This window comes from Streptomyces sp. NPDC022910 (genome assembly GCF_055561075.1).
Window position 1 is genome coordinate 1 of the sequence record NZ_JBVHHL010000019.1, and the last position, 55,885, is coordinate 55,885.

The following is a 55,885-nucleotide window of genomic DNA, read 5'->3' on the forward strand; positions in this document are numbered from 1 at the left end:
TCGGATGGCACACCCCGGCCAGCGTCCACTTCGGCACCGCCGAGGAGGTCCGTGACCAGCGAGCTGTCACCCTCGCCGCCGCATACGTCCGCCACCCCGAACGCTTCGCACGCCGACCCACACCACCCCAGATACCCCAACAGGCGTGGATCAACGACCCAGCAAAGCGGAGGGAACCCGCGCGACAGATCTCATAGCATTACAAGCGTCTCAATTGACTTGACATCCACCGCCCGGCCGGGGTTTAGATTCCGATCCGTACGACTGTGCGTTCTATGGACGTTGGGGGGAACTTGCGTCGAGGGGGGGAGAGGCGTCACATCTCTGTCGGGGGCGGCCCTGGGTCCGGGTGCGGAGTAGGCGACGACGGGCCGCCGTCCGCCACGAGTGACGGCGAGTCAGGGCCACCAGGTGCCGCGTCCGCATTCGTTCGGTTCGTGCAGTTCATCGTGCGCACGCTGCGCGGAGAGTGGCACGGCATCGTCGTCGATCCGGTACAGCAGCTCCTGCGGAGTGGGTTGTCAGGACTCACTTTGGCTTTCGTTGCCGGCCTCGGTGTGATCTTCTTCCACGCGATCGCGCAGCGGCCGACGGGTGCGGTGGCGGTGCGGCTTCTGGGTGGCGTGACCGCAGACCTGCCGCTGTGGCTGGCTCTGCTGCGCACTCCGGTGTCGCTGTACGTCCCGGCCCTCGACCTGCCGGTGTGGGCGGGCATCACCCAGCTGTTCCTGGCCTTCGCTCTCGCCGAACTGGCGCTGGGCCGGGCCCGGACGCTGGCCGTGGCATACCTGACGACACTGGCCGGCACACTCACGGTTCGGCTGATGATCGCACTCGGGCCGGGCTGGTGCGGGTTCGGTCTGCCGCCCGGGATCGGGCAGGTGCTCGACACGGGGCCGTCTGCCGCCGTCGTGGGTCTGTTCAGCTACCTCGCTGTCATCCGGCGAGCTCCCGTCGTGTTCACGCTCACCGGTGGGTCGATGGTCTGGGAGTCGATCGCCGTGCCCAACCTCGCGGGCCGCGAGCACCTGATAGCGGTGGGCGCCGCGATCATCCTGGGTCTGCTCCATGGACGAAAAGGCCGACTGCGGCGGTTGTGGGCCGGCCTGGTGACAAGGGAGACCTTCCGCCGACGAAGCCGCGGCCGGCCGTCGGCGCCCGTGCTCGTTCCGCCTGCGCGCAGGGAGCCGTGCACGTCCGGTTCCGCGCACACGCCACTCAGAGACGACCCGGTCAGTGACTACTGTGAGCCGCACTGAGTATGGACCTCCGCCAGGTAGTCCCGGCACAGTGCGGCGCAGACCGGGCAGCGTCTCGGCAGGCATGTGCCGCAGCACGACACGTGAGCCACGTAGGCTCGACAACTCTCCAGATCAGCCATGACGGCCAGATCTGCGGGGAATCGGGTCTTCCGCACGTCACACCGCTCCGGGGCACCGTGCACCGCCGCCCCGGCACGAGTGCCGGGGGGCACGCACCGAACTCCTTGATGACATGTGCCAAGTCCCCACCCGATCAAGGCACCGGGACGGCGGACCTCCCAGAAAAGCGCCCTCGGTCTGTTTCCCGGTCGACCGGTGCCGTCCCTGCCGCTAGGGCTTGATGCCCACTCCGGTCCACAGGCTGACTTCAGCGTCCGTGGGCTGCTGAGGAGTTGTGGGGTCCTCCTGGTCGGCGTCGGGGCGCCAGCGGTGGCCGACGGTGATGCCTGGGTCGAGCAGCTCGAGCCCCTTGAAGAAGCGGGCGACGTCCTTCTGGGAGCGGAACTGCACGGGTGTCCCGGCGTTGGTGTAGATGGCCGTGACCTTCTCCCAGGTCTGCGGGTCGAAGTCGGGAGTGCAGTGGCTCAGCGCAAGGGCACTGCCCGAGGGGAGGGCGTCCAGCAGCCGGCCAACGATCCCGTACGGGTCCTGGGCGTCGGTGATGAAGTGCATCAGGGCGTTCATCGACAGCGCCACCGGACGGTTCAGGTCCAGCACCTCGGCCAGTTCGCGCGCACCCAGCAGTGAGGCAGGATCGTTGACGTCGGCCTCGATGTACGTCGTACGGCCCTGGGGCGTGCTGCGCATCAGGCGCTCGGCGTACTTGAGGACGAGAGGGTCGTTGTCGGCGTAGACCACCCGCGCCTCGGGGACCACCGACTGGGCCACCTGGTGCAGGTTCGGCTCGGTCGGGATGCCGGTGCCGATGTCCAGCCACTGCCGGATGCCGTGCTCCTGCGCCAGCACCCGGGTGGCGCGGTGCATGAAGGCCCGGTTCTCACGGGCGCACACGAAGATTCCGGGATAGACGGCCGCGACGGTCTCGGCCGCCTGCGTGTCGACCTCGAAATGGTCCTTGCCGCCGAGGTAGTAGTCGTACATGCGGGCCGAGTGCGGCCTGCTGGTGTCGATGCCCCGCGCGGCGTGCGAGTTGGTCATCATCTCCCTTTCGGTGTTCGTACGTGGTGTACATCGGGTGTGCGAGGCGGGTCGAAGCCGGGACCGACCCCGAGCCCTCCCGCTCGTCGGATGGTTCAGCCGGCCGTCAGGTGGTCGGCCAGGCCCTTCTTGACCCCCGCGACGAACGCGGTGATCTCCTGTGGCGTGTAGATCAGCGCGGGACCGGCGGGATCGGTCGACTGCCGCACCGCCACGCGGCCGTCCGCCAGTTGCTTGGTTTCCACGCACTGGCCCCCGTTGGGGCCGCTCCAGGGGCACTCCCAGCCCTGCTCGCCGAGGTCCGAGGCGGGCATACCGTTGTAGACAAGGCCGTCGATGATGCTCATGAGTACTCCTTGCGCATGCGGTTCAAGAGCGCCTTGCTGTCCGCGGACGAGGTCAGCAGGGACATCCGGTTGTGCGCCTCGAGATGGGCGACGACGTCCGAGCGCTGATCCAGGTACACGGAGGCGGAGAGGATCTCGCTGTAGACGATGTCGGGCAGCTCGGGCTCCTCGAACCGGAAATAGGTGAACGGCGCGCAGGCACCGACGTGGGCGCCGGCGGTGAACGGAACGATGTCGAGGCTGATGTGGTCGAGCTCCGAGAACTCCAGCAGCCGGTCGATCTGCTCCCGCATCACCTCGTGATCGCCCACCACCCGGTGGAGCACGGCCTCCTCCATCACCACCCACAGAGTGGGCGCGTCCGGTCCCTCCAGCAGTCTCTGGCGGCGCAGCCGCAGATCCACGCGCCGCGCCAGTTCCTCTTCGCTCTCGTTCGGGAAGCCCCCGTGCAGCACGGCGCGCGCGTACCCGTGCGTCTGCAACAGCCCCGTGACGTAGTGGGGCTCGTAGGTGCGCAGGGTCTTCGCGCCGGACTCCAGGCTCACGTACGCGGTGAACCAGCTGGGCAGCACATCGCGGTACACGTGCCACCAGCCGGGCTCGTTGGCCTGCTCCGCGAGGGCGACGAACTCGTCGATCTCCTGCTGGTCGGCCCCGTAGGTCTGCAGCAGCTTCTCCACATAGAGGGGCTTGAGGCCGACCTCCGCCTTCTCCAGGCGGCGGATGGTCAACGGCTTGACGCGCAAGGCCTTGGCGGCGTCCTCCAGCGACACCCCCGCGCCCTGCCGCCTCTCCTGCAGCCGTCGACCGAGGATCATGCGGAGAACGGTGGGTGCACTGGTGCCGGAACCCGAACGAGCCTCGCTCACGCCCTACCTCCTGAGGACTGTCACCGGTACGAGTCTGACAGCCACTTGGTGATGCCACCAGGCGGGTACCGTCATTCTGAAATTATCAGGGAGACGGTTGCAGCGTGAACTGAACTGCGAGCATAGTTAGTTGTGTGAGCGAACTCGCCGGCGTCAACACGTCCCCGGTCAACGCCCCGCACACCAAGCGGAGTTGCTGGCCTGCTCCGGCGTTCGAGCCACAGGCCGCCCCAGAAGACCTCGCCCGGACCGGTCCGTTGCTCACCTTCCCCGTCTGCCACCCCCCATGGAAGGCGACCGCCGTGTCCCCCCACACGACTCCCTCCCCCCAGCTCTTAGACACCGAAAGCGCTCACCGGGCGTACCGGCTCGAGCTCCCCGCGCACCGGTCCAGCGTCGGAGTCGCGCGACACTCCACCGACACGTGGCTGACCTCCCGGCACCTGCCCGCCGAGGTCGTCGACGACGCCGTTCTCCTTGTGTCCGAACTCGTCACGAACGCCGTCATCCACACGCGCAGCACGCGGATCCTCTGCGGTGTCCAGCTGATCACGGACACGGGACTCCGCCTCGAGGTGCACGACGAGGACGTGACGGGTCGCGATTTGTCGCGACGTCGGCCGGGCGTCGACGACGAGTGCGGCCGTGGCCTCCTGCTCGTGCAGGAGATAGCGGACTCCTGGGGGGCGGACCGGTCGACGCTCACCGGGGGCAACGCCGTATGGGCGACCCTCTCTTTCCCTTCCGAAAACCGGTGGACTCGAGCGCCTGGAGCGTCCTAGCGTTCGCCGATGTCGGAGTTCCAACTGCCTGACGGGGTGCGTTCGATGACGGTCCAGGCGTCCGCGGCCGGCCACGGTCGGCTGCCTTCCGCAACCGCAACGACCTCATCGGACGTAAGGAACCCCGCAAGTGGATCTTCCGCGTAGCATCGTCATCAGCGAAAGCCGTCACCGCATTCACAACCCCTTCACCAGCGAGAAGCTGGCCTCCCTCGGGCGGGCGTTGGACCTCGCGCCGGGAACGCGGGTGCTCGATCTGGCGAGTGGATCGGGCGAGATGCTGTGCACCTGGGCCCGCGACCACCGGATCACCGGGACCGGAGTCGACATCAGCACCGTGTTCGTCGACAAGGCGCGCGCCCGTGCCGCCGAACTGGGTGTCACCGAGCAGGTCGCGTTCATCCACGGCGACGCCTCCGGGTATGTGGCGGACGAACCGGTGGACCTGGCCGCCTGTATCGGAGCCACCTGGATCGGCGGCGGCGTGGCAGGGACGGTCGAACTGCTGCGACGCAGCCTGCGGCCCGGCGGCATGATGCTGATCGGCGAACCGTACTGGCGTCGGGAGCCCCCCGACCAGCAGACCCTCGCGGCCTGCCGCGCTGGCGACAAGGGAGACTTCCTGCCTCTGGCCGAGTTGATCGACCGGTTCGGCACACTCGGCTACGACGTCGTCGAGATGGTGCTGGCCGACCAGGACAGCTGGGACCGGTACAGGGCCGCACAATGGTTCACCATCCGCCGCTGGCTCGACCGCCACCCCGACGACGAGCTGGCCGGCGAGCTGCGGGCCGAACTCTCCACAGCCCCAGCCCGCTTCGCCCGCTACGAGCGTGAGTACCTCGGCTGGGGCGTCTTCGCGCTCATGGTCCGCTGACGTCGCACATCAGGGTCCGGCAGCCACGCGCGCACCGTGAAGCCACGCCGCGTCGGATCACCGCACCTGGCGCCGAAGCGAGTGTCGGGACCAGCGCACGCCGAACAGGATGAAGTCGGCCGCGAGGACGACGATGCCGATGAACAGGAGGTACGACAGCCCCTCCGCCACCGCGCCGATGAGTCCGAGGATGATCGCCGCGAGGAGCAGGAACAGGAAAAGCGCCATGAATGAACACATCCTCCGACCCGGTGCTGCGGATGCCGAGTGTTCGCGATGATCAGCGAGCCGGTCAGGGTTCGGGCAACCCACGGTCGGGCTGCTCAGCGGCGCGCGGGCAGTTCGGCGGCGCGCCGGCTGTTCAGCGGCGCGCGAGGCGGCGTCCGTGGTGGGCGCCGGGTTCGTACTTCCTGTCGTAGTGCTTGAAGATCTCTTCTTCCCGCTCGACCGGCAGGACGTCGTCCATGCCCATGGACGGCGCCTTCTTCACCTCGCCTCGGGAGTGCGCCACCTTCACGTAACCAGGTCCCAGGGTGGCCTCGTCGAGGGGGACGAAGACCAGCCGGTGCCGGGTCGGCAGTCCGGTGCGCACGGTGGCCATGGCCGGCGCGTCGCTGGTCGTGTCCACGTACACCGCTTCAAGGGCCCCGATCTTGTGTCCGTTGGGGTCGACCACGTCGCGGTTGCGCCACTCACGTATATCGGCTGAATGGATCATGGCCTCGCTCCTTGCGGCCCATCGGCCTCCCGCAGGCACTCACGTCGACAAAGGAGTGGCTGCGCGAGGACTACCACCTCTTCACTTTACTCCGGCCGACATCTCATCGCGCGGTTGACCTGGCCTTTTTCGCATGCGAGGGTCCAGCGGCTCGCGACGGCCCGACCCTGCCGTCGCTGCCTTTCAGCGCAGGTCGGGAGGCTTCCAGCAAGCGCATGGTGCTGGAACCGGCTGGAAGATTGTCGACCGGTCGCCTAATTTACCGTGGACGGCGGCCAGAGCGCCGGCCACTGAACCCTGTGCCCGGGCGCCGAATGCGGCGCCCGGGCGGTTCACCTCCGAAGGCCCCGACACGTGGCGAAGTGGTCGACAGCGGCGAAGACCGTTGACACGGTGGCCAACCGGTTGACCACGCCGTCCTGCTCGCCGGAGACGCACAGGGGCAAGGGGAGAAGTGAACGGTGCGAACCGACTGATGCATGGGCGTGGCGGCGGTTACGCTCGGGGTGTGACCGAGGACGAGCACGGCGGGCCCGGGCTGCCGAACGGCGCACGCGGCCCCGGCGAGGGTGGAGAGCCGCCCGACCGCATCGAGCAGGGGAAGACCTTTTTCGAGCTCGGCACGGACGGACCCAAGGTCATCATGGCCGGGGTCGACGGCTCCGACTCCTCCTGGCGGGCCGCTTCCTACGCCGCGGGTCTCGCGCGCCGCCAGGGGGCGCTGTTGGCGCTGGTGTATGTGCAGCCGATCGCGACCTCACCTGCTCCTGGCGTCATGGGGGCCATGGCGGAAACGACCGCGCAGATCGCGGAGGAGATCGTCGAGCAGGCACGCAGGGACACCGAGAAGCTGGGCCAGGTCTTCCATGTGCGCTGGGAGTTCCACACCTTGCGCGGGGACCCCTACAGCGGCCTCGTGAGGACGGCGGACGACTTGCGGGCCGACGCCGTTGTCGTCGGCGCCTCGGAGCAGGCGGGGCACCGGTTCATCGGTTCGCTTGCGGTCCGCCTGGTCAAGGCGGCCCGCTGGCCGGTCACGGTGGTTCCCTGACGGGCGCATGCTGTGACCACTGTGTCAGTTCTGAGACCTCTGCGGTTGTAGGTGGTTTCGTGGCTCATGTGACTCACGATGAAGGAGACGGGCTGTGGGGTCCTTCGTCTTGCCGGGACATGGCCACCGGGGGATCACGAGTGCTAGAAATGTCCCATGGCGAAACGTCTCGCCCCGTTTAGACGAATATCGCTTCGTTCGCTGGCCGGCAGGAGCCCGCGAAGCGTCGCGGGGCAGGTGTTCGTACTGCAGGTGGCGCTGGTCGTGCTGCTTGTGCTGTGCGCCGTCTTCGCTCTCGTCCTGCAGTCGGAACGGGAAACCGGCGCCGAGGCCAAGCGCCGCTCCATAGCCGTCGCCCAGACCTTCGCGCACTCTCCGGGCATCGTGTCGGCGCTGCAGACTCCCGACCCGAGCAGAGAGCTCCAGCCGCTCACCGAGGCGGGGCGCAAGTCCGCGGGTGTCGACTTCATCGTGGTGATGGACACCCACGGCATCCGGTACACCCACCCCCTCCCGAGCCGGATCGGAAAGCGCTTCGTGGGCACGATCGGGCCGTCCTTGGCCGGGAAGGTCTATACGGAAAGCGTCCATGGCCCGCTCGGCCAGGAGGTACAGGCCACCGTTCCCGTCAGGAACGCCGACGGCAAGGTGGTGGCCCTCGTCTCCGCCGGGCTGAAGGTCAAGAACGTGGCCAGTCAGGTGGGCCGGCAACTGCCCATCATCCTGGGCGCCGGTGCCGGGGCGCTCGTGGCGGCCACCGGCGTGACCGCCCTGGTGAGCAGGCGGCTGCGGCGGCAGACCCACAGTCTGGCCCCGGCCGAGATGACCCGTATGTACGACCACCATGACGCGGTGCTGCACTCCGTGCGCGAAGGGGTGCTCATCGTCGGTGACGACGGGCGCCTGCTTCTCGCGAACGACGAGGCCCGACGGCTGCTGGAGCTGCCCCCGGACGTCGAGGGTCGGCACGTGGCGGAGCTTTCGACCCTCGACCCCGAAACGGCCGCGCTGCTCATCTCCGGCCGGGAGGCCACCGACGAGGTGCACTTCGCCGGGGAGCGGCTGCTGGCGGTCAACCAGCGGCCCACCGATCGCGACGGAGGACCCAAGGGAACGGTGGTGACGCTGCGCGACTCCACCGAACTGCAGGCGGTGTCCGGCAGGGCGGAGGTCGCCCGTGAGCGGCTCAAACTGCTCTACGACGCGGGACTGTGCATCGGAACCACTCTCGACGTGGTCCGCACCGCCGACGAGCTGGCCCAGGTCGCGGTCCCCCGCTTCGCCGACTTCGTCACTGTCGACCTGGCCGACGCCGTGCTGCGCGGAGAGGAGCCGGCCGCCACGGCAACGGACATGCGACGTACCGCCGTGTGCGGCATTCGGGACGACCACCCGCTCTACGAAAAGGGTCGCCTGATCAATTTCATCCCTTCCACGCCTCAGGCGCGCGGCTACGGCACCGGCCGCTCCGAGCTGGTGACAGACCTGTCCACTGCCACGGGCTGGCACGCCCAGGACCCGCAGCGCACCAAGGCGATCATGGACTACGGAATCCACTCGCTCATCGCCGCCCCGATCAAGTCCCGGGGCGTGGTGCTGGGCATGGCCAACTTCTGGCGCTCCAAGCGGCACGACCCCTTCGACGAGGAGGAGCTGTCGCTCGCGGAGGAGCTGGTGGCCCGTGCCGCGGTCAGCATCGACAACGCCCGCAGGTACACCCGGGAGCACGCCCTGGCGGTCACCCTCCAGCGCAGCCTGCTGCCGCGAGCCCTGCCCGAGCAGAGCGCCCTCGAGGTCGGCTACCGCTACCTGCCCGCCCAGTCGGGAGTCAGCGGAGACTGGTTCGATGTGATTCCCCTGCCGGGGAGCCGGGTGGCGCTGGCCGTCGGCGACGTGGTCGGGCACGGCCTGCACGCCGCCGCCACGATGGGACGACTACGGACCGCGGTGCACAACTTCTCCACGCTCGATCTGCCCCCCGATGAACTGCTGAGCCATCTGGACGACCTGGTCGGCCGCATCGACCAGGACGAGTCGAGCGCGGAGGCGGCGGGAGTGGTCGGCGCCACCTGCCTGTACGCGATCTATGACCCTGTGACGCGCCGCTGCGCCATGGCGCGCGCGGGGCACCTGGCCCCCGCGCTGGTCCACCCCGGTGGAAGCGTCCGGTTCCCCGACCTGCCGGCCGGACCGCCGCTCGGCCTCGGTGGCATGCCGTTTCAGACGGCCGAACTGGACCTCGAAGAGGGCACCCAGCTCGTTCTCTACACGGACGGTCTCATCGAGGACCGCAAGCGTGACCTGGACGAGGGGATGGAACTCCTGCGCGAGGCGCTGGCGGGCCACCCCGACCGGCCGCCGGAGGAGACCTGCCAGGCCGTGCTGGACGAGCTGCTGCCCGCGCGGGCCAAGGACGACGTCGCTCTGCTCGTCGCCCGGACCCGGGCCCTGCCGCCCGACCGGGTCGCCGACTGGGACGTGCCGCGTGATCCGGCCGCCGTATCGGGTATGCGCGTCGCGGTGTCCGACAAACTCGAGGAGTGGGGCCTGTCCGAGCTCGGCTTCGGCATGGAACTCATCCTGAGCGAGCTCATCACCAACGCCATCCGCTACGGCTGCGAGCCGATTCACGTCCGGCTGATTCGGGACCGCATGCTGATCTGCGAGGCGGCCGACGGCAGCAGCACCTCACCGCATCTGCGGTACGCCGCGACGACCGACGAGGGAGGCCGTGGTCTGTTCCTGGTGTCGCAGATGGCCGAACGCTGGGGCACGCGCTACACGCCCCAGGGCAAGGTGATCTGGGCCGAGCTGGTGCTCCCGGGGACCAGCGGGGATTCCGTCCTCACGTGGTCCGATGTGAACGAGACCTAGTACCAGGTGTCGGTTTTGAGGCAAAAAACGCCGCCAGGAACCCGCATGCCCTGCTGAGCGAGGATGTGTGCCCTCTGGTTTCGACGCGCCCCGCGGGAACCTGCCGGGACGAGAACACCGACGTCGATGCTGCGGGCCGGAGCGCCCCGGAGACCCTCCCAGGGATCGGTCAGCTCGCGCTCAGTGACCTCCACGTGCGCCCCCTGTCGACACGCCTCAAGTCTTTGCTGCGCCCGAGCTTCCTACTTCTGGGCCGCCGATTCCGCACACGAGCCCAAACCTTCACCCGCACCGGTTCCCACCGAGCACCCCTCCTGCACCGACCGATCCCTGGCAGGCGCCCGCAGAAGCTGTGACGATGGTTTGAAGCCCTACCACGCGAGGGCGGGCTGGGAGATGACATGCCGATCAGCCGGGTGGGACTCGTCGTGCACGGAGGCCGTCCGGAAGCGGTTGCCGGAGCGGAGACCGTGCGTGAGTGGTGTGCGCGGCGCGGCATCGGCTGCGTCGACATCGACGTGTGGCAGGGCCAGGGAAGCCGCCACAGCGCCCGTGAGGAAGTGCGGGCCGCGGGCAGTCCGGATCTCATCGTGACACTCGGCGGAGACGGCACGTTCCTGCGCGGAGCGCGCATCGCCGCTCAGAAGGACATCCGGGTGCTGGGCGTCGACCTGGGCAAGGTCGGCTTTCTGACCGAGACCCCGGTCACCGACGTGGAGCGGGCGCTGGACGCCGTGCACGCGGGCAAGTCCGAGTGCGAAGAACGCATGACGCTCACGATGCGGGCCTCGCGGCTGCTCGAGGTTCCCGCTCAGATGGAGCAGGTCCTGTGCTATGGGCGAGGCCCGGCGCTTCCGCCCCCACAGCCGCAGACCGATCCGGGTGAGGACGATTCGTGGGGGATCGCACTGGACGTCACCGCCCTGAACGACATCGTCGTGGAGAAGCTGGCACGGGACCGCCAGGTCAGTGTGGGCGTCTACATCGCCGGTCGGCTACTGGCCTCGTACTCGGCCGACGGCGTCATCCTCGCCACCCCGACCGGCTCGACCGCCTACAGTTTCGCCGCGGGGGGCCCGGTGCTCTCCCCCCGGATGCGAGCGGTGGTCTTCACTCCCGTCGCCCCGCACATGGCATTCAATCGCACGGTGATCGCCAACGCGGACGAACCGATCGCCCTGCGCGTGCTGCCCCACTCGGGGCGCGCCGCGGTCAGTGTCGACGGGCAGCCACGCGCCGTCCTCGAGCCCGGCGACTGGATCGGGGTGCTCGCTGCACCGCGGCCCCTGCGTCTGGTCAGGCTCAGCCCCGCCAACTTCTATGGCCGATTGCGCGAGCGCATGAGGCTCACGGACGCGCCGGCGACGGCTGCGGACGGTGAAGCAGCACCCATGTTCCGGCCCGCGAGTCCGGTACCCGACGAGCTGCGCCATTTCCAGCTCCCGCCGGCACCGTGACAGCCCGTCGTATGAGCGGGAATGTCTGCGGGGTCCGTCTGGTTGAACGAGCCGTGGTGGTGAAGGGGACAGTGTCCCCGGGCCTCACCCATAGCCCATGAGGACGATCGTTCGGCTGAAGCCTCATGGAGCACCTCGCCGCGTAGGCGACCGCCCTTCACGACCACACCTCTCGTTGCGTAGCCCCGGCCGGTATCCGGCGGGGGCTGCTGTCGGGCGCGGCGCGTGGATGAGTGCAAGGCGTGGCGGTTCCCCGCGACGCGTCGGGAATGCGGTGACGGGATCCGTTGTTGACCGTGTGACTGACATGAGCGGGTCAAGCTCCCCCGCGGGATGTCGGCGAAAAGGAGGACCTCATGGCACGCACCACAGTGCGTCCCGTCGTCAGACTGAAGTCGACGGCAGGGACCGGCGTCACCTATGTGACGCGCAAGAACCGTCTCAACGATCCGGACCGGCTGGTCCTGCGCAAGTACGACCCGGTGGTCGGCAAGCACGTCCCCTTCCGCGAGGAACGCTGAACCAAGCCGTCCGCCACCCGGCGGACGGCCATGAGGAGGGAAACCCCATGAGGCCCGGTATTCACCCCGTCTCCCGCCCGGTCGTCTTTCGCGACCGCGCCGCGGACTTCGCTTTTCTGACCCGTTCGACCGCCCACTCGACCCGGACGATCGAGTGGGAGGACGGCAACAACTACCCGCTGGTCGACGTCGAGATCTCGTCGGCCAGCCACCCCTTCTACACCGGAACCTCGCGGGTCGTGGACACCGCGGGCCGGGTGGAGCGTTTCGAGCGGCGTTACGGCCGCGCGGCATCGGCCCGCGGCTGACCACGACCGGGTAGCCCGAGCAGAAGGAGGAGACAGGCATGAAGGTGCGCAACTCGCTGCGCTCACTGAAGTCCAAGCCCGGGGCCCAGGTGGTGCGCCGCAGGGGTGTGACGTTCGTCGTCAACAAGAAGAACCCCCGCTTCAAGGCGCGCCAGGGCTGACCGTCCGAGCGCAACAGCGCAGGCTTCGGTACGCACTCATGCGGAGCCTTCCGCCGGGCGGGTGACCCGCCCCGCGATCACACGCCGCTGTTCGGCCCCGGCCGGTGTCACCACCGACCGGGGCCTTGCCGCTCTCCAACCGGCGGATCGTCTGGGAGATGTGCCCCACAACCGGGACCCGACGCGGAACAGCAGGCGCAGCGGCAGGCGTTACCGTGACAGCGTCACACGAATGATCAAGGTGGATCAGCATGCACGGCGAGTACAAGGTGCCCGGGGGCAAGCTGGTCGTGGTCGATCTCGACGACCACGACGGCGTACTGCGCAACGTCCGCGTCGCCGGGGACTTCTTCCTCGAGCCGGACGAGGCGCTCCTCGCCGTGAACCGGGCTCTCGAAGGCACTCCGGTCGCCACGGAGGCCGCCGAGCTCGCCCTGCGGATCGAGGCAGGGCTCCCCGAGGGAACCGTCATGTACGGCCTCACTCCGGAGGGCGTCGCCATCGCCGTACGCCGTGCTCTCGCCCAGGCGACGGACTGGACCGACTACGACTGGCAGCTCATCCACGAGCGGCCTCAGCCTCCCGCCCTGCACATGGCGCTCGACGAGGTCCTCACCGCGGAGGTCGCCGCGGGGCACCGTCCGCCGACGCTCCGGGTCTGGGAGTGGGGTGCACCCGCCGTCGTCATCGGCAGCTTCCAGTCCCTGAGCAACGAGGTCGACGCCGAAGCCGCACAACGCCACGGCATGACCGTGGTCAGGCGCATCTCGGGCGGAGGGGCCATGTTCGTGGAACCCGGGAACACCATCACGTACTCGCTCTCCGTCCCGGCCTCCCTGGTGTCCGGCCTGTCGTTCGCCGACTCCTACGCCTACCTCGACGACTGGGTGCTGGGCGCCCTCGACGACATGGGCATCAAGGCCTGGTACCAGCCCCTCAACGACATCGCCACCGACGCCGGCAAGATCGCCGGAGCCGCACAGAAGCGCGTGGTGGGCCCCGACGGTTCGGGCGCGGTGCTCCACCACGTGACCATGTCCTACGACATCGACGCCGACAAGATGCTCGAGGTGCTCCGCATCGGCCGGGAGAAGCTGTCAGACAAGGGCATCCGCAGTGCCAAGAAGCGTGTCGACCCGTTGCGGCGGCAGACCGGTCTCTCCCGGGAGGCCGTCATCGATCGTATGATCCGTTCATTCCGGGCGCGCTACGGCCTCTCCGCCGGCCATGTCACCGGGCAGGAGCTCGAGCGTGCCGAGGAACTGGCCGCCACCAAGTTCTCCTCGCCGGAGTGGACGGCCCGGGTGCCGTAGATCTTGTCTCGTACGAGCCGGCCCGTGCCCTGGTCGGCGACGGTGCGGCGCTGTGTTCCGCAACGGTCAGGTGCAGGACGCCGCCGACCGGCTCTACCGCGGCCTGGAGGTCGCCGTGCACTGTGGCGCCGAGGCCCACCCCGGTGTCCAGATGCGGACCTGCGGCCATGTTCAGAGCTGACTGCGGCCAACCAGACCGCTCACTGCCCGACGAAAACGCTCAGTCACGCCCTCGGCCTTCGCCTCGCGAGTGCCGAACTCGTCGATCCTCTCGGTGATCGCCGGGAGGCCCGCCTTGGTGGCCGGGATCTTGATGAGCGTGTTCGGGCGGTCGACCAGCCAGGCGTGCTCCCGGCCTCGGCGACGGTGGCCCGGGTGTTGTGCGCTGGCCCACCAGACGGTCCTCGCGTGTTCGAATTATCGTTCGATAGGGTGGTGTGTGGGAGGTGGGTGTCATGACCGCGGGCGCGACGGCACGCGACGTGTCGACGGTGATGCATGTGCGCTGCCCCGACCGCCTGCCGGAGGAGATCTACCGGCAGGTCCTGGAGCAGCTTGCCGAGCTCTCCCCGGTCGTCCAGGCCCTGCCGCCGTCCGCGGCTCTGGTGGAGCTGAAAGGGGCACTGCGCTATCACGGCGCCGACGCCCGGAGGCTGGGAGAGGTGCTGCGGGTGCGTACGATCTCCCGCCTCGGTGTGGACGTGCGCGTCGGGATCGGCCCGTCGATCACCGTGGCGGCCACCGCCTCCGGCCGGATCCACCCGCCCGGAGGCGTCCTCGCCGTCGACCCCGCCGATGTCGCCGAGTGGCTGGGACCGCTGCCCGTGGAAGCCCTCCACGGTATCGGTCCCCGCCAGGCCAAGGTCCTGCGGGACTCCGGCATCCACTGTGTCGGACTGCTCGCCGCCGTGCCCCTGGCCACGGTGCAACGCCTGCTGGGCGGCAGGAGCGGCCGTCTGGCGGCCGAACGGGCCCGCGGCATCGACCCACGCCCGGTGATTCCCCGTGCCCTTCCCCCCTCCGCCACCGTGAACTGCACCTTTGCCCGGCACACCCTTGACGGCGCCGAAGTCCGAGCGGCCCTGCTGGAACTGGTGGTCCAGCTCGGACATCTGCTGCGCCACCGTGGCCAGGCGGCCCGAGGCCTCACGCTGACGCTGCGGTTCGCCGGGGGCGGTCGCTGGGACAGGACCCGCCGCCTTCCGGAGGCCTCCGCACACGACGACGATCTGCGCACCCTGGCGTACCGGTTGATGGATGCCGCGGGTCTGCAGCGAGGCAGGCTGACCGGGATCGCGCTGAAGGCCGAGGACCTGATGGCCGCCGACCAGGTCGCCCGGCAGATCAGCCTGGACGGGGCCCGCGAGGCCCGGCTGCTCGCCGAAGAGGTCAGCGACCGCATCCGTGACAGGTTCGGCCCCGGCGTGATCGGCCCGGCCGCTACGCTCCGCCACGTCTCCTGATCGTCCGATCGGCGACGGCGCCCTGCTGCGCGGACGGGCTCCGGCCCCGGCGCGAAGGGCCTGTTGATGCTGCCCTACTCCGCAGGCGAGCAGACCCCGGTCGCCGACCCGGACACCGCGGGTTGATCGCCGGACTGACCGTGGAGCACTTTCCGGCAGGGGTTCTGACCCACGGGCGTGACCCGGCGGCCCGCCCGCTCCTGGGCTGTCAGCTCACGCGCTCCGCCCGGTGCCTGATCCGTGCAGCCTTACCTCGGCGGGCAGCGCCGCAAGTTGGGCGGAGTCACGGGCGCGGCGGAGCGACTCGGTGGTCAGGCAGTGCAGCGCGTCCGGCTTCGCACCAAGCAGCGGGGTCACCGTTCACCGAACGGTGACCCCGCTGGAGGTGTCTCGCTCGTCAGTCCTTGAAGACGTCCTTGGTCTTTTCCTTCGCCTGGCGCGCGTCACCCTTCGACTTCTTGGCCCGGCCTTCGGCGACCATCCTCTCGTTGCCCACCGCGCGGCCGACCGCCTCCTTGGCCTTTCCCTTGGCCTGTTCCATCTTCGCCTTGGCCTTCTGCTCTCCAGCCACCGTCGCTCACTCCAGTCGTGTCCGACTTCGGTGTCACCACCTCGGGTGATCCTCGGCGCGGAACGCAAACATCGGAGTCTCCCCAGCCCGGGGCGCCCGGCATGGCCGCGGCGCCGCGGCCGTCGCCTCAGCGGTAGCGGGCGGCCACTTCGGCCAGCTGATCGAGTTTCTCCAGCGTCTCGCGCTCGGGCTTCGTCGGCAGGTAGAACAGCAGCCGCTCGACTCCCAGAGCGATATAGCCATCGATCCGCTCGGGGTCGCCGGGAACCGCGTACACCGTCACCGCAACGTCCCGGCCGGCAAGGGAACGCAGCCGCTCGATCTGCGGACCCAGCTTGTCCGGGGGCACGCTGTTGGCCAGCCAGGCGTCACCCAGCTGCACCACTCGGGGGAACGCGCCCTCGCCCCCACCGACGTAGATCGGCGGATGCGGTCGCTGGACGGGCTTGGGCCAGGAGAAGACGGGGCCGAAGTTCACGAACTCGCCATGGAACTCGGCCTTCTCCGTGGTCCACAACTCTCGGATGGCACGCAGACGCTCGTCGGTGAGCCGGCCGCGGGTCGAGGGGTCAGCGCCGTGGTTCCTCATCTCCTCACGGTTCCAGCCGACGCCCACGCCGAAGATCGCACGGCCGTCCGAGATCAGATCGAGTGAGGCCACCTCCTTGGCCGTGATGATCGGGTCGCGCTGCGGAATCAGCGCGATTCCGGTGGCCAGCAGCAGCCGCTCGGTCACCGCGCTGATCGCACTCAGGGCGACGAAGGGATCGAGAGTGCGGTAGTAGATCTCCGGCAGCTCACCGCCGCCCGGATACGGGGTTCGGCGGTCCACCGGGATGTGCGAGTGCTCGGCGATGAACAGCGAGTCGAAAGCTCGCTCCTCCAGCGCCTTGCCGAGCGGGACCGGGCGGATGCCCTGGTCGGTGATGAAGGTCGCGATTCCGAATTTCACGGCGCCTCCGTCGAGGGGCGAGTAGGTCGGCGTACAGGGACGTCACCGGACCAGGGCCTCGATGACGGTGGGGTCGTTCAGTACGGACGTGCACCAGGCGAAGTGGGGCCGCGAGGGGGTCACACCTGGCCATCGCGTCGGCGGCCCGACACAGCAGCAGGTCCTCCCAGCGGCCGACACGCCGGTCGACGAGGTCTGTCAGGGCGGAGCCGAAGGAGGTCTGCCCCTCGCACAGTGGGCTTTCCCCGTCCAGGACGGGCAGCCGCTTCACCTCGCCGACGTCGTGGGCGGCCGCGAGACCACGCAGAACGCCGACCAGGCAGTCGACTGCTTCCGGCAGCACCTCGGGTCGCCGGTGCGGACCTTGCCCGCCAGCGGTTCGCCGGTCAGCTCCCGCTGCGGGGTCGTCGGAGCGCCGGCGATGTCCTCCCCGGCGAGGATCTCCGGCGCATCGAACGGCAGATGCCCCGTGGCATCCGCGTAGAAACGCTGCATCCACTCAGTCCCACAGCGGATAGGTCACCGCTTGTCCGAAGCCCTCCGGCCTGCCGTTGGTGTAGACGAGACTCATCTGGGTGTAGTGCTGCATCTGTGGGTGCTTCTTCCAGGGCTCGGGGTGGTCGAGCCGCACGATGACCGGGTACGAATGGAACTTGCCCGCTGCACAGTACGGCTTGCAGTCGTTCACCATGTTGAAGCCCTTGGCCTCCGCCGAGTTCGGGCCCCAGTGCGACCAATGGAGTGAGGCGAGTCGGCTGTTGCCGTCGCCGCAGGCGATCATGAAATCGCCGGGGTGCACTTGCGGGTGCCACAAACAGTCGACAAGCACGGGCCGTCCGGGGTCCTGTTCCACGGCGTGCCCGCCCGGCGGTGCCGCCGTCGGGGAGGCGGAGGCCGTACCCATGGCCGCCACGAGCGCTGCGGCGGCACAGAGGGTGACCGCTGTACTGACTGTGTGTTTCGGCATATCCGCTCCCGGCCGCCTGACTCCGGACCCATGCGCCCGCGCCTGATTGTTTCCGTCACGACGCTACGACTGTGTCAGGGGATGCACCACTTGTACCCCAAAAGTACCGGCGAATCGGTGCGCCCACGCGCAGGATCCGACGCGACCCTTCTGGGTACCCGAGCCCTCACCGGACGGCCAGGTGCGAGGTATCGGCGCTGGCAAGAGACGGGAGGCCATGGTTCATGTCGGACGTGAAGCCGTACTCCGCCGTACCGAGCCACGGTAGGCGCGGCTCGGAAACGGAGCCGGTGAGTGAGCTGGTGCAGCAGGCCGTGCAACAGCTGACGACGCTGATGCGCGGCGAACTGAAGCTGGCGCAGGCGGAGATGAAGGAGAAGGGCGGGCGCTATGCCAGGGGCGGCGGGCTCTTCGGCGGTGCCGGAGTGGTGGGCATGCTCACGCTGCAGGCCCTGGTGGCCACCGCGATCGCCGCTCTGGCGGTGGTGCTGCCCGTGTGGACGGCCGCACTGGTCATGACGGCGCTGTTGGCCGCGATCACCGCGGTCATGGGGCTGATCGGGAGGAAGCAGATCAGCCGGGCCGCACCGCCCACCCCAGAGCAGACGATCGACAGCGTCAAGGCCGACGTTGCCGAGATCAAGGAGAGTGCACATCGATGAGCAAGTCATCGCAGAGTGAGCAAGCCGCCACCAGCCCCCAGGAGTTGGCGAAGCAGGTCGAGCAGACCCGCGAGGAGCTCGGCCGGACGGTCGCGGCGCTGGTCGGCAAGGCGGATGTGAGGGCGCGGGCCCGGGAGGCGGTGGCGGACGTCAGGTCGCAGGCCGGCGTCAAGGCCGAAGAGCTGAGGGCCAGGACCGCCGAGGCGGTCCACCGGGTGCAGGAGAAGCTGCCCGAGTCGGTGAGGGACAAGACCGTTGAGGCCGCCGACCAGGCCTGGGCCAAGGCAGGGCGGGCCGGGCGCATGCTGCAGCACAAGACGGCCGAACCGGTACGCCGGAAGGCGGCCGGGGGAGCCCAGGCGATACGCGGCAACCGCACGATGATGCTGTCGGCCGCTGCGGGTGTCGCGGTTGTGTGGCTGGCGTTCCGCCGCAGGAAGAGCTGAGCGCACCAAAGCCTCGACGACCGCCATCTCGCCGTCGTCCGCGCCCCCGCGTCATCGCGACACCGCGATCCTGAGGGGGCTGCGGCGGCCTCTTGTTCGCAGAGGCGGTGGGCTTGGGCCAGCAGTGTGCCGTACGTTGCCATCTGATCGGGATCGTGTCCTTTCCCGGCCCGGTCGCACACGAGCGGCGGCGCTGGTTGACGCGCAGCCTCTCCCTGCTCCAGCCGAGCGTGCCGCGGGCCTGGTCGACCAGGCGTTGCAGCGCAGGCCCGCTCGTGCCGCGCGCCTGCCTCGTGGACGTCCCACCGCCCGTCGGCGGGTCCCTGGGCCACCGCCTGCGGAATGTCGTGCGTCTCCCCGGCGGCTCCTCCAGGGCGGCGCGTGTGTTGCGCAGATACACCGGAGGCCGGGCCCCGCACACGCTCGCCGTGCGGTCTCGGTGCTGCCGGCCATGGTGACCCCTGCCTTTTCATGATCGTGGGTGTCGTGCCGGTCGTCCGCCGGTCCGAGAACGGCGGGAAGTTCGTTCGTGCCGGAGCCGTGGGCGCGAACGCCGCCTGCCGGGTCAGCCAGTGGTCCCCATGCGGTGCTTGGAGTCTGCCATCGGGCCCGGCCATGCGGCCGGCGCCACTGCTTGTGGTCCGCCGGCCGTCGGGCGGGGGCCGAGGCGGCTCTCCGTATGCGAGCGGTTGTCCGGCCAGAGCTGATCACGTCGTACTCCGGTCAGGTGCACCGCTGAGGTGGGGGCGCGGTCGGCCGTCGCAACGACGAGGGCTTGGGACAGGTGTTCGAGGCTGTTCTCGAGCGTCTCCAGAAGCTGCTCGTCCCGGTGGCGCAGTGCGCCCAGCAGGTCCATGGCCTTCTCGTCGTCGGCGAGGGCGGCGATGCTCTCCCCGACCCGGCAGGCCGCCAGCGCCTGGGCGGCGGCCGCGTACTCGCCCTCGATGGTCTTCAGCAGCCGGCGCCCGGTGGCCGGACGCCCGCCGTACAGGACGCCGTCAGCGATCACCGCACCGGCCTCCAGAGGTATGCGCGCCGCGCGGACGGCGCCTGACACGAGAGTGCGGACGAGTGCGGTGGTGTCGCACAGCAGGTGGCGAGGGCGGATGGCACGTACGTGGTCGTCGATGCGGGCTATGTAGCGCAGGGCGTCGGCGAGGTGGTCTTCCACGGCGCGGCGGTGCGGACCGACGGGGGTGACGGCCATGTCCGCCCGGAACCTGTCGATGACCGCGGCGTGGGCATCCCGGGCGTCTTGTAGTGCCGGGATGAGCGCGTGCGTCGTCACTGTCATTTGCCGTACTTCCTTGTGTGGCGTCCTGGGACGGCGGGGTGGGGCGATGCCCCGCGGAACGGATGCCCGGCTTGGGCGGGCCCCGCGACCAGCGTGTGGGACCGGGCTGAAGATCGCCCGGCGGCCTTTCCGCCCCGCGCAGGGCCGACACACGCTTCAGGCAGCGAAATCCGCATGCCGACCCGCGCCGGACCAAGCGGTTCTTCGATGGTCCGTCCGAGTGGCTGCTGTGCCAGGCGTGGCGTAGAGGACGGGTGCTCCGCGGGGTCCCTTGACTTCGAGCGCACGCGAAGTCGTAGCGTTCACATCGTGTCCGCACCGACCACGCGGCGCGGGCGCATCGTGCATCGCCGCGGCTCGGCCGCCGGGATGCCGATTCACGGGATCCGTTGCTCCATGGAGCTGAAAAGGGCCCGCCGGGTTTCAATGCGGTGAGGCGGGCTCCGAGCCCATCGAACGGAAGAATGCGACCGCAAGGAAGGCTGGAAGGAACATGAAGCAGCGCACGCTGCGGGATCTGGAGGTTTCGGCCATCGGTCTCGGCTGCATGGGGATGTCCGCCTTTTACGGCTCCGCCGATGAGGGGGAGGGCATCAAGACCATCCAGCGCGCCCTTGAGCTGGGTGTCAACTTCCTCGACACCGCCCAGATGTACGGCCCGCTCACGAACGAGATGCTGATCGGCCGCGCGATCAAGGGGCACCGTGACGAGTACGTGATCGCTACGAAGTTCAACTACCGGATGGACAACGCCGTTCCGGGGGACATGAGCACCGTCGGGCGGCAGGACGGCTCGGCGGAGCACGTACGCAGTTCGATCCACGGCTCGCTCAAGCGGCTCGGGACCGACTACGTGGACCTCTACTACCAGCACCGTGTCGATCCCGCCGTGCCGATCGAGGAGACCGTGGGGGCGCTGGCGGAGCTGGTCGGGGAGGGCAAGGTGCGACACATCGGTCTCAGCGAGGCGTCGGCGGAGACGCTCCGCCGCGCGAACGCCGTCCATCCGATCACGGCGGTGCAGACCGAGTACTCGCTGTGGACGCGCGACCCGGAGGCCGAAGTGCTGCCCACGTGCCACGAGCTCGGGATCGGGTTCGTTCCCTATTCGCCGCTGGGACGCGGCTTCCTCGCGGGCCGGTTCGCCTCTCCGGACGAGCTCGACGAGGGCGACTTCCGGCGCACCGGCCCGCGCTTCACCGGTGAGAACCTCAAGGCGAACCTCAGGCTCGCGGAGAAGGTGAAGGAAATCGCCGCGGAGAAGGGCGTCACGCCGGCGCAGCTCGCGATCGCCTGGGTACTGGCGCAGGGCCAGGACCTGGTCCCGATTCCGGGCACCAAGCGCCGCACCTACCTTGAGCAGAACGTTGCCGCGGTCGACGTCGAACTGACCAAGGACGATCTCGCGCGCATCGACGCCGAGCTCCCCGAGGCGGCCGGACAGCGCTACGACGAGGCCGGGATGTCGGCCGTGGACCGCTAGCCGGCCCTGTCGTCGAACTTCCCGCCTGCCGGCGCCGTCTGGTGCGCCCTTCGGGCGGGCGATGGCAGGACCTGGGCGGCGAGCGCGATGCTCGTGCCGCGCTCCTGGTCCTGCCGTTGAACGGCCGGGCGGCACCGGCTGCGCGAGGACGCCCGCCGGCGCGACGCCGCATGAGCCCCCGGCGTTCGGCCGTCGATGAACAGCCGGTCCGCCGGGCCGGGTTTGCTAGCCTCCGGACATGACTGATCACCGCTCGGTCGACGTGGGAGGGATCCGGCTGGCCTATCGAGTGTCGGGCCCGTCGTCTGCGTCGCCGCTCGTCCTGTTGCACGCCCTGGGGGAGGACGCCGCCGACTGGGACGTGGTGGCGCCTTTCCTCGCGCAAAGCCGACGGGTCTACGCCCTCGATCTCCGCGGTCACGGCCGGAGCGGTCGGTCGGTGGACTACTCGCTCGAACTCATGCAGGCGGATGTGCTCCGCTTTCTGGACGAGCTCGGACTCGGCCGGGTGGACCTGGTGGGGCACTCCATGGGCGGCGTCGTGGCCTACCTGCTCGCGTCGGAACGCCCACAGCGAGTGGCCCGGCTCGTCCTGGAGGATGTTTCGGTTCCACGTCCTCGAGAGCCGACCACTCCGACCAAGCCCGACGGCGAGTTGCCTTTCGACTGGGGCATGGTGTTGGCCGTCAGGAGGCAGATCGACACGCCGGATCCCGCGTGGCTGGAGCGGCTCAGCCGGATCACCGCCGAGACCCTCGTCCTCGCCGGTGGCCCCCACAGCCATGTGCCCCAGGCCGGTGTCGCCGAGTTGGCCCAGCGCATCCTCGGCGGACGGTTGGTCACCATCCCGGTCGGGCACCTCATCCACAACGCCGCACCGGAGGCATTCACGGAGGCGGTTGCGGCCTTCCTGGGACTCAAGGGCGACTTCCGTACTGCCCGCCGCTCATGACGGCCGAACCGGCCTGACGATCTGCCAACTGGCCGCTCATTCACCTGAATTCAAGGCACCATGGCGGCTCTCGGGATCGCCGCTGTCACATCCCCGCGAAGGCGTGGACGCCGCTCCGCCACGACACCCCTGGTTCCGCCCGCGCACACGCCCGGCGTCGACGGTCGGCCGACGTCGGGGGTCCTGAGCTCGTCGGCGGCGTCAGTGGTCCCCACCATGTTCAGCCGTGTCCCGCCGGTTGGCGTGGAAGACACCTGCCTACAAAGGAGATGGTGCGTTGCCGGATGAGGAGACGTCGAGCACGGCGCGGCGATGCGGCCCGCGCGACCCCGCCACGATGAGATCCTGGTCTTCTTCGTCGAATCGCGCGCCACACCACACCGTCGGGTGCAGCGTGTCCACGGTGACGGTGGTCGTACGGCCGCCGAGGCGAGTCGCCCCGTCCGCGCTCTCGCTCAGGGAGTCACGCGAAGGGAGCCGATGGGGCCCGGTTCCTCCGGTTCCGGCTCCTGACGCGCCAGCCACTTTGCGAGGGTGCGGGCGATCGGCTGGCCCGTGTCCAGCTCCACGAACCCGAACTGGCCCGACTGGTTGCACTCCAGGAACCACCAGATCCCGTCGGCGTCCTCCACGAAGTCGAAGGCACCGTAGGCCAGTTCTGCCTGGCGCAGATAGTCGTGCACGGATGTGGCGATGCGCGGCGGTACGTCGACGGGTTGCCATGGGTCGGTGGACGGGGCGAATCGGACATCGACGTGGTCGTCGTCCGGGGCGGCCGGTTTGCGTGCAGCCAGGAGCCGGTCGCCGACGGCGGTGAGGCGGATGTCGGCGCGCTTGGCGATCCGCCGTTGCAGCAGCGTCGGACCGAATGCGACGGCGGTGAAGTCGGCGTCCGGGGCGATGCGGCTCGTGGGCACGGCCTGGGGTGGGTCCTGTGGGTGTGTGCCGGAGACGGGCTTGACCACGAGATCGGGGAAGCGATCGGCGAAGTCCCGGGCGGCCTGCGGAAAGGTCGTGATCAAGGTGGCCGGTACGGCGAGTCCGGCGCGCTGGGCGAGACGGAGCTGCCAGGGCTTCTGACGGGCCCGGCGGGCCGCGTCGGGGCGGTTCATCCAGCGCGCGCCGGTGGCGTGCAGCATCCCGTACAGGGCCTGCGAGGACTCCTCGGTCAGCCAGGCCGAAGGCTCGGCGACCCGCGCGGCCGGAACTCCGGGCCTGCGTACCCATATGGACCGCAGCCCGCTCGTGCTCACCAGGCGGCCGCCGGCGCACAGATGTCCGTGAAAGGAGCCGTGCGCGTACTCGCCGGAGAGAGCGACACCGCCGGGAAGGTCCGCGGGGTCGAGCCGGACCACCGGGACACCGGCTCCGCTCAACTCGGCCACCACCATGTCCGCCGTCACATCCTGTTCACAGGTGAGGATCAGCACGGTCATCGTCGACGGTCCGTATTCAGTCGTCGAAGTGGGTCTTCGAGCCCGCTGTGGAGGTCGTGGCGCCCCATTCTCGCAACACTGCGTATTCGTCGGCGGCGATACGTCCGTCAGCGAGCACGTTCAACTGCAGTCTGGAGTCGTAGCTGTACGGAGCGCTGACGTCCGAATCTTCGGCACGGCGAGCATAGTTGAGTGCGAACGGCCGCATCGTCTCTCCTTGTTCGGTGCTTCCTCAGGCAAGCGGATGGTCACGCTCCGGCGTTGCTGCCGCATGCCCGCGCGCTGTACTTCCACGGAGTTATACGAATCGAACGAGTGAATGGTTGCCTCACGATGTGTAACCATGGGCTCCTCCTCGCCTCATCGTGCTCTGCATCATCGATCCGCCCCCGTTCACCTGCCCTCCGCTGCGTCGGACGTACGTAGCGGCGCTGTGGATCCGGTCACCGGTCGGTGGGCGCCGACGGCGTCACAACGCCCCACGGCGAGCCGCCGGACGGCACTGTGCACGGCACTTCCCGCCGAACGTCCGCCTCTCGTCCCATTCAGCTGACCTGCTACTGAAAGCGTTCGCATTCTTCTATTGGACCTCTGATGGCAGGACAGACAGGCTGGTGTGCAGGCCGGCATCGTCGTGGGCACCTTCCCCGGCGCAGGGCGGCCGGGCACCGGATTCTGTGTTACAGCCGAAAGGGGCACGAGCCCATGCACACCCGCCGTATCGGTGACGTCGAGGTCAGCGCGATCGGCCTGGGCGGTATGCCCATGTCGATCGAGGGGCGGCCGGAAGAGGCACGTTCCCTCGCCACCATCCACGCAGCGCTCGACGCGGGCGTCACGCTGATCGACACCGCGGACGCCTATCACCGGGACGCCGACGAAGTCGGCCACAACGAGACCCTGATCGCCAAGGCCCTTGCCTCCCACGACCGGGGCACGGAAGTCCTCGTCGCCACGAAGGGCGGCCATCTGCGTCCCGGCGACGGCAGCTGGACGCTGGACGGCACGCCCGAGCACATCAAGGAGGCCTGCGAAGCCTCCCTGCGCCGCCTCGGCGTGGAGGCCATCGGTCTGTATCAGTTCCACCGCCCCGACCCCAAGGTCCCCTACGCGGAGTCCGTCGGGGCGCTGCGGGACCTCCTCGACGAGGGGAAGATCCGCATGGCGGGCATCTCGAATGCCGACCCGGACCAGATCCGCCAGGCCGGTGAGATCCTCGGCGGCCGTCTGGTCTCCGTGCAGAACCAGTTCTCGCCTGCCTTCCGCTCCAGCGAGCCGGAGCTTCGGCTGTGCGACGAGCTCGGCATCGCCTTCCTGCCGTGGAGCCCCTTGGGCGGCATCTCCCGGGCGCGTGAACTGGGCTCGGCGTACGCACCGTTCGCGCGGGTCGCCGAGGCCCACGGGGTCAGCCCGCAGCAGGTCTGCCTGGCCTGGATGCTCGCCAAGTCCCCGGTGGTCGTTCCGATCCCCGGCGCCAGTCGCCCGGAGACCATCCGCGACTCGGTGGCAGCCTCCGAACTCGAACTCACCACCGAGGAGTTGGACGAGCTCGACGCCGTCTGACGCCCGGAGGCTGGGGCCCGCCACCTCCGGACCCGGGATCCCCGGCCGAAACAGTGGCCTGAGCGTCGTGGATGATGATCGAATGCAGGCAGGTGGCCACCACCATCACCACGGGCACAGACAGGCATCAGCACGGCACCGTTCCTGGTCGCCCCGGCGGGTCCGGCCGTGGCCTCGGGCCGGCGGCCTACGTGCCGGGCCGGGGTCGGGAAAGGAGCAGGGACCGTGAGCGGACGCGCCGAAGGCCCGACGGGAGGCAGGGTTCCGGCGATGCCCTTGCTGCGGACCATGGTCAGACGCGACCCCAAGGAGCCGCACCGCGTCGCCACACCGTTGGAGCTCTTGTTCGACCTGTGTTTCGTGGTGGCTGTCGCGCAGGCCGGTGGCAGGCTGGTGCACGCCGTGGCGGAGGGGCATGTCGGTCAGGGCGTGGCCGGCTACGCCATGATCTTTTTTGCCATCTGGTGGGCCTGGATGAACTTCACATGGTTCGCCTCCGCGTACGACACGGACGATGTCGCCTACCGGCTCACCACGTTGGTGCAGATCGCGGGCGTGCTCATCCTGGCCGCGGGGGTACCGCGCGCCTTCGATCGCACGGAGTTCTCCATCGTCGTGGTCGGATACGTGGTGATGCGGCTGGCCCTGACCAGCCAGTGGCTCAGAGCGGCCCGCAGTGAGCGGGGCGACGCCCGAACGACCGCCTTGTGGTATGCCGTCGGCGTCGTGCTCGTGCAGATCGGCTGGGTGGCGTTCGGGTTCCTGCCGCACAGTGACGTAAAGGTGTGGGTGTTCGTTCTGCTCGCTGCCGCGGAACTCACCGTGCCCGTGGTGGCCGAGCGGCACCGTGCCACTCCCTGGCATCCCCACCACATTGCCGAACGGTACGGGCTGTTCACCCTGATCGTCCTGGGCGAGACGGTCGCCGCCGCGACCGTGGCCGTGCAGAGGGCGGTGGACCGGGGTGGTTCGACGGATCTGCTGCCGATCGCGGCAGGGGGACTGCTGATCGTCTTCGCCGCCTACTGGATCTACTTCGTCGTCCCCATCCACGAGCACCTGCGTGCCGGCAGACATGCCTTCCTGTGGGGATACGGGCACTACCTCGTCTTCTCCATGGCGGCCGCCATCGGCGCCGGACTCGAGGTGGCGATCGAGCAGATGGTCGGCGAGGCCCACATCAGCACCATGAGCGCCGCCGCAGCGGTCACCGTCCCCACGGCAGGATTCGTCTTCTTCACCTGGCTCCTGCACGCACGCCACTACAAACCGTCAGTCCGGCAGCAGGCCGTCCTGCCGCTGACCGCGGTCGCGATCCTGGCCTGTACGTTCGCGGGCTCCTGGGCGGTGTTGTTCGCCGGGATCGTGGCGGCACTCGGCGTGGCCGTGTCGCTGTTCCTGCACCACCGCATTCCGCAGCCCCGATGAGGCGGTGGCCGTCCCGCCCGTTCAAAGGGTGTTTTTCGGTCGTTGTGCCGAGGAAGTCCGCGGTCCTGGCACGGTCGGGACTTCGCTCGCGTGGGCAGTCCATGACGGCGGAGCAAGGCGTCGACGAGCGCGTCGGTGAATTCGCGGCCGATCGGCTCGTCGGTCGCGGCGCGCGGTAGACGTGGCCTTACCCGTCGAAGGCGGCATGGAGATCAGCTGCCGCCTCTGAGCCGCGCCGGTCACCGGGTGATCCAGGCCGTGTGCCGCCTGGCTCACCGAGGCCGGGTGATCCACGCTGTGTGCCGCCTGGCTCACCGGGGCCGCCGCTCGGCGTGTGCGTGATGGATGTGGCGGCCCAGCAGGGGGCCTCCGAACACGACGAAACCGACCCCGATGAGCCAGGACTGCACGACCAGGACGGTGCCCACGGCGCCGTAGGTGACCGCGTTGTTGACGATGAGCGGGGAGAACACCAGTGCCGAGAACCAGCGCAGGCCGACCAGTCCCAGCATGGTGGACACCGCCCCCGGCAGCAGCGCATGCCAGGACACTCGGCTCCCGAGCAGGAAATGCTGGCCCCACCAGAAGAAGAGCACGCCGAACAGCACGGTGAGCGTGATGCGGAGGGCGGACTGGATCATCCCGTCCGGGAGCACCGCGCCGCTCTGCACCTCGGCGAACAGATACGCCGTCAGAGCAGCGAGCCACACGGCGCGTCGCCACACGGAGTGCCACCGGCCCGCCGGTAGGTCCCAGACCCTCTCATAGCCCGTCTGCACGCTGGAGGCGAAGGTGAGGCCGAACAGCGCCAGGGCGACGACACTGAAGGCGCTGGTGGCGCTGAGGACCTTGCGGGGTGCGCCGAACAGGTGCTGCACGGCGTCTGCGGGATGTCCCGCAAGGCTCATGCCGTCGATCACCCAGAAGGCGAATCCGCGGTGCCGGAAGGGTGAGGCCGCGGCGACGACGATCAGCAGCGGCGCGAGCGTGACCAGAGCCAGTGCGGCGAAACCCATGGAACGGTGCATCAACTCCATCTCGCTGCCGTGCCGCCAGAGCCGTCCGGCGGCCGAGTCGTGCCAGCGGGAACGCGGTCCGCGGTTCGAGGGCCGTCCGTCCCGGGGCGGACCGGAGGAGTCCGTCATGGGTCCCCCGGTTCCCGAAGGGGCGCCGGACGAAACCTTCCGGGGCCCGCACTCACCCCGTCCGCCGCATTGACCTGCCCGGGCAGAACCCGCCGAACGGCTTCTGCCGGGTCGTCAGAGGTATTCCGCCGCCGCGTCCAGCAGCCAGTCGGTGAGATAGCCGGCGAAGGACGAGCGCACCAGCACCCAGAAACCGGCCCTGGGTTCGTCGCGGGCGACCAGGACGACCTGGGTGCGAGCCAGTGTCGTCTGGGCGCACCGGCCGGGACCGAAGGCGCGTGGGTGTAGATCCAGGGGGCAGCCGTGGGACAGCAGGTCGCGGGAGCGGGGGCCCGAGACGAGGACGGTGGTCCGCTGTGCGGAGACGTCGGTGACGGAGACGGGTTCGTCTCCGGCCGCCGTACGGATCCGGCTCTCCAGGTCGGGTTGGGTGCCGGGCGGGCCCACCACCAGCCATTCGTCGGGACCGAGCCACAAGGCGGTCAGATCGCCGGCACGTACGACGGTGTTGGGTTCCAGGGGCAGTTGGAATCCCAGGGCGAGTGCGACGGCGTCCGCTGCGGCTCCCTTGGCGTCGAGGCGGACGTTGACCTGGGCCAGGAAGGGGAGTTCGGCCAGCCGGAGCGCGCCTGCCGAGGAGCGTGTCGCGGCCGCCAGGCGTTGTGCTGCGTGCGCCAGGGGGCTGCTGGGATGTGCGGTCAGGGCGGTGTCAGCCATCGCGACGGGCTCCCTCAGGGTCGTAGAGGACGGGGCTGGCGACGGTCACCGGGAGCAGTCGGTCGCCCACGGGCGCGTAGAGGCGTTCGCCGATACGGTCCCGGCCGCCCTTGATCAGGGCGAGGGCGAAGGTCCGGCCGAGTGCCGCGCTGCGGTAGCTGGAGGTGACGTGGCCGAGCGTCGGCACCGGCGGCTCCGGCAGCACGCCGCCGGCGACCAGGTGCGTGCCTTCGGGGAGAAAGGCGGCAGGATCCTCGGGGAGCAGGCCCACGAGGTGCTTGCGGTCCGGGCGGACGGTGTCGGCGCGGGCGTAGGAGCGCTTGCCGATGAAGTCGGGCTTCTTCTTCGACACCGCCCAGCTCATGCCGAGATCGTGCGGGGTGACGGTGCCGTCGGTGTCCTGACCGATGATCGGATAGCCCTTCTCGGCCCGCAGCACATGCATCGTCTCGGTGCCGTACGGGGTGATGCCGTACGGGGCGCCGGCCTCGTACAAGGCCTCCCACAGGGCGAGCGCGCGCCACGGCGACACGTTGATCTCATAGGCGAGTTCACCGGAGAAGCTGATCCGGCACACCCTGGCCTCGATGCCCGCGACGGTCGTTTCCCGCCATGCCATGAACGGGAAGCTCTCGTTGTCCACCGCCAGGTCGGGTGCCAGCGAGCCGAGGACCTCGCGGGAGCGCGGGCCGACCAGGGCCACCGTGGCCCACTGCTCGGTGACGGAGGTGCAGTGGACGCGCAGTTCGGGCCACTCCGTCTGGAGCCACTCCTCCATCCAGTCCAGTACGGCGGCCGCGTTTCCGGTGGTGGTGGTGACCACGAAGCGGTCGGGGGCGAGGCGGATGACGGTGCCGTCGTCGAAGACCATGCCGTCCAGCCGGCACATCACGCCGTAGCGGATCATGCCGACCTTCAGGGTGCTCATCATGTTGGTGTAGAGCCGGTCGAGGAACACGGCGGCGTCCGGGCCCTGCACGTCGATCTTGCCGAGGGTGGAGGCGTCCATGAAGGCCACGTCCTCGCGGGCGGCCCGGCATTCGCGCAGTACCGCGGTCTCCATGTCCTCGCCGTCCTGCGGGTAGTACCAGGGCCGCTTCCACTGGCCGACGTTCTCGAAGAGTGCGCCGTGCGCGGCATGCCATGCGTGCAGGGCGGTCACCCGGACCGGGTCGTGCAGCGTGCCCCGGTCACGGCCCGCGAGGGTGGCGAAGGAGACGGGGATGCAGGGCGGGCGGAAGGTGGTCGTGCCGAGGGCGGCGATGTCCACGCCGAGGAGTTCGGCGACGATTCCACTGGCCAGGACGCCTGAGGTCTTCCCCTGGTCGTTGGCGGTGCCGGCCGTGGTGTAGCGCTTGGTGTGCTCGACCGAGCGCAGACCTGCGCCGGTGGCGCGGGCCAGGTCGTCGACGGTGACGTCGCGTTGGAGGTCGACGAAGCGGGGGCTGCCTTCGGTGCCCGGGACGGTGAAGACCGGCATCGGCGGCGACTGCGGCTGGGGAATCACGGCGGGAAGGGCGGGGGCTTGCGGGGTGTAGCCCTCGGCCTCGATCGCGCGGGCACCCGCTGCCGCGCCCTGCGCGAGGACGGCAGCGAGGTCGAAGGCGCCGCTTGCGCTGCCCGCCACCTCCACCGCCTGGCGGCACGTGTCGGGGACGAAGGAGCCGAGTGCCTCGTCGTAGCGGAGCTTGCCGCCCGCCTGGCTGAACAGGTGCGCCACCGGGTTCCAGCCGCCGGAGACCAGGAGGAGGTCGACGGCGAACTCCCGCCGCCTCACTGACTCCCCGTACGGGGCGACCGTCACGGCGGTGACGCGGGCCTCGCCTTCCGTGCCGGTGACCGCGTGGCCGGCCAGCACCTCGATCCCGGCGGACCGGGCACGGTCGGCCCACTCGGCCGGCTCGGGCCGGGTGTCGACGATCGCCGCGATCTCCACTCCCGCCGCCGCCAGGTCGAGTGCGGCGGCGTAGGCGCTGTCGTTGGTGGTGAAGACGACGGCATGGCGGCCGGGCAGTACGGCGTGTCGGTTGACGTAGGTGCGGGCCGAGGCGGCCAGCATCACGCCGGGGCGGTCGTTGTCCGCGAACGCAAGTGAGCGCTCGTGGGCGCCGGCGGCGAGGACGACACGGCGGGCGCGGATGCGCCAGACGCGCTCGCGGGAGACGTTCGCCGGGGCCTCGGCACCGAGGTGGTTGGTGCGGCGCTCGACGGCGAGGAGGTGATTGTCGTCGTAGTAGCCGAAGACGGTGGTGCGGCGCAGGACGCGCACCTCGGGGGCGGCGTCCAGCTGGGCGGCGGTGGCCCTCACCCATTCGAGGTGCTCGCCCGTGCCCAGCAGGCTGCCGCCCGGCTCTGCCTGGTCGTCGGCGAGGACGACGCGTGCGCCGCTCTTCGCGGCTGCCGCCGCGGCCGCGAGGCCGGCCGGGCCTGCGCCGACGACCAGCAGGTCGCAGTGGGCGTGTACGGCGTCGTAGCGGGCCGGGTCGGGTTCGGTGGCAAGGCGGCCCTGGCCGGGGAGGCTGCTCGCGACCAGGCCGTCGTAGAGCTCGACGGTCGTCGCGGGCAGCATCGGCTCCGGGAACGGGGCCTCGATCTGCACCACCGCGTTGGGCTCCTCGACGCCCGCGGAGAAAATGCCTCGGGGCCGGCCGAGTTTGATGCTGGTGGCGGCCTGGATGACGCCGTTGGCGAGGAGGGCGGAGGCGAGGGTGTCGCCTCGGTAGCCCTGGTAATCGGTGCCGTCGAAGGTGAAGGTCAGGGGGATGTCGCGGTGAATGCCGCCGCCGTCGGGCAGGCGGAACGGCTGGGTGCCGGACGCCGCGCCGGTCCCGGGGACGTGCGGCCTCGACGCCGGGAGCGGGACGGTGGCCGGGGATCGCCCTTCGGGTTCGTTCTCCAACGCCCGACTCGCAGAAGCAGCGGGCCTCGGCTCCGAGGTGGCCGGACGCTGCTCCCCCGTGCGATACACGGCAAGGATCTCGTTCGTCGCCGTGTCCCGCACCGCGTTGAACCACCTGCGGCAGCCCGCCGCATGGCTCCACCGCTCGGCGAACGGGCCCTTGGGGTTGTCCCGGAAGAACAGATACCGTGCCCACTCCTCGTCGTTGAGGTCCGCGGGGTTCTCGGGATACGGCACGTGGGCCTGGCCGCCGTAGTGGAACTCGACCTCGTCACGGGGCCCGCACCACGGGCAGGGGATGAGCAGCATGGTTCAGCTCCCTAGTGGGCCACCGCGGCCGCGCCGTGCTCGTCGACGAGCGCGCCGGTGGTGAAACGATCGAGCGAGAAGGGGGCGTTGAGGGGGTGGGGGGCGTCGTGGACGATGGTGTGGGCATAGACCCAGCCGACGCCCGGCGTGGCCTTGAAACCGCCCGTTCCCCAGCCGCAGTTGAGGTAGAGGTTGTCGACCGGGGTGAGGCCGACGATGGGTGAGGCGTCGGGACTGACGTCGACGATGCCGCCCCAGGTGCGCAATACGTGGGCACGGGCGAAGACCGGGAAGATTTCCAGGGCGGCAGACATCTGCTGTTCGATGATGTGGAACGCGCCGCGCTGGGTGTAGGAGTTGTACGCGTCGATGCCCGCGCCCATCACCAACTCGCCCTTGTGCGCCTGGCTGACGTACACATGGACGGCGTTGGACATGACCACCGTCGGGTGCACGGGCTCGAGGAGTTCGGAGACGAGTGCCTGCAACGGGTGGCTCTGCAGCGGCAGTTCGATTCCTGCCATGGCGGCCAGCACCGAGGTGTGGCCGGCCGCGCAGAGTGCCACCTTGCCCGCCGCGATCGGGCCCAGCGAAGTCTGCACGCCGACGACTCGTCCGTCGACGATGTCGAGGCCGGTGACCTCGCAGTTCTGGATGATGTCGATTCCGGCGGCGTCGGCGGAGCGGGCCAGGCCCCAGGCCACGTAGTCGTGCTTGGCGATGCCGGCACGCGGCTGGTAGGTGCCGCCGAGGACCGGATAGCGCACGTCGGGGGAGATGTCGACGATCGGGCAGACCTCTTTGACCTGCTCCGCGTCGAGCCATTCGGCGTCCACGCCGTTGAGCCGGTTGGCCTCGACACGTCGCACGCTGTCGCGGACGTCCTGCAGGCTGTGGGCGAGGTTGAGTACGCCGCGCTGGGAGAAGAGGATCGGATAGTCGAGCTCCTCCTCCAGGCCCTCCCACAGCTTGAGCGCGTGCTCGTAGATGCCGGCGCTCTCGTCCCACAGGTAGTTGGAGCGGATGATGGTGGTGTTGCGGGCCATGTTGCCGCCCGCGAGCCAGCCCTTCTCCAGCACGGCGACCTTGGTGACGCCGTGGTTCTTCGCCAGGTAGTGGGCGGTGGCGAGGCCGTGTCCGCCGCCGCCCACGATCACCACGTCGTACGACCGCTTGGGCTCGGGTGTTCGCCAGAGCCAGTCGGGGTGGTCGGGGAGCTCGGCGCCGGGGGTGCTGGGGCTCATACGACGTCTCCGTCTTCCGAAAGGTGCGGGTAGAGCGGGTGCTTGGCCGCCAGTGCCTCCGTACGGGCGCGCAGCGCGGCGACATCCGGCTCGGGCCGGAGGGCCAGCGCAATCACGTCGGCGACCTCGGCGAAGTCCTCCTCGCTGAAGCCCCGGGTGGCCAGGGCCGGAGTGCCGATGCGCAGACCCGAGGTGACCATGGGCGGGCGCGGGTCGAAGGGGACGGCGTTGCGGTTGACGGTGATGCCGATCTCGTGGAGCAGGTCCTCTGCCTGCCTGCCGTCGAGTTCGGAGTCTCGCAGGTCGACGAGGACGAGGTGCACGTCCGTGCCGCCGGTGAGGACCTTGACCCCGGCGGCGGCGGTGTCCGGGCGGGTGAGGCGCTCGGCGAGGATGCGGGCTCCGGCGAGTGTGCGGGCCTGTCGTTCGGCGAACTCGGGCGACGCCGCCACCTTGAAGGAGACCGCCTTCGCGGCGATGACGTGCTCCAGCGGACCGCCCTGCATACCGGGGAACACCGCCGAGTTGATCTTCTTGGCCAGGCCGGGGTCGTCGGTGAGCACGACTCCGCCGCGGGGACCGCCGAGCGTCTTGTGGGTCGTGGTCGTGACCACGTGCGCTTGGGGGAGGGGGCTGGGGTGCAGTCCGGCGGCGACCAGGCCCGCGAAGTGCGCCATGTCGACCATGAGCAGGGCACCGACCTCGTCGGCGATCCGTCGGAAGGCCGCGAAGTCCAGCTGCCTCGGGTACGCCGACCAGCCCGCGATGATCATCTTGGGGCGGTGTTCCTTGGCGAGGCGTTCCACCTCGTCCATGTCGATGAGGTGGTCCGTCTCCGCCACGTGGTAGGGCACGACGTTGAGCATCCGGCCGCTGTAGTTGATGCGCATGCCGTGGGTGAGGTGCCCGCCGTGCGCGAGGTCGAGGCCGAGGATCGTGTCGCCGGGCTGCAGCAGCGCGAAGAAGACGGCTGTGTTGGCCTGAGCGCCCGAGTGCGGTTGCACATTGGCGTAGCCGGCGCCGAAGAGGGACTTGATCCGCTCGATGGCCAGCCGCTCGGTGACGTCGACGTGTTCGCAGCCGCCGTAGTAGCGCCGACCCGGATAGCCCTCGGCGTACTTGTTGGTCAGAACCGAGCCCTGGGCCTCCAGCACGGCGGAGGGTGCGAAGTTCTCGGAGGCGATCATCTCGAGGGTGGACTGCTGGCGGTGCAGCTCCGCGCGGAGGGCGGCGTGGACCTCGGGGTCCAGCTCCGCCAGCGGGGTGTTCAGCGCGTTCATGCGGGGTTCGCGTTCCTCTCGGCGGCCTCGACGACGTTGGCGAGCAGCATCGCCCGGGTCATGGGGCCCACGCCCCCGGGCATCGGAGCGAGCCGTCCGGCGACCTGGGCGGCCCCCGGGTGCACATCCCCGACCAGCCCCTGGTCGGTGCGGGTGATACCGACGTCCAGGACGGCTGCGCCGGGGCGCAGCATGTCCTTGGTGATCAGGCCGGGGGAGCCGGCGGCCGCGACGACGATGTCCGCCTCGCGCACGTGCCAGGCCAGGCCCTTGGTCCCGGTGTGGCACAGGGTCACGGTGGCGTTCTCGGACCTGCGGGTCAGCAGGAGTCCGAGGGGGCGTCCCACGGTGATGCCGCGGCCGATCACACACACGCGTGCCCCGTCGAGCGGTACGTCGTACCGGCGCAGCAGTTCGACGATGCCGCGCGGGGTGCAGGGCAGTGGGGCCTCGACGCCCAGGGCGAGACGGCCGAGGCTGACGGGGTGCAGGCCGTCGGCGTCCTTCGCGGGGTCCATGCGTTCCAGGACGGCGTTCGTGTCCAGGTGGCGCGACAGCGGGAGCTGGACGATGTAACCGGTGCAGGCCGGGTCGGCATTGAGTTCGTCGATGACGTCCTCGACCTGCTGCTGCGTGGCGTCGGCGGGCAGTTCGCGGCGGATGGAGGCGATGGCGACCTGCGCGCAGTCGCGGTGCTTTCCGGCGACGTAGGCGTGGCTGCCGGGGTCGTCGCCGACCAGGACGGTGCCGAGGCCGGGCGGGCGGCCGCCGGTGGCGGTCAGTTTGGCCACGCGCTGGGCGAGTTCCCGGCGGATGGCGGCGGCGGTCGCCTTGCCGTCGAGCGGCTGTGCGGTCACCGTCGGTGCTCCTTCCTTCGAAGCTCAAGCGGTGTCCTAGCCACGGAGGCGGGACATGGTCGGGTCGAACAGGGGCTCCTCGGCGACGACCGCCTCGACGCGCTGGTCGAAGTAGCCGATGTACACGGCGGTGCCGGTGGTGGCGAGCTCCGTCGGCAGCCAGGCGTAGGCGATGCCCTTGCCGATCGTGTAGCCGTAGGCGGCGCTGGTGACATAGCCGACGGCACGGTCGCCGCAGTACACGGGCTCCTTGCCCATGACGACGGCCTGCGGGTCGTCGATGGTGAGGCAGGTCAGCGTGCGCCGCACCTCGGACTTGCGCCGTTCGAGGGCGGCCTTGCCGATGAAGTCTTCCTTGTCGAGCTTGACTGCGAAGCCGAGGCCGGCCTCGTAGGGGTCGTGCTCGTAGGTCATGTCGGTGCCGAAGGAGCGGTAACCCTTCTCCAGGCGGAGGCTGTTGAAGGCGCCGCGGCCCGCGACGATGCCTCCCAGCGGCCGGGCCGCCTGCCAGAGGGTGTCCCACAGTTTCAGACCCAGGTCGGCGGTGGTGTACAGCTCCCAGCCGAGTTCACCGACGTACGACAGGCGCATCGCGGTGACCGGCACGGAGCCGATGTGGGCGCGCTTGGCGCGGAAGTACTTCAGGCCGTCGTTGGAGAAGTCCGCGTCCGTCAGGGGCTGGAGGACCTTGCGGGCCAGCGGTCCCCATAGGCCGATGCAGCAGGTGCCGGGGGTGATGTCGCGTACGACGACCGAGCCGTCGGAAGGGAGGTGGCGGGTGAACCAGTCGAGGTCCACGTTGCCGTTGGCTCCGACCTGGAAGAGGTCGCGGGCCAGCCGGGCGACGGTGATGTCGCTGCGGATGCCGCCGTCGTGGTCCAGCAGCAGGGTGTAGGTGACGGAGCCGACCGACTTGTCGACCTTCCCGGTGGACAGGCGCTCCAGGAACGCCGCGGCGCCGGGTCCGCTGACCTCGAGACGTTTGAGGGCCGTCATGTCGTACAGGGCGACGGTCTCACGGGTGGCCTGGGCCTCCGCTCCCACGATGGGTGACCAGTAGCGCGCGGCCCAGTCGTTGGGGGTCGGGATGCTGCGGCCCTCGGTCAAGGGGGCGTTGGTCTCGTACCACTGGGGGCGCTCCCAGCCGTTCGCCTCCAGGAAGAAGGCGCCGAGTTCCTGCTGGCGGGCGTAGAAGGGGCTCGTCCGGATCGGGCGCGGCTTCCCGGACGGCTGGAGGGGGTGCAGGATGTCGTACACCTCGACGAAGTTCTGGCAGTCGCGGGCCAGCACGTACTCGGGGGCCAGCTGGTGCGGCTCGAAGCGGTTGACGTCGCACTCGTGCAGGTCGAAGGACGAGCAGTGACCGTCCACCAGCCATTCGGCGACGGCCCGGCCCACGCCGGCGGAGTGGGTGACCCAGACGGCCTCTGCGACCCAGAAGCCCTTGACCTCCCGGGATTCACCGAGGAGCGGATAGCCGTCTGGGGTGAAGGAGAAGAGGCCGTTGATGCCCTCCTCGACCTTGGCCTCCTTGGTCGCGGGCAGCAGGGACTGCGTCTCGGCCCACGCGTCCTCGAAGTCCTCCTCGGTGAACTTCAGCACCGACGGCATCTGCTCGGCCTCGTCGACGGACAGGATGTCGTCGGCGGAGACCGGCATCGGGCGGTGGCCGTAGTAGCCGATGCCGAGGGTGTCGAAGCGGTCGCGGTAGTAGAGGTCGGCGTCCTGATGCCGCAGGATCGGACGTACGGCCTCCTCGGTCCGGCCCGCGAGCGCCGGTATCGGTCCGGTCCAGGCCAGTTGGTGGGCGAGCGGAGTGAGCGGGAGGTCCATGCCGACCATGCGGGCGATCCTCGGACCCCAGATGCCGGCGCAGCACACGACGATGTCGGCGGGGATCTCGCCCTGGTCGGTGCGGACACCGGTGACACGGCCCTCGCTCTGCCGCACGTCGAGGACTTCGTGGCGGGCGAGGAAGCGCACACCACGCTCCGTGGCCCGGCGGATCTGCGCCTCGACGGCGAGGACGGCCTTGGCGAGGCCGTCCGTCGGTACCAGGAGGCCGCCGAGGACCTTGTCCCGGTTCACGAGCGGGTGCTGCGCCACGCACTCCTCGGGGCTCAGCAGCCGGGCCTCGATGCCCCAGGCGGTGATCCAGCCGTGGCGGCGGTGGAGTTCGGCGAGGCGTTCGGGGGTGGTCGCCACTTCGAGGCCGCCGACCTGCAGGAAGCAGGGCTTGCCGTCGACGTCGAGGGAGCAGAGCTTCTCGACGGTGTAGCGGGCCAGTTCCGTCATGGTCTTGGAGGGGTTCGTCTGGAAGACCAGGCCAGGGGCGTGCGAGGAGGATCCTCCGGTGGCCGGGAGGGGGCCCTGGTCGACCACGGTCACTTCGGTCCAGCCTCGCGCGGAGATCTCGTCGGCGAGGGCCGCTCCCACGACACCCGCTCCGATGATGACCACTCGGGGTCCCGCCATCGCCGCACCTCCGAATTGAAAACCGGCCGAGCCGGTTCAGTTGCTGTCTGCGCAACATGATTCAGGTTGCGCAACTCAATGTGCCTGGCGTGAGGTTGGGTGTCAAGGGGTCCGTGACGTCGGTGAAGAGCCCGGACGCGACGCCGGACGCGACGAGGCCCGGCAGGCTGCGTTGGCGGCCTGCCGGGCCTCGTCGGGGGGTTCGGGGTGCTGCTCGAGCGGGTTTCGCCCCTGCCGCCCCTACCCGTCCCTTCCTGTCCCTGGGGGCTGCCGCCCCAGCCCTCCGCTTCGGCCTGACGGTCTCGTCCTCAAACGCCGGACGGCTGAAAAATCAGGCGCCGGCCGGGAAAAGTTCAACCCCTTCGGCGCTTGAGGAGCGGGAGCTCGCCTCCGAACGGGATCTGGGGCGAAGGCCCAGCGGGTGCGGGGGCGCAGCCCCGCGAAAGCGTGCAGAGGACGCAGCCCCCGCCGGGGTGCAGGGACAGCACCCCGGCGGGGTCGAAGGGGCGGAGCCTCTGGGGACGGGTAGGGGACAGCGGGGCGAAGAAGGCGGGCCCCGCCCTGAACCAACCAGGCTCCCCCCGGCGCTACTTCAGCCAGGCGTCGACCTTGTCGCGGTTCGCGTCGACCCACTTCTTCGCCGCCGCGTCGTCCGACATCTTGTCCTGCGCGATGTACTTGGCCACGGTGTTCTGGTCTTCGTTCGTCCAGTGGAAGTTCTTCACCAGGTTGTACGCAGGGCTGCCGGACTTGGCGAAACCGGTGCTGACGATCTTGTCCAGGTCGTACACGGGATAGTCGCAGGCGACCTTGTCGGCGACGGCGTCACATCCCGCCGTGTACTTCGGCAGGGACACCTTCACCAGCGGTACCTCGGACAGGAACCACTGCGGCTCGTAGAAGTAGCCGATCACCCATTGCTTGTTCTTCTCGGCGGTACGGAAGGCCTGGATGAGCGCGGTCTCGCTTCCCGCGTACACCACCTTGAAGTCCAGCTTCAGGTTCTTCACCAGCGCCGCGTCGTTGGTGACGTACGACGGGTCGCCGTCGAGCAGCTGGCCCTTGCCTCCCGACTCGGAGGTCTTGAAGTTGGAGGCGTACTTGTTGAGGTTCTGCCAGTTGGTGATGTCCGGGTGGGCCTTGGCCAGCCACGGCGGCACGTACCAGCCGATGATGCCCTTGTTGCCGGTCTGCCCGGCCTCGACGGCGGTCTTCTGCTGGGTGATGTACTTCTTCTTCAGATCGTCGTGGCCCCAGTTCTCCAGGACGGCGTCGACCTCGCCGGTCCCGAAGCCCTGCCACGCGATCTCTTCCTTGAGGTCCTTCTTGTTGACCGTACAGCCGAGTTCGTGCTGCGCGACGTACGCGACGACCGCCGCGTCCGCCTCATAGCCCACCCACGGATTGACGGCCAGGTTGAACGTCCCGCACTTGCCCGAGCTCTTCGAGCCGCCCGCGGAGGAGCTGTCGCCGACCTTCGCGCCTCCGCAGGCCGTGAGGGTGAGACCGAGGACGGCCAGGCCGGCCGCGCCGGCTCGCCAGTGTCTTGCCATGGTGTCGTGCTCCTTATGCGCCGGTGCGTCGCGCCGCAGCCTGAGTGATCCGGTCGAACATGACTCCGAGCAGTACGATGGCGAGTCCCGCCGCCAGCCCCTTGCCGTACAGCTCTCCCTGCGAGAATCCGGCCACGACGTCGTAGCCGAGGGCGCCGGCTCCTACCAGCCCGCCCACAACAACCATCGACAGCACGTAGATGAGGCCCTGGTTGGTGGCGAGGGTCAGGGCGCTGCGTGCCATCGGCAGTTGAACCTTGGTGATGATCTGCCAGGAGTTGCATCCGGCGGAGGTGGCCGCCTCCACGGTGGTCTCCGGCACGTTGCGCACCCCGTCCGCGATGATCTTGACCGCGACGGGCGCCGCGTAGACGACGGCCGCGACGATCGCGGTGAAACGCGTGGCGCCGAAGAGCGCGAGGAACGGCACGAGATAGACGAACGGCGGCATGACCTGCGCCGCGTCCAAGGTGGGCCGCACAAGCCGGTCCACCAGCGCGCTGCGTCCCATCCACACGCCGAAGGTCACACCGAGCAGCATCACCAGCACCGTCGCCACGATGCTCGAGGCCAGCGTCGTCATGCCGTCCGACCACAAACCCGTGGCGACGAGCAGCCCCACGCAGACGGCGGCCGTGACCCCGGCGCGTCGGCCGCCGAGCACCGTGCCGAGCCCGACCAGCGCGGCGCCGACCAGCCACCAGGGGGAGTCGGTGAGCAGCGTCTGGAAGGGATTGAGCAGGCCGTTGGTGAGGGCGTCCCGGAAGGCATTGGTGACGCCCGACACGTGGTCCTGCAGCCAGGTGGTCGCGGTGTCCGCCGCGCTCGCGATGGCACTGCCGACGCCGCCCTGACCCGGGAACTCGGCCGCCCAGACGTAGGTGTGCGACAGGTACACCAGCACCGCCGCGACGACTCCGCCCCCGATCAGCAGCGGTCGCCGCCAGGTGAGGAAGCGGCTCTCGGAGCGGCGGGCCGCCTCCTCGCGTGCGCTGGCCGCGGTGGTGACCCGGTCGAGGACGATGGCCATGACGACGATGGCGAGGCCCGCGTTGAAGGCCGTGCCGACGTCGAGCGACTGCAGGGCCTGCACGACGGTCTTGCCGAGGCCGGGCGCGTCGATCAGCGCGGCGATGGTCACCATGGCCAGGGCGGCCATGATGGTCTGGTTGACGCCCATGACCACCGTGCGCTTGGACATCGGCAGCAGCACCTTCAGCAGTTGCTGCGGTCGTGTCGAGCCCATCGAGTCCGCGGCCTCGACGGTGGTTTCCGGTACGGAGCGGATGGCGTGCGCGGTGATGCGGATCGCGGGCGGGGCCGCGTAGATCACCGTGGTGATCGTGGCGGAGGCCCCTCCGATGAGGAAGATCAGGGTCAGCGGTGCGAGGTAGACGAACGTCGGCATCGTCTGCATGAAGTCCAGGAAGGGCGTCATGATCCGGTTGAACCGGTCGGAGAGGCCGGCCCATACGCCGAGCGGGATGCCGATGAGCAGTGCCACGAAGACCGCCGACAGGGTCAGCGCGAGCGTGTCCATGCTCTCCTGCCACAGGCCCTGCAGCCCGAAGAAGGTGAAGCCGGCCACGGCCAGGAGGGCGACCCGCCAGTTGCCCACGGACCAGGAGACGTAGCCGGTGAGTCCGACGACGCCGAGCCAGCCGATCTGCGGGACCGGGCGGCTGCCCGTCGGCTGGGAGATCAGGGACTGGATGAAGGTCACCAGGTTGTCGATGACCAGGCGGATCTCATTGAAGAAGTAGAGGAAGAGCGGGTTGGAGTTCCGGTTGGCGCCGATGGTGTCGTTGACGTCGTTCAACCAGCGGTGCAGAGCGGTGAGGTCGGCCGCCGCGAGGGTCAGCGTCTGCCGGCCGCGCAGCAGGGCGAAGAGCACCAGCCAGACGATCAGGATCGCCGCCACCACCATGGGGCGGCCGACCTTATTGCGCAGGGTCGCGACCGGCGCGGTCGCGTCGGCGGCGACGGCCATCAGACACCGCCCTCCTGCCCGGCGACGACGGAGAGGATCTCCTCGTCGCCGACGATGCCGAGCAGCTTGCCGTTCTCGACGACCTTGACCGGCTTCTCGGCGGCCAGCACGGCCCGGGTGGCCTCGCGTATCACGACGTCCGGGCCGAGTTCGGGGCCGTCGAGGGCGTCGTCGGGCTCCGCCGGACGCATGATCCAGCGCAGGGTCAGCACGTCGCCCCGCGGCACGTCCTGGACGAAGTCCCGTACGTAGTCGTCGGCGGGGGCGCCGACGAGTTCGTCGCCTGTGCCGCACTGGACCATCTTGCCGTCGCGCATGATGAGGATGCGGTCGCCGAGCTTGAGCGCCTCGGACAGGTCGTGGGTGATGAACACCATGGTCTTGCCGACCTCGTGGTGCAGACGGATGACCTCGTTCTGCATGTCGCGGCGGATCAGCGGGTCGAGCGCGGAGAACGGTTCGTCGAAGAAGAGCACGTCCGGGTCGCCGGCGAGGGCGCGGGCGAGGCCGACGCGCTGCTGCATACCGCCGGAGAGCTGGTCGGGGTAGGAGTTCTCGTATCCGGCCAGCCCCACCAGTTCGACCACCTCCAGGGCCCGCTCGGTGCGCTCGGCCTTGCTCATGCCGCGGATCTCCAGGCCGAACGCCACGTTGTCGACGACCTTGCGGTGTGGCAGCAGCCCGAAGTGCTGGAAGACCATGGAGAACTTGCTGCGCCGCAGCTCGCGCAGCCGCTTGGCGTCGGCGCCGCGGATGTCCTCGCCCTCGAAGACGACCTCGCCCGCGGTGGGTTCGATCAGGCGGGTCAGACATCGCACCAGCGTGGACTTGCCGGAGCCGGACAGGCCCATGACGACGAAGACCTCGCCCGGCGAGACCTCGAAGTCGACGTCGCGCACGGCGGCGGTGCATCCGGTGCGGTCCATGAGCTCGCGGCGGGTCAGCCCGCACAACTCCTCGGAGCCCGGCACCTGGTCGGCCTTCGGCCCGAACACCTTCCACAGCCGGCGCACGGAGATGACCGGGGCCCGGTCCTCGGGATCCTGGGACGTGCCGCGCCGCTGCGACACCTCGGTCTGTGTTGGGGTCATGATCGACCTCTTTTCGGCGTTCAGCCGCGGAACCAGCGCTGCGGCCGGGGTTGGATGTTCTGCCAGACGTGCTTGGGCTCTCGGTATTCGTCCAGGCCGGTCGGTCCCAGCTCCCGGCCCACGCCGGAGTGCCCGAAGCCACCCCATTCCGCCTGCGGCACATAGGGGTGGTAGTCGTTGATCCACACCGTGCCGTGGCGCAGTCGCCGGGCGACCCGTTGGGCCTTGCCCGCGTCCTGCGTCCAGACGGCACCGGCGAGTCCGTACTCCGTGTCGTTGGCGATGCGGACGGCGTCGTCCTCGTCGTGGAAGCGCTCGACGGTGAGCACGGGGCCGAAGGACTCCTCGTGCACCACGCGCATGTCCTGCCGGCACTCGTCGAGGACGGTGGGCGGGTAGTAGAAGCCGTTCGCCAGCGCTGGGTCGTCGGGACGTTCGCCGCCGCAGCGCAGTACGGCGCCCTCGGCGAGGCCGGCCGCCACGTATGCCTCGACCTTCTGACGGTGCTGCGCGGAGATCAGCGGCCCGGTCTCCGCCTCGGGGTCGAAGGGCCCGCCGAGGCGGATGAGCCGGGCGCGCTGTACGAGTTCGTCGACGAAGGCGTCGTGGAGGGAGTCCTCGACGATCAGCCGGGCGCCGGCCGAGCAGACCTGCCCGGAGTGCAGGAAGACGGCGGTCAGCGCGAAGTCGACGGCGGTCTCGAAGTCGGCGTCGGCGAAGACGACGTTCGGGTTCTTTCCGCCGAGTTCCAGCGCGACCTTCTTCACGGTCGCGGCGGCGGAGGCCATGATGCGCCGTCCGGTCTGAAGGCCTCCGGTGAACGACACCAGGTCCACGGCCGGGTCCTCGGACAGCGGCGCGCCCACTTCGGCTCCGGCGCCGAGGACGAGATTGGCGGCACCGGCCGGGAGTCCCGCCTCGTGCAGGGCCCGCATCAGCAGGATCGAGGTGGACGGGGTGAGTTCACTGGGCTTGAGCACGATGGTGTTGCCCGCCAGGAGAGCGGGCGCGACCTTCCACGACGCCTGGAGCAGCGGGTAGTTCCAGGGAGTGATCAGTCCGCAGACACCGACGGGCTCGTAGGTGACCCGGCTGAGGGCGTCGTCGCGGCCGGTGTCGACCACCCGGCCGGCGCTGGTGCCCGCGATGCCGCCGTAATAGCGGAAACAGGAGACGACGTCAGCGATGTCGTACTCGCTCTCGACCAGCCGCTTGCCGGTGTCCAGCGACTCGGCGCGGGCGAACTCCTTGGCGTCGCGCTCGAGGATGTCGGCGGTGCGCAGCAGCAGTGCGCCGCGCTCACGCTCGGGGGTGCGCGGCCAGGGGCCGGCGTCGAAGGCGCGCCGGGCGGCGGCGATCGCCGCTTCGGTGTCGGGACGCGTCCCCTCGGACACCGTCGCCACGCGCGTACCGTCCGCCGGACAGCGGATCTCGCGATGGCCGTCGGCCGCCGGGGCGCGCCATTCTCCGTCCACATACAGATCTGCCACGCGCCGAGCCCTTCGACCGAATGCGTTGCGCATCGTGCATTGAATTGCTGGTGGTGGAACACCCTGGCCGAATGAACGGACATACGTCAAGGGGTTGGCGGATCCCGATTCGGCCATAGGGGCAGTTGCCCTGTCGCTCTTGACCGCGGGCCCCACCGGCCTCAACCATGTTGCGCATCGCTCACCATGTTGTGCAATGCGCACCAATGGAGGCCTCGTATGTCCCCTGGACCGCATCCCGGCCGTGAGTACGTCCTCACTCTCTCGTGTCCGGACACGGCCGGACTGGTTCATGCCGTCAGCGGCTTTCTCGTCAGGAACTCCGGCAACATCCTCGAGAGCCAGCAGTTCGATGATCGGCGTCAGGGCCGTTTCTTCATGAGGGTTCACTTCGACGTTTCCGATCCGAACGTCGACCTGGAAAATCTGCGTTACCGATTCGGCCCCGTCGCAGAGGCCTACGGAATCTCCTGGACCCTCCGGGACGCCTCGACCCCGACCCGGACCCTCATCATGGTGTCCCGGTTCGGCCACTGCCTGAACGATCTGCTCTTCCGCTGCCGCGCCGGTGCGCTCAACATCGAGATCCCGGCCATCGTCTCCAACCACCGGGACTTCGAGCGCCTGGCGGAGAGTTACGGAATCCCCTTCCATCACCTCCCGGTGACGAGGGGCACCAAGCCCGAGGCGGAGGCGCGCCTGCTGGGACTGGTACGGGAGCTGAACATCGACCTCGTGGTCCTGGCCCGTTACATGCAGATCCTCTCCGACGACCTGTGCAAGGAGCTGGAGGGCCGCGCCATCAACATCCACCACTCCTTCCTGCCCAGCTTCAAGGGCGCGCGCCCCTACCAGCAGGCGTATGAGCGCGGGGTGAAACTGGTCGGCGCGACCGCGCACTACGTGACGCCGGACCTGGACGAGGGCCAGATCATCGAGCAGGACGTGGTCCGGGTGGACCACTCCCTCGACCCCGATGATCTCGTCACGGTCGGCCGAGACGTGGAGGCGCAGGTGCTGGCCCACGCGGTGAAGTGGCACACAGAGAGCCGCGTCATGGTGGACGGCAACCGTACGGTGGTCTTCCGCTGAGCCGTGTATACGACGAGCCGGGCGGGGCTGGATTCTCCTCGGGAGTTCAGCCCCGCCCGACGCTTGTATACGGCTGCATTCGGCCCTGCACCGACCTCAGCCGCCCAACCGGTCCATCAGAGCGCGGCGCCACTTCTCCGTCTCCGCGATCTGGTTGAAGGTGAAGAGGTGAAGTCCCGCCACTCCCGCCGCGGGTGCGGTGAGCGCCTCCGCGCTGCGTGCGAGCAGCCTTTCGGGCGCGTAGCCCCCGGGTGCCGCGAATCGCAGAAACCAGGAGGCGTGCTTGGTCAGGAAGCGGGTGGACTCACCGACCCCGATCTTCGTGGCCATGGACAGCAGCTTCGCCCGTTGCACGGGTCCGGCGACGCCCACGTGCACGGGCAGCGTGACGTGGCGGTGACGGATCCGGGCGATCCAGGCGCCGAGCACGCGCGGATCGAAGCACAGGTTGCTGACGATGTACGTGGCGTGCGCGCGCTTGTCCCACATGGCCTGGATGGTGATGTCGTCGTGGATGAGCGGATGGCTCTCCGGATAGCCGGTGATCCCCATGTGCGCGAAGGGCCCGCCCAGTTCGCCCAGCCTGCGCAGCACCGGCAGTGCCCCGTCGTACGTGCCCGCCGGTGGATCCGCGTCACCCGCTGGAAGGAAGACGTCGTCGACGCCCGCCGTACACAGCCGGTCGACGACGTCCTTCAGGTGCGCGTCGTCCCGCAGCAGACGCGCGGGAACGTGCGGGACGACGCACCGGCCGTGCGCAGCGAGCCGCTCCGTGAGCCCGAGGGTCGGCTCCAGTCCCTTGACCGGCGACGCCGTGACCGTGACCACGACGTCGTGCGGGACATGGGCGAGGACCTTCTCCTCGGTCGCCTTCCCCGGCAGCACCTCGTAGCGGACGCGGCCGAGCAGCGCCCGCAGGGCCTCGGCGCCCAAGGCCTACCCGGCCTGCTTCTGGGCGTCGCGGTGGCGGTAGTAGGCGGCCTTGGAGGGCGGCAGCGGCTCCTTGCCGAGGATGAGGTCCGCCGTCTTTTCGGCGATCATCATCACCGGCGCGTAGATGTTGCCGTTGGTGACGTACGGCATCACCGAGGCGTCCACCACACGCAGGCCTTCCAGCCCGTGCACCCTCATGCTCAGCGGGTCGACGACGGACATCTCGTCGGTGCCCATCTTGCAGGTGCAGGAGGGATGCAGGGCTGTCTCGCCCTCCTTGGCGACCCAGGCGAGGATCTCCTCGTCGGTCTCGACGGACGGGCCGGGCGAGGTCTCGCCGTCGTTGTACGGGGCGAGCGCCGGCTGGTTCAGGATCGTGCGGGCGACGCGGACGGCCTCCACCCACTCCCGGCGGTCCTGGTCGGTGGAAAGGTAGTTGAAGCGCAGCGCCGGGTGCTCCCGGGGATCCTTGCTCTTGATCTTCACGGAACCGATGGCGTCGGAGTACATGGGCCCCACATGCACCTGGTAACCGTGGCTGCCCGCGGGTGAGGAGCCGTCGTAGCGGACCGCGACGGGCAGGAAGTGGAACATCAGGTTGGGGTAGTCCACGTCCTCATTGCTGCGGGCGAAGCCGCCGGCCTCGAAGTGGTTGGTCGCGGCCGGACCCTTGCGGAAGAGCCACTGCAGTCCGATGAAGGGCGCGCGCCATTTCGCCATGTACGGCTGCATGGAGACAGGCTGCTTGCAGGCGTACTGGACGTACACCTCCAGGTGGTCCTGCATGTTCTCGCCGACGCCCGGCAGGTCGTGGACGACGTCGATGCCGAGGGCGGCCAGTTCGGCGGCGTTGCCCACACCGGAGAGCTGCAGCAGCTGCGGGGAGTTGATGGCTCCGCCGCACAGGATCACTTCGCCGGCCCGGACCTGCTGCGGCGCACCGCGCCCGTGCCGGTACTCGACGCCGACGGCACGCTTGCCCTCGAAGAGGACCCGGGTGACGAGGGCCCGGGTCCTGACGGTGAGGTTGGGCCGCCTCATCGCGGGCTTGAGGTACGCCTTGGACGCCGACAGCCGACGGCCGCGGTGGACGTTGCGGTCAAAGGGGGCGAACCCCTCCTGTCGGAATCCGTTGACGTCCTCGGTGCGGGCGTATCCGGCCTCCTGGACGGCCTCGAGGAAGGCGGTGAAGAGCGGGCTCGTGGCGGGGCCGCGCTCCAGGACGAGGGGGCCGTCGTGGCCGCGGAACTCGTCGTCGGGGTCGGCCGCGAGACAGTTCTCCATCCGCCGGAAGTACGGCAGGCAGTGCGCGTAGTCCCAGGTCTCCATCCCGGGGTCGGCGGCCCAGCGTTCGTAGTCCATGGGGTTGCCGCGCTGGAAGATCATGCCGTTGATGCTGCTGGAGCCGCCCAGTACCTTGCCGCGCGCGTGGTAGATGCGCCGGCCGCCCATGTGGGGTTCGGGCTCGGACTCGTACTTCCAGTCGTAGAAGCGGCTGCCGATCGGATAGGTCAGCGCCGCGGGCATGTGGATGAACACGTCCCACGGGTAGTCGGACCGGCCCGCCTCCAGTACCAGCACCCGGTTTCCGGGGTCGGCCGAGAGTCGGTTCGCAAGGGCGCTGCCGGCCGATCCACCGCCGACGATGACGAAGTCGTACTGCTGAGGAGCCATGCTGCCTCGTCTCGCTCGCGCTGTCGATACGCGAGGCATGCTAGTACGGGTAGCGCTATACGCACTAGGTTGCGAGCAGCGCAACCTGCCGGGTCGTTGTTTCGGTCGGGTTACTTGCGTCGACGTTGTTTACTGCGCGTATAGTTTCGCTATGAGCAACTACAGTCCGGATACCGAAACGACAGGTTCGCAAGCCGGCGGGGTGCAGTCCGTCGACCGCGCCATCAGCGTCCTCGAGATCCTGGCCCAGCGCGGCGAGGCGGGCGTCAGCGAAGTGGCCGCCGAGATCGATGTTCACAAGTCCACCGCGTTCCGCCTGCTCGGCGCCCTGGAGGCGCGCGGTCTGGTGGAGCAGTCGGGCGAGCGCGGCAAGTACCGGCTCGGCTTCGGCATCGTACGCCTGGCGGGCGCCGTCACGGGACGGATCGACATCACTCAGCAGGGACGTCCGGTCTGCGAGCGCCTGGCCGAGGAGATCGGCGAGACCGTCAACATCGCCGTGATGCAGGAGCACTACGCGATCAACCTCTACCAGGTGCGTGGTCCGGCGGCCGTCACCGCGCACAACTGGGTCGGCCAGCTGACCCCGTTGCACGCCACCTCGAGCGGCAAGATCCTGCTGGCCCACCTGCCGGCCAAGGAGCGCGCCGCGCTGCTGTCGGAGGCCGGTCTGAAGAAGGCGACCGCGCACACCCTGACCTCGAAGACGAAGCTCGAGAAGAACCTCGCCGAGGCACGGGAGCGAGGCTATGCCTGGACGCTGGAGGAGCTGGAGATCGGGCTGCACGCCATGGCCGCACCGATCCGCGACCGGGACGGTGAGGTCATCGCGGCGATCAGCGCCTCCGGGCCCTCTTACCGGTTCACCGAGGAGCGCATGTACGAGCTCGCTCCCGTGCTGCTCAAGGGTGCCGAAGAGATCAGTCACCGGATGGGCTTCCTGGGCTGAGCGGTCCGTACGCCGCCGCGGCCGGCCTGTGCGGGCCGGAGGATGCGCGGGTGGCAGGCCGCATGGCGGCGAGCGCGGGCCACGGGTGCTCGGTCCGCGTTACTCCGGTTGCCGGGTGCCGAGGCGGTCGTGCACCCAGTCGTGGAAGGCGCCGATGTGGTGCTCGCTGGGCACGAGCACACCGCCCTTGGTGTACAGCCGGGAGCTCATTCCGGGCTGGGTGCGCTCACAGGCGTCGAAGTCCTGGCGGTTGACCCGGTCGAAGAGCTCCACGGACCTGCTGACGTCCTTGCCGCTGTCCACCACACCGGGCAGGTAGAGCCAGTCGCACTCGACGACCGTGCGGTCGACGGCCACCGGATACATGCGGTGGAAGATCACGTGATCGGGCACGAGGTTGATGAAGACCTGCGGCTTGATGGTGATCGCGTAGTAGCGGCGGTCCTGCTGCTCGGACACCCCGGGGATGCGCTCCAGGCCCGCGGAGCCGTCGACAGTGAAGCCCTGGACCTCCTCACCGAACTCGGCGCCGTGGCCGACGTAGTACTGGGCGGCGTAGCCGTCGGCGAACTCGGGGAGCACCTCGGTGAGTTCGGGGTGGATCGTGGCGCAGTGGTAGCACTCCATGAAGTTCTCGATGATGAGCTTCCAGTTCGCCTTCACGTCGTAGACGATCCGCTTGCCCACCGCGAGGTTGTCGATGTCGTAGTGCTCGATCGACTCCAGGTCGCCGAGGCGGGCGACGACCGCGCCGATCACGTCCTCCTCGAAGGAGGGCGGATTCTCCGCCAGGCAGACCCACACATAGCCGAGCCATTCGCGGACGGCCACGCTCACCAGGCCGTACTCGGTGCGGCCGACGTCCGGCATCTTGGTGAGGTTGGGGGCCGCGACGAGCTTGCCCGACAGGTCGTACGTCCAGGCGTGGTACGGGCATTGGAAGGCGCGCTTGACCTCGCCGGACTCCTCGGTGCAGAGCTTGGCTCCGCGGTGCCGGCAGACGTTGAAGTAGGCGCGAAGGGAGTTGTCCCGGGCGCGGGTGACGAGGATGCTCTCGCGGCCCACGTCCACCGTCCGGAAGGCGCCGGGCTTCGGCAGGTCGGACGAGCGCGCGACGCAGAACCACATCGTCTCGAAGATGCGCTCCTGTTCCTGGGCGAAGATGCCCGGGTCGGTGTAGTAGGAACCGGGAAGGGTGGCGATGAGGCTGTCCGGCAGGCTTGTCGAGGTCACGGTGCACTCCTCGGAGAACGTCGTGGATCGGTCATTCACGCGCCGGGAAGAGCGACTTCGGACGGCGTTGTGTATGGAGCAACGTTGCGTGTTATGTGCAACGCAGCATGAGATGCCGCTTCGGCGGTGTCAAGCGGCGGCGGTGAGCTGCTTTCGCCAGCGGGTGAACAGCCGCGGCTGGTTCATCCCGAGCACGGCGACCGGTCGGCCGGCACGCCGGTAGACGGCCAGGAAACTGCGGTCGTCGGTGGTGCCTTCCTCGACCGTCACACTGTCGGCACCGGCGGCGTGACCGGCGAACTGGATCTTCACGCCGTACTGGTCGGACCAGAAGTACGGCGGCCGGGGCACGCCCGGTTCCGCCGCCCCCCACGACAGCAGCGCGGCCACGGCGGCGTCGGGCCGTTCCATGGCACCGGTCCAGTGCTCGACACGGCGGCGCATTCCGGTGTACGGGTCGTACCAGTTGGCGCAGTCGCCCACGGCGACCACACCGGCAAGGCTGGTGCGGCCGTCGGCACCGCACGTGACGCCGTTGTCGAGCGCGACGCCGGATCCCTCCAGCCAGTCGACGCAGGGACGCGCGCCCACGCCGACGACGACGGTGTCGGCGGGAATACTGCGGCCGTCCTCGAGCAGCACGGCGTCGACCCTCCCCCGGACGCCGTCAGGGGGGACCCCCATGTCGCTCCGCTCGTCGCCGCTCAGCCCTTTGACCCCCACGCCGCACAGCAGCCGTACACCGTGGTCGGCGTGGAGGGCGGAGACGATGCCGCCCATGGCCTCGCCGAGCGGTCCGGCCAGCGGTGTCAGCGCCGACTCGACGACCGTCACGTCCAGTCCGAGGGCGTACGCGGTGGAAGCCACCTCGGCGCCGACGAATCCGCCGCCGATCACCACCAGCCGTCCGCCCCGGGTCAGTTCGTCCCGCAGACCGCGTGCGTCGTCAAGGGTGCGCAGCACGTGCACCCCGGCCAGGCCGTCGGTGCCGGGCAGCCTGCGCGCGGCCGCCCCGGTCGCGATGACCACACCGTCGGCATGTATCTCCCGGCCGTCGGCGAGCCGGATGGCGCGCCGCGCCCTGTCGAGTCCGGTGGCGCGGGTGCCCAGCAGCCACTCCGCCCGCAGGTCCTCGTCGTCCCGCTCCAGTGCCAGATCCGCTTCGCCGATGGCACCGGCCAGGAACTCCTTGGACAGCGGCGGCCTGTCGTACGGGCGGTGGGGCTCGTCGCCGATGACGACCAGCCGGCCGTCGAACCCCCGTTTCCGCAGCGAGCGCGCCGCCGAAAGACCTGCCAGCGAGGCGCCCACCACGGCCACGGTCCTCACGCGGGGCCTCCGGCGAGGCGGGAGACGACGCAGGGCGGCAGATTGGGCGCCTCCGTCGACACCCGGACGTAGATCATGCCGTCCTCGACGACGACCTCGTGGGTGCGGACCGGGAGCTTGGCCGGCGGGGCGTCGACGGCGCCGGTCCTGAGGTCGAACTTGGAGGCGTGCAAGGGGCATTCCACCTCGCAGCCCTCCAGCCAGCCGTCGGCGAGCGAGGCGTCCTGGTGGGTGCAGGTGTCGTCGATGGCGAAGACGTCGCCGTCGTCGGTGTGGAACACCGAGACCGGCGGGTCGATGTCGAGCCGGTAGGCCTCGCCTCGCGGCAGATCCGCGAGACGGCACGCGGGAATCATCATGACACCTCGGTGCGTATAGCGAAACGGATTGCGATTAGCGCAACGTCAGTCTGCGGGCCCCCCTGAACCGTTGTCAAGGCGTCCAAGGGCCGGGTTGAGTCGGTTCCAGGCCTTGTTTTTCGCACACTTCGCAGCGCCCTCAACGACGAATGGGGGCAGGCCAAATGGGCGCCGACGACTCCGGCGGGAGCGGCAGACGAGAAGGAAAGAGTCAGAAAAGGGCGCGCGGGACCACCGGGTCTCGCGACGCAGGAGCCGGGACCGCCGAACACGGTGGTCCCGGCTCCTGCGCCGGGGTGACGGAGGGGTACGAGGACGCCCCCGCCCGGCGGTCAGAAGCCGCGGTCGATCCACGCCTGAAGGTGGTGCTCCTCAGCCCCGATGGTGGTGGTCTCCCCATGGCCGGTGTGCACGACGTTCGCCCGGGAGAGTCAGCAGGCGGCCCCGGATCGAGTCGATGAGGGTGGGGAAGTCGCTGTACGACCTTCCCGTCGCCCCCGGCCCGCCCGCGCCGGCCATCAGAAGACCACCACCGAGCGCAGGACGTCGCCGTGGTGCATGCGCTCGAAGGCCTTCTCGACCTCGTCCAGCGCGATGGTCTCGGTGACGAAGGCGTCCAGGTCCAGGCGCCCCTGCAGATAGAGGTCGATGAGCATGGGGAAGTCCCGCGAGGGCAGGCAATCGCCGTACCAGGAGGACTTCAGCGACCCGCCGCGGCCGAAGACGTCCAACAGCGGCAGTTCGAGCTTCGTCTCCGGGGTCGGAACGCCGACCAGCACGACCGTCCCGGCCAGGTCGCGGGCGTAGAAGGCCTGCCGGTACGTCTCCGGGCGGCCCACCGCCTCGATGACGACGTCGGCGCCGAACCCGCCGGTGAGCTCCCGGACCGCTTCGACGGGATCGGTCTTCTTGGCGTTGACCGTGTGGGTCGCTCCCAGCTTCTTGGCGGTGGCCAGCTTGCGGTCGTCGATGTCCACCGCGATGATCTTCGCCGCGCCCGCCAGGTTCGATCCGACGATCGCCGCGTCTCCCACACCGCCGCAGCCGATCACCGCCACGCTGTCGCCGCGTGAGACATTGCCGGTGTTGATCGCCGCGCCTATGCCCGCCATCACGCCGCACCCCAGCAGCCCGGCGGCAGCCGCCGACGCGGCCCGGTCCACCTTGGTGCACTGCCCGGCCGCCACCAGCGTCTTCTCGGCGAAGGCACCGATGCCCAGGGCCGGCGACAGCTCCGTACCGTCGGTCAAGGTCATCTTCTGCGTCGCGTTGTGCGTGTTGAAGCAGTACCACGGCCGACCGCGCAGACAGGCGCGGCACTGGCCGCACACCGCGCGCCAGTTCAGGATCACGAAGTCACCCGGCGTCACGTCCGTGACTCCCTCGCCCACCGACTCCACCACGCCCGCCGCCTCGTGCCCCAGCAGGAAGGGGAAGTCGTCGCTGATGCCGCCTTCGCGGTAGTGCAGATCGGTGTGGCAGACGCCGCAGGCCTCGACCCTGACCAGTGCCTCGCCCGGGCCCGGGTCGGGCACGATGATCGTTTCCAGGCTGACGGGGGAACCTTTGCTCCGCGCGACGACAGCACGGACGTGGTGAGTCATGGCCACTCCTCGGCTGGTACGAGACCTGAGTCGAATGTTGCTTATTACGGCACCTATCTCGTGTATTGCAACACAGCATCGTGGAGCGCCGACCGGCGGTCAAGGATCCGTCCACGTCTTCACCGGCGACAGGCCCGAGGGGACGCGGGTGCTGACGCGCGCCGCCGAGCAGTTCATGCCGTGGTCACTCGTCGTGTGTAAGCGATCAAGAAATCCCGCGCCAACCGCCATTCAGGAGCTACCTACGCCAGTCCCGGAACTGTTCGGCTGCCCACCGCGGACAGTACGTAGAGTCCGGGGCACCGGCAGGACGGCGGACGCTCTGGCCGCCCCATGCAGGTCCCGTTACCAGGCCAAGGCCGAGTTCTTCCGCATGCTCGGACACCCGGTGCGCATCCGGGGCCCGGAGCTGTTGCAGAGCGGTCCCGTCCCCGTGCGCGATCTGCTCGGCGAGATCGAGATCGAACCCTCCAGCCTTTCGCAGCAATTGACCGTACTGCGCCGGTCCGGAATCGTGGTTGTCCATCCGGGAAGGCTCCACCGTCAGCTACGCGCTCGCCGGCGGACACGTCGCCGAACTGCTGAGCGCGGCTGGCCGGGTCCTGACGGAACTGCTCGCCGGGCAAAGCGAGTTGCCGGCCGGACTTTGCCAGGCCGAGCTTCAGCCGGCTCTGGCGCCGGGCAGCGCGGGCCGATCCTCCTGACCTTCGGCGGTTGTCGCCGCTGCTCGGCGCCCGTGGGCCGGACGCGGTGTTCAGGCCGAGCCGGTGAAGACGGGAAGGTAGCCGCGGGACTGCCCGACTGCCGTGGGGTGGTACGACTCGGTGAGCGCGAGCAGGTTGACGCTGCGCAGCCAGGGGCTGGTGGAGCAGATCTCGTGCCCTGAGAAGGCGGTGCTGACCCCCGCGAAGGTGAACCCGTGGTCGGCGGCCCGCTTGGCGGTCACGGTGTTGAGGTGGTCAACGGCGTCGTTGACGGCGGATCGCGCGGTGTCGGAGAGGCCGACGGCACAGGTGCCGCTGATCCTGTACAGGCGCGGATAGCCGAGTACCACGACGCGGGCGGCGGGGGCCTTGCTCCTGATGGCCCGGTAGAGACGGTCCAGGTCGGACGGGAGGGTGGTGTCCATGTACGTGCGCGCCTCGGCGGTGGCGGACACGCAGGCGAGGGTGCCGCGCAGCACGCAGGTCGTCATGACATGGGAGAAGCCCGAGTCGCTGCCGCCGACGGTGAGGCTGACCAGGCCGGTACGGCGGCTGAGCGGGCCGAGCTGGCCGGCCATGACATCAGTGGTGCGAGCGCCGTTGCAGGCGGCGAAGCTGAACGACGACAGTGAATGGGCCGCGGCCCACAGGACGGGATAGGCATGGCTGCTGCGCAGACAGTCGCCGCTGGAGCCGATGTAGCTGCCGGCTCCCACCCCGGCGGAGTAGGAGTCGCCGAGGGCCACGTAGCCCCTGGGCACTGATTGCGGGACCGCTTGCGCCGTCGAGGCACCGGTGAAGGTGCAGGCGGCGGCGAGGAGGAGCGAGGACACACGTACCGCGATTCGAGACTGTCTCATACTCCTCCCTTAGCACGGCCCGTTCGCCCCGGCTGTCATGGCCGTCGTCCCCTGGTCAGCCGTGTTGAGCAGCTCCACGGCCAGGCCCGCTTCCGAAGCGTCCTGCACCGCGCGGGACTTCTCCCCGGCGCAGCGGGACGCCGGCGTTGCGTTCCCTGAGTGGGCAATCACCCGGACGGCCGTCACTCCGCTGGCAGCGTCCGCGTCGCGGCGCAGCAGGTGTATGCGACCGGAATGGATGCAGCTGGGCCCCCGGCCGCTCCGGTCTCTCCCTGGCGATCGACCGCGTGCCCGAGAAGGAGCAGAAGATCGTGTTCGTGCGACTGCGCGATTTCGAGCACAGCATCACCGCCACACTGGAGCAGATCAAGAAGCGGGCGGAGAAGTGATGCGTACGGCCACCACTGTCGAGGCCTCCGGCGGTGAACCCTGGTCGGAGCAGGCGGATTTCGTTGTCGAAGCCGAGACGCTCGGCCTGGACGTGCGCTGGGTGGCCGAGGCGTGGGGATCCGACGGGCCCTCCGCGCTCGGCTACTACGCCGCGCTCACCGACCGGATCCTGCTGGGATCCGGCATCATGCAGGTGGGAACCCGCACTCCGACGGCCGTCGCACAAACCGCCATCCCTCTGTCCAATCTGTCCGGCGGGCGGTTCCTGCTCGGCTTGGGTGCCTCCGGCCCACAGGTGATCGAGGGCCTGCACGGGGTTTCCTTCGCCCGGCCGCTGAGGCGCATGCGCGAGACCGTGGAGATCGTGCACCGGGTGCTCGATGGGGGAAACTCTCCTACGAGGGTGCCGAGTTCCGTATTCCGCTGCCAGATGGTGAGGGGGCTCCGATGCGACTGTCGATGCGCCCGGAGCACGAGATCCCCGTCTACCTGACCACGCTGTCACCGGCCATGCTGCGGCTGACCGGGGAAGTCGCCGACGGCTGGCTGGGAACGAGCTTCGTGCCCGAAGGAGCGGCCGAGGCCTACTTCGCCCATCTCGACAACGGGTTGGCCCGCAGCGGGCGCACGCGCGCGGACCTGGACATCTGCCAGGGCGCAGAGGTCGCCTTCGCACCCGACGAGGAGGCACTCGGCGCGATGACCGCCAGGCGCAAGAAGGAACTGGCCGTCAGCCTGGGGGACATGGGCACCGCGTCCACCAACTTCTACAACAACGCCTACAGCCGCCAAG

50 protein-coding genes and 6 pseudogenes (1 of these 56 cut by a window edge) are annotated in these 55,885 nt (G+C 69.4%); 23 read left to right on the plus strand and 33 right to left on the minus strand.

Going from position 1 to position 55,885, the window contains the following annotated elements; all coding sequences use genetic code 11:
* Together ACZ3TS_RS19540 and ACZ3TS_RS19545 are read left to right on the plus strand one after the other, a co-directional pair.
* A pseudogene (locus ACZ3TS_RS19540) lies at positions 1-197 on the plus strand (IS3-like element ISAar44 family transposase); the annotation flags it as partial.
* Positions 198-437: 240 nt separating this feature from the next.
* Positions 438-1,259: a hypothetical protein gene (locus ACZ3TS_RS19545; protein WP_467619399.1), complete on the plus strand. Its 822-nt coding sequence runs from the start codon at positions 438-440 to the stop codon at positions 1,257-1,259.
* A gap of 333 nt (positions 1,260-1,592) precedes the next feature.
* On the opposite strand, the gene ACZ3TS_RS19550 is transcribed toward ACZ3TS_RS19545, so the two are convergent.
* The 3 genes from ACZ3TS_RS19550 to ACZ3TS_RS19560 all read right to left on the minus strand — a co-directional run bounded on the left by ACZ3TS_RS19550 (position 1,593) and on the right by ACZ3TS_RS19560 (position 3,636).
* Positions 1,593-2,420 carry an SAM-dependent methyltransferase gene (locus ACZ3TS_RS19550; RefSeq protein ID WP_467619401.1) on the minus strand — a complete coding sequence of 276 codons (828 nt, stop codon included), beginning with the start codon at positions 2,418-2,420 and terminating at the stop codon, positions 1,593-1,595.
* Positions 2,421-2,515: 95 nt separating this feature from the next.
* Positions 2,516-2,767: a DUF397 domain-containing protein gene (locus ACZ3TS_RS19555; RefSeq protein WP_467619403.1), complete on the minus strand. Its 252-nt coding sequence runs from the start codon at positions 2,765-2,767 to the stop codon at positions 2,516-2,518.
* Positions 2,764-3,636: a helix-turn-helix domain-containing protein gene (locus ACZ3TS_RS19560; protein WP_467619405.1), complete on the minus strand. Its 873-nt coding sequence runs from the start codon at positions 3,634-3,636 to the stop codon at positions 2,764-2,766. The genes ACZ3TS_RS19555 and ACZ3TS_RS19560 overlap by 4 nt, the downstream gene beginning before the upstream one ends.
* Positions 3,637-3,770: 134 nt before the next feature.
* On the opposite strand from ACZ3TS_RS19560, the gene ACZ3TS_RS19565 reads away from it, so the two are divergent.
* Both ACZ3TS_RS19565 and ACZ3TS_RS19570 read left to right on the plus strand, forming a co-directional pair.
* Positions 3,771-4,418: an ATP-binding protein gene (locus ACZ3TS_RS19565; protein WP_467619407.1), complete on the plus strand. Its 648-nt coding sequence runs from the start codon at positions 3,771-3,773 to the stop codon at positions 4,416-4,418.
* Positions 4,419-4,548: 130 nt separating this feature from the next.
* On the plus strand, positions 4,549-5,295 hold the full coding sequence (locus tag ACZ3TS_RS19570) for an SAM-dependent methyltransferase (RefSeq protein ID WP_467619408.1): 747 nt from the start codon (positions 4,549-4,551) through the stop codon (positions 5,293-5,295).
* 57 nt (positions 5,296-5,352) lie between these two features.
* Here ACZ3TS_RS19570 and ACZ3TS_RS19575 read toward each other — a convergent pair whose 3' ends face one another.
* Entirely contained in the window at positions 5,353-5,523 is a 171-nt protein-coding gene (locus ACZ3TS_RS19575) for a hypothetical protein (protein WP_467619410.1), read from the minus strand.
* Between the two features lie 133 nt (positions 5,524-5,656).
* Positions 5,657-6,013 carry a PRC-barrel domain-containing protein gene (locus tag ACZ3TS_RS19580; protein WP_467619411.1) on the minus strand — a complete coding sequence of 119 codons (357 nt, stop codon included), beginning with the start codon at positions 6,011-6,013 and terminating at the stop codon, positions 5,657-5,659.
* Between the two features lie 643 nt (positions 6,014-6,656).
* Here ACZ3TS_RS19580 and ACZ3TS_RS19585 point away from each other — a divergent pair.
* From ACZ3TS_RS19585 to ACZ3TS_RS19620, 8 genes are all read left to right on the plus strand, one after another.
* Positions 6,657-7,064 carry a universal stress protein gene (locus ACZ3TS_RS19585; protein ID WP_467619661.1) on the plus strand — a complete coding sequence of 136 codons (408 nt, stop codon included), beginning with the start codon at positions 6,657-6,659 and terminating at the stop codon, positions 7,062-7,064.
* Between the two features lie 156 nt (positions 7,065-7,220).
* Positions 7,221-9,938 (plus strand): SpoIIE family protein phosphatase, encoded by a 2,718-nt coding sequence (locus ACZ3TS_RS19590; RefSeq protein ID WP_467619414.1) that lies wholly within the window; start codon positions 7,221-7,223, stop codon positions 9,936-9,938.
* 401 nt (positions 9,939-10,339) lie between these two features.
* Entirely contained in the window at positions 10,340-11,395 is a 1,056-nt protein-coding gene (locus tag ACZ3TS_RS19595; protein ID WP_467619416.1) for an NAD(+)/NADH kinase, read from the plus strand.
* 356 nt (positions 11,396-11,751) lie between these two features.
* Complete coding sequence (gene rpmG / locus ACZ3TS_RS19600; RefSeq protein ID WP_467619418.1) at positions 11,752-11,916, plus strand: 50S ribosomal protein L33; 165 nt, start codon at positions 11,752-11,754, stop codon at positions 11,914-11,916.
* 47 nt (positions 11,917-11,963) lie between these two features.
* Complete coding sequence (locus ACZ3TS_RS19605) at positions 11,964-12,224, plus strand: type B 50S ribosomal protein L31 (RefSeq protein WP_467619420.1); 261 nt, start codon at positions 11,964-11,966, stop codon at positions 12,222-12,224.
* Positions 12,225-12,262: 38 nt separating this feature from the next.
* Complete coding sequence (ykgO, locus tag ACZ3TS_RS19610; RefSeq protein ID WP_059128114.1) at positions 12,263-12,385, plus strand: type B 50S ribosomal protein L36; 123 nt, start codon at positions 12,263-12,265, stop codon at positions 12,383-12,385.
* A 251-nt stretch (positions 12,386-12,636) separates the two neighbouring features.
* Positions 12,637-13,698, plus strand: a complete 1,062-nt coding sequence (locus tag ACZ3TS_RS19615) for a lipoate--protein ligase family protein (protein WP_467619422.1) — start codon at positions 12,637-12,639, stop codon at positions 13,696-13,698.
* 52 nt (positions 13,699-13,750) lie between these two features.
* Positions 13,751-13,879, plus strand: coding sequence for a hypothetical protein (locus ACZ3TS_RS19620; protein ID WP_467619424.1), 129 nt, complete (start codon positions 13,751-13,753; stop codon positions 13,877-13,879).
* Between the two features lie 83 nt (positions 13,880-13,962).
* On the opposite strand, the pseudogene ACZ3TS_RS19625 reads toward ACZ3TS_RS19620, so the two are convergent.
* Positions 13,963-14,084, minus strand: a pseudogene (locus ACZ3TS_RS19625) (transaldolase family protein); the annotation flags it as partial.
* 69 nt (positions 14,085-14,153) lie between these two features.
* Here ACZ3TS_RS19625 and ACZ3TS_RS19630 point away from each other — a divergent pair.
* Positions 14,154-15,161 (plus strand): DNA polymerase Y family protein, encoded by a 1,008-nt coding sequence (locus tag ACZ3TS_RS19630; protein ID WP_467619426.1) that lies wholly within the window; start codon positions 14,154-14,156, stop codon positions 15,159-15,161.
* A 208-nt stretch (positions 15,162-15,369) separates the two neighbouring features.
* Here ACZ3TS_RS19630 and ACZ3TS_RS19635 read toward each other — a convergent pair.
* The 5 genes and pseudogenes from ACZ3TS_RS19635 to ACZ3TS_RS19655 all read right to left on the minus strand — a co-directional run.
* Positions 15,370-15,488 (minus strand): annotated as a pseudogene (locus ACZ3TS_RS19635) (alkaline shock response membrane anchor protein AmaP); the annotation flags it as partial.
* Positions 15,489-15,558: 70 nt separating this feature from the next.
* Entirely contained in the window at positions 15,559-15,732 is a 174-nt protein-coding gene (locus ACZ3TS_RS19640) for a CsbD family protein (RefSeq protein WP_467619428.1), read from the minus strand.
* Positions 15,733-15,859: 127 nt separating this feature from the next.
* Positions 15,860-16,684: an LLM class F420-dependent oxidoreductase gene (locus tag ACZ3TS_RS19645; protein WP_467619430.1), complete on the minus strand. Its 825-nt coding sequence runs from the start codon at positions 16,682-16,684 to the stop codon at positions 15,860-15,862.
* 267 nt (positions 16,685-16,951) lie between these two features.
* On the minus strand, positions 16,952-17,179 hold the full coding sequence (locus tag ACZ3TS_RS19650; RefSeq protein WP_467619432.1) for a hypothetical protein: 228 nt from the start codon (positions 17,177-17,179) through the stop codon (positions 16,952-16,954).
* Between the two features lie 4 nt (positions 17,180-17,183).
* Entirely contained in the window at positions 17,184-17,651 is a 468-nt protein-coding gene (locus ACZ3TS_RS19655; RefSeq protein WP_467619433.1) for a hypothetical protein, read from the minus strand.
* Positions 17,652-17,941: 290 nt separating this feature from the next.
* Here ACZ3TS_RS19655 and ACZ3TS_RS19660 point away from each other — a divergent pair, with 290 nt between their 5' ends.
* The gene (locus ACZ3TS_RS19660; protein ID WP_467619436.1) at positions 17,942-18,313 is read left to right on the plus strand and encodes a phage holin family protein; all 372 of its coding nucleotides are present in this window, start codon (positions 17,942-17,944) and stop codon (positions 18,311-18,313) included.
* Positions 18,310-18,759: a DUF3618 domain-containing protein gene (locus ACZ3TS_RS19665; RefSeq protein ID WP_467619438.1), complete on the plus strand. Its 450-nt coding sequence runs from the start codon at positions 18,310-18,312 to the stop codon at positions 18,757-18,759. The genes ACZ3TS_RS19660 and ACZ3TS_RS19665 overlap by 4 nt, the downstream gene beginning before the upstream one ends.
* Positions 18,760-19,324: 565 nt before the next feature.
* On the opposite strand, the gene ACZ3TS_RS19670 is transcribed toward ACZ3TS_RS19665, so the two are convergent.
* Positions 19,325-20,053 carry a hypothetical protein gene (locus ACZ3TS_RS19670; protein WP_467619440.1) on the minus strand — a complete coding sequence of 243 codons (729 nt, stop codon included), beginning with the start codon at positions 20,051-20,053 and terminating at the stop codon, positions 19,325-19,327.
* 493 nt (positions 20,054-20,546) lie between these two features.
* On the opposite strand from ACZ3TS_RS19670, the gene ACZ3TS_RS19675 reads away from it, so the two are divergent.
* Both ACZ3TS_RS19675 and ACZ3TS_RS19680 read left to right on the plus strand, forming a co-directional pair.
* Complete coding sequence (locus ACZ3TS_RS19675) at positions 20,547-21,536, plus strand: aldo/keto reductase (RefSeq protein WP_467619442.1); 990 nt, start codon at positions 20,547-20,549, stop codon at positions 21,534-21,536.
* Positions 21,537-21,774: 238 nt separating this feature from the next.
* Positions 21,775-22,488: an alpha/beta fold hydrolase gene (locus tag ACZ3TS_RS19680; RefSeq protein ID WP_467619444.1), complete on the plus strand. Its 714-nt coding sequence runs from the start codon at positions 21,775-21,777 to the stop codon at positions 22,486-22,488.
* A 455-nt stretch (positions 22,489-22,943) separates the two neighbouring features.
* Here ACZ3TS_RS19680 and tgmB read toward each other — a convergent pair whose 3' ends face one another.
* Both tgmB and tgmA read right to left on the minus strand, forming a co-directional pair.
* Positions 22,944-23,924 carry an ATP-grasp ribosomal peptide maturase gene (gene tgmB / locus ACZ3TS_RS19685; RefSeq protein WP_467619446.1) on the minus strand — a complete coding sequence of 327 codons (981 nt, stop codon included), beginning with the start codon at positions 23,922-23,924 and terminating at the stop codon, positions 22,944-22,946.
* Positions 23,925-23,940: 16 nt separating this feature from the next.
* Positions 23,941-24,132: a putative ATP-grasp-modified RiPP gene (gene tgmA, locus ACZ3TS_RS19690; protein WP_467619448.1), complete on the minus strand. Its 192-nt coding sequence runs from the start codon at positions 24,130-24,132 to the stop codon at positions 23,941-23,943.
* 497 nt (positions 24,133-24,629) lie between these two features.
* Between tgmA and ACZ3TS_RS19695 the strand changes: the two genes are divergently transcribed.
* On the plus strand, positions 24,630-25,487 hold the full coding sequence (locus ACZ3TS_RS19695) for an aldo/keto reductase (RefSeq protein WP_467619451.1): 858 nt from the start codon (positions 24,630-24,632) through the stop codon (positions 25,485-25,487).
* Positions 25,488-25,757: 270 nt separating this feature from the next.
* Positions 25,758-26,915: a low temperature requirement protein A gene (locus ACZ3TS_RS19700; RefSeq protein ID WP_467619663.1), complete on the plus strand. Its 1,158-nt coding sequence runs from the start codon at positions 25,758-25,760 to the stop codon at positions 26,913-26,915.
* A 311-nt stretch (positions 26,916-27,226) separates the two neighbouring features.
* Here the strand turns inward: ACZ3TS_RS19700 and ACZ3TS_RS19705 are convergent, their stop codons facing one another.
* From ACZ3TS_RS19705 to ACZ3TS_RS19755, 11 genes are all read right to left on the minus strand, one after another.
* A complete protein-coding gene (locus tag ACZ3TS_RS19705; protein ID WP_467619453.1) occupies positions 27,227-28,060 on the minus strand; it encodes a ribonuclease BN in 834 nt (277 codons plus the stop codon).
* A 114-nt stretch (positions 28,061-28,174) separates the two neighbouring features.
* Complete coding sequence (locus ACZ3TS_RS19710) at positions 28,175-28,777, minus strand: sarcosine oxidase subunit gamma (RefSeq protein WP_467619456.1); 603 nt, start codon at positions 28,775-28,777, stop codon at positions 28,175-28,177.
* Positions 28,770-31,985: a sarcosine oxidase subunit alpha family protein gene (locus ACZ3TS_RS19715; protein ID WP_467619459.1), complete on the minus strand. Its 3,216-nt coding sequence runs from the start codon at positions 31,983-31,985 to the stop codon at positions 28,770-28,772. Before ACZ3TS_RS19715 ends, ACZ3TS_RS19710 begins: the two co-directional genes overlap by 8 nt.
* A gap of 11 nt (positions 31,986-31,996) precedes the next feature.
* The gene (locus tag ACZ3TS_RS19720) at positions 31,997-33,229 is read right to left on the minus strand and encodes a sarcosine oxidase subunit beta family protein (protein WP_467619461.1); all 1,233 of its coding nucleotides are present in this window, start codon (positions 33,227-33,229) and stop codon (positions 31,997-31,999) included.
* On the minus strand, positions 33,226-34,509 hold the full coding sequence (gene glyA / locus ACZ3TS_RS19725; RefSeq protein ID WP_467619464.1) for a serine hydroxymethyltransferase: 1,284 nt from the start codon (positions 34,507-34,509) through the stop codon (positions 33,226-33,228). Before glyA ends, ACZ3TS_RS19720 begins: the two co-directional genes overlap by 4 nt.
* Complete coding sequence (locus ACZ3TS_RS19730; protein ID WP_467619466.1) at positions 34,506-35,366, minus strand: bifunctional methylenetetrahydrofolate dehydrogenase/methenyltetrahydrofolate cyclohydrolase; 861 nt, start codon at positions 35,364-35,366, stop codon at positions 34,506-34,508. Before ACZ3TS_RS19730 ends, glyA begins: the two co-directional genes overlap by 4 nt.
* 36 nt (positions 35,367-35,402) lie before the next feature.
* Positions 35,403-37,841, minus strand: coding sequence for a GcvT family protein (locus ACZ3TS_RS19735; RefSeq protein WP_467619468.1), 2,439 nt, complete (start codon positions 37,839-37,841; stop codon positions 35,403-35,405).
* A 587-nt stretch (positions 37,842-38,428) separates the two neighbouring features.
* Positions 38,429-39,394, minus strand: coding sequence for an ABC transporter substrate-binding protein (locus ACZ3TS_RS19740; RefSeq protein WP_467619471.1), 966 nt, complete (start codon positions 39,392-39,394; stop codon positions 38,429-38,431).
* Positions 39,395-39,407: 13 nt separating this feature from the next.
* A complete protein-coding gene (locus ACZ3TS_RS19745) occupies positions 39,408-41,384 on the minus strand; it encodes an ABC transporter permease (RefSeq protein WP_467619473.1) in 1,977 nt (658 codons plus the stop codon).
* Positions 41,384-42,475, minus strand: a complete 1,092-nt coding sequence (locus tag ACZ3TS_RS19750; RefSeq protein WP_467619476.1) for a quaternary amine ABC transporter ATP-binding protein — start codon at positions 42,473-42,475, stop codon at positions 41,384-41,386. Before ACZ3TS_RS19750 ends, ACZ3TS_RS19745 begins: the two co-directional genes overlap by 1 nt.
* Before the next feature lie 20 nt (positions 42,476-42,495).
* Positions 42,496-43,965, minus strand: a complete 1,470-nt coding sequence (locus ACZ3TS_RS19755) for an aldehyde dehydrogenase family protein (RefSeq protein WP_467619478.1) — start codon at positions 43,963-43,965, stop codon at positions 42,496-42,498.
* Positions 43,966-44,184: 219 nt separating this feature from the next.
* On the opposite strand from ACZ3TS_RS19755, the gene purU reads away from it, so the two are divergent.
* Complete coding sequence (gene purU, locus ACZ3TS_RS19760; RefSeq protein ID WP_467619480.1) at positions 44,185-45,057, plus strand: formyltetrahydrofolate deformylase; 873 nt, start codon at positions 44,185-44,187, stop codon at positions 45,055-45,057.
* A gap of 96 nt (positions 45,058-45,153) precedes the next feature.
* Here purU and ACZ3TS_RS19765 read toward each other — a convergent pair whose 3' ends face one another.
* Positions 45,154-45,990, minus strand: coding sequence for a methylenetetrahydrofolate reductase (locus ACZ3TS_RS19765; RefSeq protein WP_467619483.1), 837 nt, complete (start codon positions 45,988-45,990; stop codon positions 45,154-45,156).
* Between the two features lie 3 nt (positions 45,991-45,993).
* Complete coding sequence (gene betA, locus ACZ3TS_RS19770; protein WP_467619485.1) at positions 45,994-47,664, minus strand: choline dehydrogenase; 1,671 nt, start codon at positions 47,662-47,664, stop codon at positions 45,994-45,996.
* Positions 47,665-47,815: 151 nt separating this feature from the next.
* Here betA and ACZ3TS_RS19775 point away from each other — a divergent pair, with 151 nt between their 5' ends.
* Entirely contained in the window at positions 47,816-48,613 is a 798-nt protein-coding gene (locus ACZ3TS_RS19775) for an IclR family transcriptional regulator (protein WP_467619487.1), read from the plus strand.
* 99 nt (positions 48,614-48,712) lie between these two features.
* On the opposite strand, the gene ACZ3TS_RS19780 is transcribed toward ACZ3TS_RS19775, so the two are convergent.
* From ACZ3TS_RS19780 to ACZ3TS_RS19800, 5 genes and pseudogenes are all read right to left on the minus strand, one after another.
* A complete protein-coding gene (locus tag ACZ3TS_RS19780; protein WP_467619489.1) occupies positions 48,713-49,846 on the minus strand; it encodes an aromatic ring-hydroxylating oxygenase subunit alpha in 1,134 nt (377 codons plus the stop codon).
* A gap of 129 nt (positions 49,847-49,975) precedes the next feature.
* Positions 49,976-51,175, minus strand: a complete 1,200-nt coding sequence (locus ACZ3TS_RS19785; RefSeq protein WP_467619492.1) for an NAD(P)/FAD-dependent oxidoreductase — start codon at positions 51,173-51,175, stop codon at positions 49,976-49,978.
* The gene (locus ACZ3TS_RS19790; RefSeq protein ID WP_467619494.1) at positions 51,172-51,534 is read right to left on the minus strand and encodes a bifunctional 3-phenylpropionate/cinnamic acid dioxygenase ferredoxin subunit; all 363 of its coding nucleotides are present in this window, start codon (positions 51,532-51,534) and stop codon (positions 51,172-51,174) included. Before ACZ3TS_RS19790 ends, ACZ3TS_RS19785 begins: the two co-directional genes overlap by 4 nt.
* 332 nt (positions 51,535-51,866) lie before the next feature.
* Positions 51,867-52,044 (minus strand): annotated as a pseudogene (locus ACZ3TS_RS19795) (MBL fold metallo-hydrolase); the annotation flags it as partial.
* An 8-nt stretch (positions 52,045-52,052) separates the two neighbouring features.
* Positions 52,053-53,138, minus strand: a complete 1,086-nt coding sequence (locus ACZ3TS_RS19800) for an S-(hydroxymethyl)mycothiol dehydrogenase (protein WP_467619496.1) — start codon at positions 53,136-53,138, stop codon at positions 52,053-52,055.
* 333 nt (positions 53,139-53,471) lie between these two features.
* Here ACZ3TS_RS19800 and ACZ3TS_RS19805 point away from each other — a divergent pair.
* Positions 53,472-53,842 (plus strand): annotated as a pseudogene (locus ACZ3TS_RS19805) (ArsR/SmtB family transcription factor).
* Positions 53,843-53,892: 50 nt separating this feature from the next.
* Here ACZ3TS_RS19805 and ACZ3TS_RS19810 read toward each other — a convergent pair.
* Positions 53,893-54,702 carry an SGNH/GDSL hydrolase family protein gene (locus tag ACZ3TS_RS19810; RefSeq protein ID WP_467619497.1) on the minus strand — a complete coding sequence of 270 codons (810 nt, stop codon included), beginning with the start codon at positions 54,700-54,702 and terminating at the stop codon, positions 53,893-53,895.
* 388 nt (positions 54,703-55,090) lie between these two features.
* Between ACZ3TS_RS19810 and ACZ3TS_RS19815 the strand changes: the two are divergent.
* Positions 55,091-55,885: pseudogene (locus ACZ3TS_RS19815) on the plus strand (LLM class flavin-dependent oxidoreductase); it runs 299 nt beyond the window's last position.

Excerpts from the sequence above, each read along its gene's own strand:
- ACZ3TS_RS19550 (WP_467619401.1), bottom strand. The coding sequence starts at position 2,420 with ATGACCAACTCGCACGCCGCGCGGGGCATCGACACCAGCAGGCCGCAC.
- ACZ3TS_RS19555 (WP_467619403.1), bottom strand. The coding sequence starts at position 2,767 with ATGAGCATCATCGACGGCCTTGTCTACAACGGTATGCCCGCCTCGGAC.
- ACZ3TS_RS19575 (WP_467619410.1), bottom strand. The coding sequence starts at position 5,523 with ATGGCGCTTTTCCTGTTCCTGCTCCTCGCGGCGATCATCCTCGGACTC.
- ACZ3TS_RS19580 (WP_467619411.1), bottom strand. The coding sequence starts at position 6,013 with ATGATCCATTCAGCCGATATACGTGAGTGGCGCAACCGCGACGTGGTC.
- ACZ3TS_RS19585 (WP_467619661.1), top strand. The coding sequence starts at position 6,657 with ATGGCCGGGGTCGACGGCTCCGACTCCTCCTGGCGGGCCGCTTCCTAC.
- ACZ3TS_RS19590 (WP_467619414.1), top strand. The coding sequence starts at position 7,221 with ATGGCGAAACGTCTCGCCCCGTTTAGACGAATATCGCTTCGTTCGCTG.
- ACZ3TS_RS19595 (WP_467619416.1), top strand. The coding sequence starts at position 10,340 with ATGCCGATCAGCCGGGTGGGACTCGTCGTGCACGGAGGCCGTCCGGAA.
- rpmG (WP_467619418.1), top strand. The coding sequence starts at position 11,752 with ATGGCACGCACCACAGTGCGTCCCGTCGTCAGACTGAAGTCGACGGCA.
- ACZ3TS_RS19605 (WP_467619420.1), top strand. The coding sequence starts at position 11,964 with ATGAGGCCCGGTATTCACCCCGTCTCCCGCCCGGTCGTCTTTCGCGAC.
- ykgO (WP_059128114.1), top strand. The coding sequence starts at position 12,263 with ATGAAGGTGCGCAACTCGCTGCGCTCACTGAAGTCCAAGCCCGGGGCC.
- ACZ3TS_RS19615 (WP_467619422.1), top strand. The coding sequence starts at position 12,637 with ATGCACGGCGAGTACAAGGTGCCCGGGGGCAAGCTGGTCGTGGTCGAT.
- ACZ3TS_RS19630 (WP_467619426.1), top strand. The coding sequence starts at position 14,154 with ATGACCGCGGGCGCGACGGCACGCGACGTGTCGACGGTGATGCATGTG.
- ACZ3TS_RS19650 (WP_467619432.1), bottom strand. The coding sequence starts at position 17,179 with ATGCAGCGTTTCTACGCGGATGCCACGGGGCATCTGCCGTTCGATGCG.
- ACZ3TS_RS19655 (WP_467619433.1), bottom strand. The coding sequence starts at position 17,651 with ATGCCGAAACACACAGTCAGTACAGCGGTCACCCTCTGTGCCGCCGCA.
- ACZ3TS_RS19665 (WP_467619438.1), top strand. The coding sequence starts at position 18,310 with ATGAGCAAGTCATCGCAGAGTGAGCAAGCCGCCACCAGCCCCCAGGAG.
- ACZ3TS_RS19670 (WP_467619440.1), bottom strand. The coding sequence starts at position 20,053 with ATGACAGTGACGACGCACGCGCTCATCCCGGCACTACAAGACGCCCGG.
- ACZ3TS_RS19675 (WP_467619442.1), top strand. The coding sequence starts at position 20,547 with ATGAAGCAGCGCACGCTGCGGGATCTGGAGGTTTCGGCCATCGGTCTC.
- ACZ3TS_RS19680 (WP_467619444.1), top strand. The coding sequence starts at position 21,775 with ATGACTGATCACCGCTCGGTCGACGTGGGAGGGATCCGGCTGGCCTAT.
- tgmB (WP_467619446.1), bottom strand. The coding sequence starts at position 23,924 with ATGACCGTGCTGATCCTCACCTGTGAACAGGATGTGACGGCGGACATG.
- tgmA (WP_467619448.1), bottom strand. The coding sequence starts at position 24,132 with ATGCGGCCGTTCGCACTCAACTATGCTCGCCGTGCCGAAGATTCGGAC.
- ACZ3TS_RS19695 (WP_467619451.1), top strand. The coding sequence starts at position 24,630 with ATGCACACCCGCCGTATCGGTGACGTCGAGGTCAGCGCGATCGGCCTG.
- ACZ3TS_RS19700 (WP_467619663.1), top strand. The coding sequence starts at position 25,758 with ATGCCCTTGCTGCGGACCATGGTCAGACGCGACCCCAAGGAGCCGCAC.
- ACZ3TS_RS19705 (WP_467619453.1), bottom strand. The coding sequence starts at position 28,060 with ATGACGGACTCCTCCGGTCCGCCCCGGGACGGACGGCCCTCGAACCGC.
- ACZ3TS_RS19710 (WP_467619456.1), bottom strand. The coding sequence starts at position 28,777 with ATGGCTGACACCGCCCTGACCGCACATCCCAGCAGCCCCCTGGCGCAC.
- ACZ3TS_RS19715 (WP_467619459.1), bottom strand. The coding sequence starts at position 31,985 with ATGCTGCTCATCCCCTGCCCGTGGTGCGGGCCCCGTGACGAGGTCGAG.
- ACZ3TS_RS19720 (WP_467619461.1), bottom strand. The coding sequence starts at position 33,229 with ATGAGCCCCAGCACCCCCGGCGCCGAGCTCCCCGACCACCCCGACTGG.
- glyA (WP_467619464.1), bottom strand. The coding sequence starts at position 34,509 with ATGAACGCGCTGAACACCCCGCTGGCGGAGCTGGACCCCGAGGTCCAC.
- ACZ3TS_RS19735 (WP_467619468.1), bottom strand. The coding sequence starts at position 37,841 with ATGGCGGGACCCCGAGTGGTCATCATCGGAGCGGGTGTCGTGGGAGCG.
- ACZ3TS_RS19740 (WP_467619471.1), bottom strand. The coding sequence starts at position 39,394 with ATGGCAAGACACTGGCGAGCCGGCGCGGCCGGCCTGGCCGTCCTCGGT.
- ACZ3TS_RS19745 (WP_467619473.1), bottom strand. The coding sequence starts at position 41,384 with ATGGCCGTCGCCGCCGACGCGACCGCGCCGGTCGCGACCCTGCGCAAT.
- ACZ3TS_RS19750 (WP_467619476.1), bottom strand. The coding sequence starts at position 42,475 with ATGACCCCAACACAGACCGAGGTGTCGCAGCGGCGCGGCACGTCCCAG.
- purU (WP_467619480.1), top strand. The coding sequence starts at position 44,185 with ATGTCCCCTGGACCGCATCCCGGCCGTGAGTACGTCCTCACTCTCTCG.
- betA (WP_467619485.1), bottom strand. The coding sequence starts at position 47,664 with ATGGCTCCTCAGCAGTACGACTTCGTCATCGTCGGCGGTGGATCGGCC.
- ACZ3TS_RS19775 (WP_467619487.1), top strand. The coding sequence starts at position 47,816 with ATGAGCAACTACAGTCCGGATACCGAAACGACAGGTTCGCAAGCCGGC.
- ACZ3TS_RS19790 (WP_467619494.1), bottom strand. The coding sequence starts at position 51,534 with ATGATGATTCCCGCGTGCCGTCTCGCGGATCTGCCGCGAGGCGAGGCC.
- ACZ3TS_RS19800 (WP_467619496.1), bottom strand. The coding sequence starts at position 53,138 with ATGACTCACCACGTCCGTGCTGTCGTCGCGCGGAGCAAAGGTTCCCCC.
- ACZ3TS_RS19810 (WP_467619497.1), bottom strand. The coding sequence starts at position 54,702 with ATGAGACAGTCTCGAATCGCGGTACGTGTGTCCTCGCTCCTCCTCGCC.